This is a genomic window from Phenylobacterium sp. P4_E10 (assembly GCF_056401675.1).
Map to the genome: position 1 here is coordinate 109,307 of NZ_JBFUIW010000004.1, position 55,012 is coordinate 164,318.

Sequence of the window (55,012 nt, forward strand, 5' to 3'; positions counted from 1 at the left end):
CCGCCCAGGCGCCGGAAGGCGTATTCCTGAAATCGAGCACCCATCCGCGCGCCTATGGCAACTTCGCCCGGCTGCTCGGCAAGTACGTGCGCGAGGAGAAAACCACCAGCCTGGCCGACGCCGTACGGCGGCTGTCGGCGCTTCCGGCGCAGAACCTGGGGCTCAAGGACCGCGGCTTGCTGAAGGTCGGCTATCACGCCGATGTGGTGATCTTCGATCCGGCGACCGTCGGCGATGTCGGGACGTACGAGCGGCCCAAGCAGTTCGCCACCGGCGTCAGCGACGTGATCGTCAACGGCAAGCTGGCCCTCAAGGACGGTGAGCCGACAGGGCAGTTGTCAGGGCAGGTGGTGCGCGGGCGCGCATGGAAGGGCTGGACCGATGGCGGCTGTCGTCCGACCGCCAAGGACTGGAGTTGGGCATGGTGAGCATCGAACGCCGCAGGGCTCTGGGCGAGCGCCTGCACGCCTTCACCACAGTCTTCGATCCGCCGCTGGGAGGCGGCGTTGGACCGACCTTCGCCATCAAGGACTTGATCGACGTGGCCGGCGTGCCGACGGGCGGCGGCGGGGTAGTTCCGCTGGATCCCGCGCCGGCCCAGCACGCGCTGGTGGTTCAACGGCTGCTGGACGCCGGCTATGTGGCGGTCGGCAAGACCCATACGGTGGAACTGGCGTTTGGCGGCTGGGGCGCGAACCGGGCCGTGGGGGCGCCGTGGAATCCGTGGGACGCGAAGGTGCACCGCGCGCCGGGCGGATCGTCCAGCGGGTCGGCCGTCGCGGTGGCGACCGGGCTCTGCGACGTCGCCCTGGGCACCGACACCGGGGGATCTGTGCGGATACCGGCGGCGGCCTGCGGCGTGGTCGGCCTGAAGCCTGGGCGCGGCCTCGTCCCGACCCGAGGCGCCCACGACCTCGCCCCCAGCCTCGATACGGTGGGAACCTTGGCGCGCTCGGTCGCAGAAGCCGCACGGGCGCTCGCCGTGATTTCCGGCCCAGACGGCGGGAACGCGACGCGCACGCCGCTCGATGCGGAAGCCGCTCTGACCACGGAAGTGCGTGGCTGGAAGGTCGCTGCGCTTCCTCTATCGGCCATGCCTGATGTCGACCCGGAAGTCGCCGAGCACTACCGCGCCGCGCTGGCCAAGCTGGAGGCCCTGGGCGTCGACGTGGAGGAGGCGGTGACGCCGCGGCCGTTCGCCGACTACTTCGCCCCCAACGGATGGCTGATGGCGGCCGAGGGCTGGCGAGTGCGCGGGGCCCACGTGAGCGCCAACGGCGCGGTGATGGACCCCTGGGTGCGCAAACGGTTCGAGGCGGGCAGGGATATGACCGACGCCGAACTGGCTGCGGCGCTGGCCAAGCGCACGCAGGACCAGGCGCAGTTCCAGGCCTGGATGGCGCCCTACGCCGCAATGGTCAGCCCGACGTCACCGATCACGGCTCCGCCGCTTGAGAGCATCGACGAAACCGCCTCGCCATTCTCCGCGACCACCAGGGCAGGGAATTATCTCGACCTGCCCGCGGCGAGCGTGCCGATGGGGCTGACCCGCCCAGGTCTGCCCATTGGTTTTCAGATCATGGGCCGGATGGCGGACGAGCGCTCGGTGGTCGCGCTGGCCGCAGCCTTCGAGGCGGTGTCGGGCTGGAACGGGCGCACGCCCGACCTATCCGGGTTCGGCGGCTAGCGCGCCGCCGCGCGCTGGCGGGCGAGTTCCTGCTGGGCGATGATGGCCTCGCGGGTCTCGGTGAGCAGGCGCGCGACAATCGGGTCTGTCTGGATCGCCTTCCAGTAGGCGGCGAGCTTGGGCAGGCCCGCCAGCGGATCGGCAACCGCGAAGACCTGGGGAATCCATTCGCTGGCCAGGGCCAGCTGCGGCGCGATGGCGCCGTCCGCCTGGGTGAGTTGGTGGCCGATGGCGTAGCCGTCCGTGCCGATGAACGCCTCGAGATAGGCCAAAGCCTCGGTCAGCTTTGCGGCGGCGCTGTCGATGGTCTCGGGCTCCCAATGCCGCCGCGAACGCGCCGCCAGGTCGAAGAACGGGACCATGGCCATCACCACGTAGAAGTCGCAGATCCGCGAGAGCAGCCGCATCTGGGCGCGCTCGAACGGGTCGGCGGGGCGCAGCGAAGGCTCGGGATAGGCGTCCTCGAGGTACTCGCAGATCACCTCGGATTCGGGCAGCACGCGTCCATCGTCGAGCACCAGCGTCGGGACTCGGCCGATCGGATTGACCTTCAGGTACTCGGCCCTGGATTCGCTGGAAGCGCCAAAGCCGGGAGGCTGGATGATCTGCGCCTCGACGCCTTTGGCGTAGAGCAGCAGGCGAACCCGAGTTGGGAATGGAGAGTCGTAGGTCTGGAATAGCTTCACTGGTCCGTCCCCCGGTCGCGAATTGGTCGATGACAGCATGACGGCGGTTCGCTAATCCGCAAGGCAGGAGGCCCCTCATGAACACCGAAGACGTCCTGGAAGAATTCCGCGCCGCTGGCGCCCTGCGCGAAGGCCACTTCGTGCTGTCGAGCGGCCTGCACTCAGGGACGTTCCTCCAGAAGAACCTGGTGTTCCAGTACCCGGACCGCACCGAGCGGCTGTGCAAGGCGCTGGCGGCCAAGATCAAGGACGCCGTGGGCGAGGTGGACTACTGCATCTCCCCGGCGGTCGGCGGGATCATCCCCGGCTACGAGACTGCGCGCCACCTGGGCGTCCCGTCGATGTACGTCGAGCGCGAGGGCGGCGAGTTCAAGCTGCGCCGGGCCTTCTCGTTCCCGCAAGGCGCGCGCATCGCCATGGTCGAGGACATCGTCTCCACCGGCCTGTCATCGCGCGAGTGCGTCGATGCGATCAAGAAGGCGGGCGGCGACGTGGTGGTGGCTGCGTGCCTGGTGGACCGTTCGGGCGGCCGCGCCGATCCCGGCGCGCCGTTCCTGGCCCTGGCGCGGCTGGACGTCCCGGCCTATCCGGCTGATCAGCTGCCGCCCGAACTGGCGGCGATCCCGGTCGAGGACCCCGGCAGCCGGAGACTCAATAAGTGAGCAAGCTGCGGCTGGGCGTGAACATCGACCACGTGGCGACCATTCGGAACGCCCGTGGGAGCAGCTATCCGGACCCTGTGCGCGCGGCCGAACTGGCCATCGCCGCGGGGGCGGACGGCATCACCGCCCACCTACGGGAAGACCGTCGTCACATCTCGGACGCCGACATCGAGGCGCTGGCGGTCATCACCCGCAAGCGCGGCCGGCCGCTGAACTTCGAGATGGCGGTGACGCAGGAGATGGAGGCCATCGCCCTGGCGCATCTGCCCCACGCCGCGTGCCTGGTGCCGGAGCGGCGCGAAGAGCGCACGACCGAGGGCGGGCTGGACGTGATCGGCGGCCACAATCATATCGCCCCGGTGGTGGCCAAGCTGGTTGCGGCCGGGGTTCGGGTTTCCTGCTTCATCGACGCCGACCCCGCGCAGGCCGCCGCGGCCAAGGCGATGGGCGCCCAGGTCGTCGAGCTGCACACGGGAGCCTATTGCGACGCTGTGCGCGAGCGCACGACCGAGGCGGGCGATCTGCTGCAGGGTCTGCGCGCCACTGCCGCGGAGGCGGGACGTCTGGGCCTGGAAGTCCATGCCGGCCACGGCATCGACTACGAGACCGTCAAGCCGATCGCGGCGATCCCAGAGATCGCCGAGCTGAACATCGGCCATTTCCTGATCGGCGAGGCGATCTTCGTCGGCCTGGGCCCGGCGATTCAGCGCATGCGGGCGCTGATGGACGACGCGCGAGCTGGGAGAGCGGCGTGATCATCGGCATCGGGTCGGACCTGTCGGACATTCGCCGCGTCGCCCAGACTCTCGAGAAGTTTGGCGAGCGCTTCACCAACCGCATCTACACCGAGATCGAGCGCGCGCGTTCGGAGCGCAAGGCCGATCGCGCCGCCAGCTACGCCAAGCGGTTCGCGGCCAAGGAAGCCTGCGCCAAGGCCCTGGGCACGGGGATCCGGGCCGGCGTCTTCTGGCGCGACATGGGCGTCGTCAACATGCGCTCGGGACAGCCGACCATGGCCTTGACCGGCGGGGCGCTGAAGCGGCTAGAGGCCATGACGCCTCCTGGCCACAAGGCGGTGATCCATCTGTCGCTGACGGACGACCACCCCTATGCGCAGGCCTTTGTGATCATCGAGGCTCTGCCGGAGTAGCCGGGCGCGGCGGCTAGGCTTGCGCCAGCCGCCGTTCCAGCCTCGGCCAGAAGATATTCAGCGCCAGGCCGCTCATCACCAGGGCCGCGGCCATCAGCTTCCAGGAGGGCAGGCTCTCGCCCAGAAAGATCGCTGAGGCGCCCATGCCGAACACCGGGACCAGCATGGCCATCGGGGTGATGGTGGCGGCCGGATGGCGCGAGAGCAGCCAGCCCCAGGCGGCGTAGCCGAAGAGGGTGTTGCCCACCGACTGCCAGAGCACGGCGGCCCAGGTCGAAGCGTCGGCGGCGCGAACGCCTTCGATCATCGCGGTCGGGCCTTCGAAAATCAGCGCGAGCGCCAGCAGCGGGGGGACCGAGAACAGGCTCGCCCAGACCACATAGGCCAGCATGTTCACCTGTCCGGCCGCCCGCGAGAAGGCGTTGCCGCCGGCCCAGCTGGCCGCGGCAGCCAGGATCAGCGCCAGGCCGATCGGGGTGACCGAAGCGTCGGTGTTGTGGCCGACGATCACCAGCAGGCCGGCGGCGGCGAGCACCAGCGCGATGACCTGGAACGTGCGGATGCGCTCCTTGGCCAGCCACATGGCCAGGCCGATGGTGAAGAAGACCTGCGTCTGGACCACCAGCGACGCCAGGCCGGGCGAGATGAAGCCGTTGATGGCGATGTAGAGCAGGCCGAACTGGCCAGCTCCGATCAGGACCCCGTAGGCGGCCATGTTCCGCCAGGGCACGTCCGGCTTCTTGAGGAAGAACACCGCCGGCAGCAGCGCGAATGTGAAGCGCAGGGTGGCGAAGGTCAGCGGCGGGAGGTGATCCAGGCCGATGCGGATGACCACGAAATTGGTGCCCCACACCGCCACGACGGCGAGCGCGAGCAGCACATGGGACAGGGGCAGGCTCGAGCGATTCATGGTCGCACTAGAAGGGCAGGGCCCCTCTGGGGCAATGTAGGAAAGTTGAACTTCGGCGTTTCACAGGCCCGTTTTGTCGCAGGAGCCGCAAAGGGTGAGGAAAGCTGATGCTGGCCTGGAGTTTGCTGGCGTCGGCGTCGTGTGGCCCTATCGGGCCATGACGCAGAGATCACAGGCGGCCGGCTTGCCCGCAGCCTATGCAACGTCTAGCTAGGCGAACCGTCCGTCTTTCGGGCCAAGGATTTATGATGACCGACCGCGCAGAAACCGCCGAAAATCCGGATAAGTCCGGGGCGGTGAACGATTTCGTGGAGATCGTGAAGACGGTCGCCTACGCGCTGCTGATCGCGCTGTTCCTGCGTGTGTTGTTCTTCCAGCCGTTCACGATTCCGTCCGCGTCGATGGAGCCGACCCTGCTGGAAGGCGACTACATCATCGTTTCCAAGTACTCCTACGGCTATTCGCGCCACTCGATCCCGTTCAGCCCCCCGATCTTCAAGGGCCGCGTCATGGAGCGCGCGCCCGAGCGCGGCGACATCATCGTCTTCAAGCTGCCGCGCGATGGCCGGACCGACTACATCAAGCGCCTGATCGGCCTGCCGGGCGATCGCGTGCAGATGCGCGAGGGCCGTCTGTGGATCAACGGCAAGGAAATTCCGCGCCAGGAACTGCCGCCGGTGATGATCGATTCCGGCTACGGCTTCACCCGCAACGTCCAGCGGTTCAAGGAAACGCTCCCGAACAGCCGTTCGTTCGTCACCTATGATTTCGGCCCCGACGGCGAGGTGGACAACACTCCGACCTTCGTCGTGCCCGAGGGCCACTTCTTCTTCATGGGCGACAACCGCGACAACTCCCTGGACAGCCGAGTGCCGACCGAGATCGGCGTGGGCTTCGTCCCGGCTGAAAACCTGGTCGGCAGGGCGCAGATCATCCTGCTTTCCTGGAACCCGGGCGCCTCGCTCTTCAAGCCCTGGACCTGGGTGCTGAACGCGCGGCCCAGCCGGTTCTTCACCATCCTCCAATGAACAGGCGAGAAGCCGCGGTCGCCGAACTAGAGGGCCGCATCGGCCACGTATTCCACGACCGCGAGCTTCTGGAGCGCGCCCTGACTCACGCCAGTGTCGGCGACGGGGCTCTGAAGGTGCGCCACTACGAGCGTCTGGAGTTCCTCGGCGACCGGGTCCTCAACCTCCTCGCCGCCGAACGCCTGATGGCGCTCAACTCCGAGGCGCGGGAAGGGGAGATGAGCCGGCTGATGGCCGCGCTGGTCAACTACCATGCCTGCGCCAGGGTCGCCCGCCGAGTCGGCCTGCCCGACGCCCTGCGGATGGCGCCCAGCGCCAGCAAGATCGGCGCGCGCGACAAGGACACCGTGCTTGGCGACGCCTGCGAGGCGCTGATCGGCGCGCTCTATATCGACGAGGGGCTGGATACCGCCCGCGCGTTCTTCCTGGAGTTCTGGACCGATGAGTTCGCGCGGCTGGACGAGCCGCGCATGAAGGATCCCAAGACCCAGCTGCAGGAATGGGCCCAAGGCCGCGGCATGCCGCTGCCGCTCTATCAGGTGGTCGGCCGCGAAGGGCCGGACCACGCCCCCTCGTTCACCGTGTCGGTCACGGTGGGCGATTATGAACCCGAGCTCGCCGAAGGCCGTTCAAGACAAGAGGCCGAGAAGGCCGCGGCCACGGTGATGCTGTTGAAACGAGAAGGACCTCAATGACCACCCGCGCCGGCTTCGCCGCGATCATCGGAGCGCCCAATGCGGGCAAGTCGACCCTGACCAATCGCCTGGTCGGGGCCAAGGTCACGATCGTCACTCAGAAGGTCCAGACGACCCGTTTTCCCGTTCGCGGCGTCGCCATGGCGGGCGAGGCGCAGATCGTGCTGGTTGACACCCCGGGGATCTTCTCGCCGCGTCGCCGGCTTGATCGCGCCATGGTGCGCTCGGCCTGGGGCGGGGCCGACGATGCCGACGTCACCGTGCATCTCGTGGACGTGCAGGCCGAACTGGCGGTGAGCGAGCCCGGCGCCAAGTCGGCCGACAAGCGGGCCGTCATCGACGTGGAGACCATCGTCGAGGGCCTGAAGACCTCAGGCAAGAAGGTGATCCTGGCGCTCAACAAGATCGACGGCGTCAAGCGGGACCGGCTGCTCGCCCTGGCTCAGCGGCTGTTCGAGACCGGGGTCTACACCGAGGTCTTCATGATCTCCGCGGCCGACGGGCAGGGTGTGGACGACCTGAAGGCGCGGTTGGCCGAACTCATGCCGGAGAGCCCCTGGCTCTATCCCGAAGAACAGACGGCCGATCTGCCCGCGCGCCTCCTGGCGGCGGAGATCACACGCGAGAAACTGTTCCTGCGGGTCCATGAGGAACTGCCCTACGCCGCCGCTGTGGAAACCACCGCCTTCCAGGAGCGCAAGGACGGCTCGGTGCGGATCGAGCAGTCGATCTATGTGGAACGCGAGAGCCAGCGCCCGATCATCCTGGGCAAGAACGGCCAGACGCTGAAGTGGATCGGCCAGAAGTCCCGCGAGGAACTGACGGAACTGCTCGATCGGCCTGTTCACCTGTTCCTGCACGTGAAGGTCGACGAGCGCTGGGCCGACAAGCGCGAGTTCTATGGCGACGTGGGCCTGGATTTCGACGTCTGACGCCATAGGTTCGGGCCATGATCGACCTCGACGCCTATTTCGCCCGCATCGGCTATGACGGCCCGCGCGAGGCGAGCCTTGAGACGCTTCGCGGCCTGCACGTCCTGCACACGGCGACGATCGTGTTCGAGGACATCGACGTGCAGCTGGATCGCGGCGTCGACATCTCGCCTGAGGCTGTCGACGCCAAGCTGATCACAGCGCGGCGCGGCGGCTACTGCTATGAGCAGAACAATCTCTTCAAGCGGGTGCTGACAGCCCTGGGCTATCAGGTCGACGGGCTGCTGGGCCGGGTGCAGTGGATGCTGCCGCTGGAGCCGCCCCGCGGCCGAACCCACATGGCCCTGCGGGTGACGATCGATGGCGACCCGTGGCTGGCGGACGTCGGCTTTGGCAGCGCCCTACCAGGTCCGATCCGCTTCGACAGCGACGACGCCCAGCCGACCTCCCACGAGCACTATCGGTTGGTCTCAGTTGGCCGCGAGCGGAGGCTGGAGGCCCTGATCGGCGAGGCCTGGGAGCCCGTCTATCAGCTGTCGCCAGACGCCCAACTGGACGTCGATTATGTCCAGCCGAACTGGTTCTCCTCCACCCATCCAACCTCCAATTTCAGGCAGAACCTGATCATCGCGCGGACGACACCGGAGACCCGCTACAACCTGCTGAACAACCGCCTGACCATCCGCAGTCCGGGCGCCGAAGTGCAGAAGCGCACGCTGAACGCCGCTGAGCTGGCCGACGCCGCGGGCGACATCTTCGGACTTCCGGTGAAGCCTGACTGGGCGCCGGTGTTCGAGCGCGCGGCGGCGCGCGAGTGATGGAATTCGAAGACGACGCCTATGTCCTCTCCGCCCGGCCGCACGGAGAGACCGGGGCGATCGTCGAACTGCTGACCGCCAGCCACGGCAAATACGCTGCCCACGTCGCGGGGGGCGCGTCGCGGCGGATGAAGCCTTTCCTGCAGGCTGGAGCGCGGACCATCGTCCACTACCGCGCCAGGGTGTCCGACCAGCTTGGCGCGGCGACCCTGGAGCCGGTGGGCGAGGGGCCCTCGGCGCTGTTCGACGACCGCATGGCCCTGGCCGGGCTTTCGGCCGCCGCCGCGGTGGCGGCCGCCGCCCTTCCCGAGCGCGAGCCGCATCCTGGCGTCTTCTTCGCCTTCGAGGCTTTGACCGCGGCCCTCGCGCTGCCGGAGATCTGGCCGGCGGTGTTCGTGCGCTTCGAGGCCGGCCTGCTGCAGGACCTCGGCTTTGGCCTGGACCTGTCGAAATGCGCCGCGACCGGCTCGGTCGATGATCTGATCTATGTCAGCCCGCGCACCGGACGGGCGGTCAGCCGCGACGCCGGCGAGCCGTACAAGGACCGGCTGCTGCCCCTGCCGCCGTTCATGCTCTCGGCCCAGACCGGCCTAGGGCGGGGCGACGTGAAGGCCGGCCTCGATCTGACGGCTCATTTCTTGGAGTTGTTCGTTTTTGGTCCCCTGAACCGGCCGCTGCCGCCGGCCCGGGTGTGGCTGATCGAACGGCTGGGTGAGGCCGAGCGGCTCTGACTGGCCATGGGTCGCGGCGACTTCCGCCGCGGCGCCCGCTAGAACAGATGTGAACTGCGAGTTTGATTCGACATGACCAAGCACATCCCACCGCCCGGCGACGGTGACGGCGACCGCATCATCGACGAGCCGCTGACCGAGGCCCTGTCCCGGCGCTATCTGGCTTACGCCCTCTCGACCATCACCGGCCGGGCGCTGCCCGACGTGCGCGACGGCATGAAGCCGGTGCACCGGCGGCTGATGTACGCCATGCGCCAGCTGCGGCTGGACCCGAACACCACGGCCAAGAAGTGCGCCCGCGTGGTCGGGGACGTGATCGGTAAGTACCACCCCCACGGCGACGTCGCGGTCTATGAGGCGCTGGTCCGCCTGGCCCAGGACTTTGCCCAGCGCTACCCGCTGGTCGACGGCCAGGGGAACTTCGGGAACATCGACGGCGATAACGCCGCGGCCATGCGGTACACCGAGTGCAAGCTCACCGTGGCCGCCCAGCTGCTGCTCGACGGGATCGACGAAGACGCCGTCGACTTCCGCCCGACCTACGACGGCGAGGATGAAGAGCCGGTGGTGTTGCCGGCCGGTTTCCCGAACCTGCTGGCCAACGGCTCCAGCGGCATCGCCGTGGGCATGGCCACCTCGATCCCGCCGCACAACGCCGGCGAGCTGATCGACGCCTGCCTGGTGCTGCTGGAAGACCCGAACGCCGAGACCTCCCGGCTGATGGAGCACGTCCAGGGCCCGGACTTCCCGACCGGGGGCGTGATCGTCGAGCCGCGCGAGAGCATGCTGGAGACCTACGCCACCGGCCGCGGCGGCGTGCGGGTGCGGGCGCGCTGGGAAAAGGAAGACACCGGCCGCGGGACCTACCAGATCGTCGTCACCGAGATCCCGTATCAGGTGAAGAAGGCCGATCTGGTCGAGCAACTCGCCGACCTGATCGAGACCAAGAAGTCCCCGCTGCTCGGCGACGTCCGCGATGAAAGCGCCGAGGACGTTCGCCTGGTCCTGGAGCCGAAGAACCGCAACGTCGAGCCTGAAGTGCTGATGGAGAGCTTGTTCAAGCTCTCGGCGCTGGAGAGCCGCTTCCCGGTCAATATGAACGTGCTGGACGCGCGCGGCGCGCCGGGAGTCATGGGCCTGCGCCAGATGCTGCAGGCGTTCCTCGATCACCGCCGCGAGGTCGTCGTCCGCCGGGCGCGCTTCCGTCTCGATAAGATCGAGGCGCGGCTGCACATCTTGGACGGCTTGGTCATCGCCTTCCTGAACCTGGACGAGGTGATCCGCATCGTCCGCTACGAGGACGAGCCCAAGGCCAAGTTGATCGAGGCCTTCACCCTCACCGATATCCAGGCCGACGCCATCCTCAACACGCGCCTGCGCCAACTGGCCAAGCTCGAGGAGATGGAGCTCCGCCGCGAGCACGCCGAACTGGCTGAAGAGCGCGACGGCCTCCTGAAGATGCTGGCCTCGGACAAGGCGCAGTGGAAGCTGGTCGGCATTGGGCTGAAGGACGTTCGCGCGATCCTGGGCCCGGACACCAAGCTCGGCAAGCGCCGCTCGATCTTCGACGCCGCCCCGGTTGTCGACGCCGACGCGGCCATCGAGGCGATGATCGTCCGCGAGCCGATCACGGTCATTCTCTCCGAACGGGGTTGGATTCGCGCCGCCAAGGGCAAGGTCGAGGACCCCTCGGAGCTGAAGTTCAAGGAAGGCGACAAGCTCGCCTTCATCGTAGCGGCCGAGACGACCGACAAGCTGCTGATCTTCGCTTCGGACGGCAGGTTCTTCACCATCGGTTGCGACAAGCTGCCGGGAGCGCGCGGTCACGGCGAGCCGCTGCGGCTGATGCTCGACCTCGACGACAAGACCGACATCCTCGACATCTTCCCGCATCGCCCGGGGACCAAGCGGGTCATCGCCTCGAAGGAAGGCTACGGCTTCATCCTGCCCGAGGAGGAGGCGATCAGCTTCCGCCGTGCGGGCAAGCAGGTGCTGAACGCCGGGACCAAGGGCGCGGCCTTCGCCATGCCGATGGGCGGCGACCACCTGGGCGTCATCGGCGACAACGGCAAGATCCTGATCTTCCCGCTGTCGGAACTGCCGGAGATGCCGCGTGGCAAGGGCGTGAAGCTGCAGGCCTACCGCGAAGGCGGGCTGCGCGACGCCGTGGTGTTCAACGCTGAGGACGGCGCAAGCTGGATCGACACGGCCGGCCGCACCCGGGTCTGGGGCGAATGGCGCGAGTGGTTGGGACGTCGCTCGGCGGCCGGCAAGCTGGCGCCCAAGGGCTTCCCGACCAGCAAGCGGTTCCGACCGAAGTGATAAAAAGCAATGCGTCATGGCCGGGCCGGCCATGACGTGAGCTTGTTGCAAGCGCGCCCCCGAAAACCCCGCGCGCCTTGACTTTCCGCCCCCTACATGCGCCCTTCCGCGCCTTGAATTTCTGAGCCTTAGCGACTCCCCATGCACGCCTACCGCACTCATACCGCCGGCGCCCTGCGCGCGGCCGACACGGGCAAGACCGTCCGTCTTTCCGGCTGGATCCACCGCAAGCGAGACCATGGCGGGCTGGTCTTCATCGACCTGCGCGACCACTACGGTCTGACCCAGCTGGTGATCAGCCCGGAAACCCCGGGCTTCGACGTGATCGAGCGACTGCGCGCCGAGAGCGTGATCAAGGTTGACGGCGACGTCGTCGCCCGCTCGCCGGAAACGGTGAACGCCAACCTGCCCACCGGCGAGGTCGAGGTGCGCGTGCGCGTCATCGAGGTGCTGTCGGAAGCGGCCGAGCTGCCGCTGCCGGTCTTCGGCGAGCCGGAGTATCCGGAAGAGATCCGCCTGAAGCACCGATATCTGGACCTGCGTCGCGAGACGCTGCACCGGAACATCGTGCTGCGCTCGAAGGTCATCCACTCGATCCGCAATCGCATGATCGACCAGGGCTTCCTGGAGTACCAGACGCCGATCCTGACGGCCTCGTCTCCGGAAGGCGCGCGCGACTTCCTGGTGCCCTCGCGCCTGCACCCGACCAAGTTCTATGCGTTGCCGCAGGCCCCCCAGCAGTTCAAGCAGCTGCTGATGGTCTCGGGCTTCGACCGCTACTTCCAGATCGCGCCGTGCTTCCGCGACGAAGACCTGCGCGCCGACCGTTCGCTGGAATTCTACCAGCTCGACGTCGAGATGAGCTTCGTCACCCAGGAAGACGTGTTCGCGGCCATCGAGCCGGTGATGCATGGAGTGTTCGAGGAGTTCGGCGGCGGCAAGCGCGTCTCGCCGATCGACCAGCCGATGTCCTACGTGGACGACTTCGGCAAGGCCATCGAGCACAGGGGCTTCGAGCGCCTGACCTATGTGCAGTCGATGGCCCGCTACGGCACCGACAAGCCCGACCTGCGCAACCCGATCGTGATGCAGGACGTCTCCGAGCGCTTCCGCGGCGGCGGCTTTGGCCTGTTCGCCCGCATCCTGGAAGACGCCAAGAACGCCGTCTGGGCGATCCCGGCTCCGAAGGGCGGCAGCCGCGCCTTCTGCGACCGCATGAACAGCTGGGCGCAGGGCGAGGGTCAGCCGGGCCTGGGCTACATCTTCTGGTCCGAAGACCAAGGCGGCTGGGGCGGCCCTATCGCCAAGAACCTCGGCCCGGACGCGACCACGGCCCTGATGGGCCAGATCGGCATGGGGCAGGGCGACGCCGCCTTCTTCGTGGCCGGTGATCCGAAGGTCTTTTCGAAGTTCGCGGGTCTGGCGCGCACCAAGGTCGGCACGGACCTGAACCTGATCGATGAAGACCAGTTCCGGTTCTGCTGGATCGTCGACTTCCCGATGTTCGAGTGGAGCGAGGAGCAGCACAAGGTCGACTTCTCGCACAACCCGTTCTCGATGCCGCAGGGCGGGCTCGATGCGCTGCTGAGCCAGGATCCGCTGACGATCCGCGCCTATCAGTACGACATCGTCTGCAACGGCTATGAGCTGTGCTCGGGCGCGATCCGGAACCACCTGCCGGAAGTCATGGTCAAGGCGTTCGAGATCGCGGGCTATGGCTCCAACACGGTGGAAGAGGAGTTCGGCGGCATGCTGAACGCCTTCCGCCACGGCGCGCCGCCGCACGGCGGCCTGGCGCCCGGCATCGACCGGATCGTCATGCTGCTGGCCGGCGAGACCGCCATCCGCGAGGTCATCGCCTTCCCGCTGAACCAGCAGGGCCAGGATCTGCTGATGAACGCACCGTCAGAGGTTCAGGAAAAGCAGCTCAAGGAGCTGCACATCCGGCTGGCGCCGCCGATCAAGGTCTAAAAAAACGGGGAGCGAAGGCTCCCCGTTTTCATTTGCCGATCAATCGACCGACACTACGTAGCGCGGCCCTTGCGGCGGAGCCGGAGCCGCGGGCGGGGCCGGTGGAGCGGGCGGCATGGCCCGGGTGACGACACGCACCCGCGCCGAGCGATGGCAGGACTTGGCTACGAGGCCTGACGGAAGCCGGGTCGATCCGTCGGCGCAGGCCTCGTCGAGCTGGTCCTGGTCGAGGCCCTTGGATCGCGACAGGTCCACGCCGGAAATGTTGGTTCCCGCCAGGCTCGCTCCCCGGAAGTCGGCGCCAGCGAAGGAGCCGCCGATCAGGTTGGCGGCGTCCAACTCGGCGTCGCGGAACGAGGCGTGGTCGAATGAGCCGCCACCGAGGTTCGCGCCGCTCATGCTGGCGTCGCGGAAGTCCGCGCCGCGCGCGTTGGCTTTGGAGAAGTTGGCGGCCGGAAGCTCCGAGCCGCGCATGACCGCGTTCGAGAGATTGGCGCGCGCGAAGTTCGAGCCGGTGGCCGCAGAGTCGCGCATGTCGACGCGAACCAGGTTGGCGCCGGCGAAATTGACGCCGCGGGCCTCGACGTCGCGCATGCGGGCGTCAGCAAGGGTGGCGCTGGTGAAGTTGGCGCCGATCATCTCTGAATCCGACAGGTCGGCCCGGGAAAGGTCAGCGCCGGCGAAGTTGGCGCCGAGAAAGCGGGCGTCGCGGAGATCGGAGCCGACTAGGGACGCCTGGGCGAAGTTCGCGCCCATAAACTGCGCGCCGCTGAGCTTTCGACCGGACAACTCGCACTTGGCGCAGGCGCCCCCGAAGGAAACCAAGCGGGCCACGTCCTTGTCCCCGCTCATATTGGCGAAGGCGGCGCCCGGCGCGACCGCGACGGCGGCGACCATGAGCGCTCCCAGAAGCGGCGCGGAACGAGTCAGACGGGAAGCTCGGCGTTGTTGGCCCATGACGTGAGCTGTGCTCTCGATGCCCTGTGGACGCTACTTAATTCGCGGTAATTCTCAGCGGCTTAGCTAGCATTGAGGAATGTGTAGACTGCCCGGTAAGCGAGTGGATCCATCGCCGCAGGCCTGGTTCAGCTGGGCCTGCGACAAGCCGCGTGCGCCGTCCAATTCAGCTCCGGAAAAATTGGTCCCACGGAGCTTGGCGCCCGAAAAATTCGCCCCCGAAAGGTGGGCGCCGACGAAGCTGGCGTTGGTCATGTCGGCGCCGGCGAAGCTGCTGCTGGAGAACACCCCGCCATAGGCTTCGACGTCGCGCAGGTCGGCGCTGGCGAAGTTGACCCGGTTCATCACGGCCAGCGACAGATCGGCCTGGCGCAGGCGCGCGCCGGAGAAGTTCTGGCCGCGCATCTCCAGCCCGGTCATATCGGCTTGGAACAGGTTGCACTTGGGGCAGCTGGCCCCGCGGCGGGCGTGGGCGATCTGGCCGGCGTTCTGGGCGCTGGCGGGAACGGCCAGGAGCATGGCGGCGGCCAGCCCCATCAGCACGAACGGTTTCATCTGCACCCCTCCGACGAAGGGCTTTTCAATAGCGGCCAAGCTTTAAGGCGAGGTGACCGCCCTTCAGCCGGTCATGTCGCCGGGCGGCGAGGCGCGGGTCCCGCAGGATTCGCAGATCAGGCTGGCGCCCTTGCGCACCACGGCGAAGTCGCCGCAGGCGGCGCAGACATCGGCCTCGGCGGCCGGCGCGCGGGAATTGGCGCTGGGCAGGAACACAAGGTTGTCCGGGGCCGCGCCGCGCGCAAAGCCGCGCGAGATGAAGTGGCTGGCCGGCTGCGGCGCGTCGTCCTCGGCGAGCTTGCCGTGCCCAAGGCCGTCGGCGTTCAGCTCGTCCGGATCGGCGTTGGCCAGGTCGCTGCGGCCCAGATAGGAGACGCCCAACTCGCGGAACAGGTAGTCGAGAATCGAGGTTGCCGAGCGGACCGTGTCGTTGCCGGTCACCGGGCCGGCCGGTTCGAACCGCGTGAAGACGAAGGCGTCGACGAACTCGTCCAGCGGCACCCCGTACTGCAGGCCGATCGAGATCGCGATGGCGAAGTTGTTCATCAGCGAGCGGAAGGCGGCGCCTTCCTTGTGCATGTCGATGAAGATCTCGCCGAGCTCGCCGTCCTCGTACTCGCCGGTGTGCAGATAGACCTTGTGACCGCCGACGCTGGCCTTCTGGATGTAGCCCTTGCGGCGGTCTGGCAATTTGCGGCGGGTGCGATCGCGCTCGACGATCCGCTCGATGATCCGTTCCTGCGGGGCGCGGACTTCCGGCTCGGGATCGCGGGCGGCGCGCGGCGGCTCGGCGATCTTCGGCAGGTCGAGCACCAGGCTGGCCGGCGCGGCGGCGCGGCGCACTCGAATGGCCGGAACACCAGCCTGGGCGGCCAGGGCGATGAGGCCGCCGGCGTCGGCCGGGGTGGTGTCCCACTCCAGCTCCAGGTCGGGCATGGCGGGGACAGCCAGTGCATGGGCGATGGCCGCCAACAGGCCGAAGTAGGGCTCCGGCCCCAGGTCGTCGGCGGTCTGGAAGACGCTCTGTTGCGCGGCGGTCAGGAATTCCGCCTCGGCCAGCGCTCCAGACCCTAGGGCGTAGGCCTGGGCCTCGTCGATCTCCGCCTGCAAGAAGCCGGCGTGCTTCAGCACGTCGAAGGCCGGGTCGGCCAAGTCTGCGTCGGTGGCGCCCAGCACGTCGCACAGGAAGCCGGCGTCGATGCTGGAGAACGCTTCGGTCAGGCTCGCGGCGAAGGGCAAGGCGGCCTCGGCCTGGGCGATCTCATGCTCGGTAAAGCCGCGGGCGTTGAGCGCCGCATGGTCGATGGCCGGGGCCTCGGAGAGGTCCAGCCCGCCCAGCAGGTGCGCGCGCGCCTGGGCGAGGTCGGCCCCGACGGCGGTCAGGCCCTGCAGGGCCGCTTCGGAAACGACCCGGGTGAGCTCGCCGTCCTCGGTCTGGGCGACGGTGATCGGGCCGAGCCAAGGGGCGGCCGAGGCGACAGCGCCGCCCAGCCGTAGGGCCAACTCCGGATCGTCGAAGATCGCCAAGCCGCCGTTCAGCTGGGCGCCCGATGCGACGCAGGCCGAGGCCGCGTGGCGATAGATGTCTCGCACGGCGGTGCGGCCGGCATCGGAATCGTAGGCCAGGCCGTGAGCCACCAGCCAATCTGCGACCCCGCCCAAGCCCAGGGCGGCGGGACGTTCGCCGCTGGATGCGGCGAGCGCGGTGGAGAGCAGGGCGACCGCCGCCGCGAAGCCGGCGGAATCGAAGGCCTGGCCGGCGCCGAACGCCAGCAGGTTGACCACGCCGCGCGCGCCACCCCAGGCCTTCGCGACACCTTGAGCCGCTTCGGGATTGAAGGCCGCCGCGACCGCGCCCGTCTCCCAGGCCGCGCCGCAGAGCGCCGGATCGGGAATGCGGGCCGAAATGCAGACGACCTCCAACTCCTCGATGTCGCCGAAGTCGGGGTCAGACGCTCCCCATTCCAGCTCGCCGGCCTTGGCCAGGCTGATGGCCTCAAGGATCATTGAGTCGGTTGCACCGACGGCGCGCGCGGCCTCGGCGCTGCGGGCGAGGTTGGCGTTGGCGCGCAGGTCGGCGCAGGCGGCCGGATCGCCTTCGCATCGCAGGATCGAATCCATCACCGCCTGCAGACGCGCGCCCATCTCGCGGGCGGCGGCCTTGGCCATGGCGCGGCCGCGATGCTGGGCGCGGAGCGCCGTCAGGGCGAAGGCGGCGTCGGCCGAGTGCACGACCGGCGTGCCGGCGTCGGGCCGCGGCGCGGAGATGGCGATCTGGCCGGCCAGCATGGCCGCGCCCAGGTCTCGCCGGAACGCCCCCCTGGCCCGGGCAGTCTCGAACAGAGAGCGGCTGTCGCCGCGCTGAACCAGATCCTCGGCATAGCGGAAGATGGCGGCGGGCAGGTCCGTGGTCTCGCCCAGCCAGTCGAGCCAGGCTTCGACGCGGGCGTCGGTCCAGGAGGCGGGCGCCAAGACCTCGGCCACCATGGAGGCGCGCTCCAGCGTCCGCCGTTCGATCCTCGCCGCTTCCACGCCCATATCCGGTTCTCCCGCTGCGCGAGTCTAGCAGCGTCGTTAACGTGGGCAACAGATGTTGTGGTCGGAGGGGTGTCTATCCCCAACATATTGCGGCATTCGCGCGGCTGGACGGTGAGGGGCCGGGCGCCTATAGTCCGCCGGCTTTCCCGGCTGTACGGAACTCCCAAACGTGCTCAAAAATATCTTCACCTGGTGGAACGGCGCGACCATCGGCATCCGCAACACCGTGAGCCGCCGAGGCGTGTTCGTGGGCACTGACGAGCTGGGCAACAGCTATTACGAGGCCAAGGACGACAAGGACTCGTACGACAAGGGTCGCAAGCGCCGCTGGGTTGTCTACAACGGCTATGCCGAGGCATCGAAGGTCTCGCCCGACTGGCACGGCTGGCTGCACTACACCTTCGACGAGCCGCCGACCCGCGAGCCGCTGAAGCGCCAGGCCTGGGAAAAAGATCACGTTCCGAACCTGACCGGCACCGTGCACGCGTGGCGGCCTAAGGGCGCCATCGCCCGCGGCGGCGAGCGCGCCAAGGCGTCCGGCGACTACGAGGCCTGGCGGCCCGAGTAGCCATGTCGCGCGGCCCAGCCAACCATCAGGCCATCGCCGCGGTCATCGCGCTGAGCGCCCTGGCGGGCGCCGGCATGGTCACGGCGCAACCTGCGCCGACATCGCCAACGCCGGCCGTCCCGAACGGCCAGCCGCCCCTGATTACGCCCCCGCCGCCCAACGGCGCGCAGCCGCTTCCGCAACTGCCGACAGCGGACGAGGAAGCTCCGCCGGTGCAGGTGACGCCGCCGCCGCCCGTGGTCGCGCCGCCGATCGAGGCCGAAGAGGTGGAGGCTGCGCCGCCGCCCAAGGCGCAGGTCGCGGCCAAGCCCTCAGAGGCGGCGATCAGGCGCGCCCGCTACGACGTCGCCGTCATCCAGGCCCTGGACAAGGTCTCGGCCGAGTCGATGCGCTTCGAGGCGGCGGTCGGGAAGCCCGTCCGCTACAAGAATCTGGTCTTCACGGTGCGAGCCTGCGAGCGCTCGGCCGCGGACGAGGGGGTCGAGGATTCCATCGCCCATGTGACCGTCGAGAGCCAGCCGCGAACGGCGCCCGGCAAGCCGACGCCGCCGCCGCGTCAGGCGTTTCGCGGCTGGATGTACGCCTCGTCGCCGGGGCTCAATCCGCTCGAGCACCCGGTCTATGACGCCTGGCTGATCACCTGCAGGGCCGCCGCGCCGGCTCCCGTCGCTACGCGCTGAAACTCGGCCTTTGCGTCGAGCGCCCGGGCGAGACGGCGATGATACTCGGGGCGGGGGATTTCCACCGCGCCGAAGGTGCTGAGGTGGTCGGTGATAAACTGGGCGTCCAGCAGCCGGTAGCCGTCACTGATCAGCCGGGCGACCAGATGCACCAGAGCGACCTTCGAGGCGTCCGTGCGGCGGCTGAACATGCTCTCTCCAAAGAACGCGCCGCCGAGCGAGACGCCATAGAGGCCGCCAACTAGTTCCTCACCCAGCCAGCATTCGACGCAATGGGCGTGGCCCATGTCGAACAGCTGGGCGTAGAGGTCCTCGATGACGCTGTTGATCCAGGTCTCGGTGCGGCCGGGCTTGGGCGCGGCGCATTCCAGCACGACCTCGCGAAAGGCGGTGTCGATCCGGATCTCGAAGGGATCTGCGCGCACGGTCCGGGCCAGCCGGCGTGAGACGTGGAAGCCGTCGAGCGGGATGACGCCGCGCTTCTCCGGATCGATCAGGAAGACGCGGTCGTCCTCGCGCGCGTCCGCCATCGGGAACACGCCGCGGGCGTAGCACTCGAGAAGCTCGCGAGGGCCGAAGCGTTTCATGGAGTGAGCTTAGAAGCAGTTTCCTCCCCCACAAAGCGGGGGAGGACCTGAGACTACGCCTCTTCCTGCGCCTTCATCCACCGTTCGAGCCAATGGATGTTGTAGTCGCCGGTCAGGAAGTCGGGCTGTTGCAGCAGTTCCTGGAACAGCGGGATCGAGGTCTCGATGCCGGCGACGACCATCTCGCCCAGGCAGCGGTTCACGCGGGCGATGCACTCTTCCCGGTCGCGACCGTGCACGATGAGCTTGCCCACCAGGCTGTCGTAGTAGGGCGGGATCGAGTAGCCCGCATAGAGCGCGCTATCGAGGCGCACGCCCAGGCCGCCCGGAGCATGGAAGTCGGTGACCAGGCCAGGCGAAGGCGCGAAGGTCTTCGGATTCTCGGCGTTGATCCGGCATTCGATGGCGTGGCCCTCGAACACGACGTCCTCCTGCTTGAAGGACAGAGGCAGGCCCGCGGCGATGCGGATCTGCTCACGCACCAGGTCGATGCCGGTGATGGCTTCGGTGACCGGGTGTTCGACCTGCAGGCGGGTGTTCATCTCGATGAAGAAGAACTCGCCGTTCTCGTACAGGAACTCGATGGTGCCGACGCCGAGGTAGCCGATGGCCTTGATCGCATCGACCACGACCTTGCCGATCTTGGCGCGGCCGGCGGCGTCTATCACCGGCGAGGGGGCCTCTTCGAGCACCTTCTGGTGCCGGCGCTGCAACGAGCAGTCGCGTTCGCCCAGATGGCAGACATTGCCGAACGAGTCGGCGATGACCTGGATCTCGATGTGGCGCGGGGTCTGGAGGTAACGCTCCATGTAGACCGCGTCGTCGCCGAAGGCCGCTCTGGCCTCGGCACGGGCGGTGGAGACCGCTTCGGCCAGGTCGTCCGGGGTCTGGGCGACCTTCATGCCGCGACCGCCGCCGCCGGCCGCCGCCTTGATCAGGACCGGGAAGCCGATCTCCTTGGCCGCCGCGAAGGCCTCTTCCTCGGTCGTGACCGCTCCGTCGGAGCCGGGCACCACGGGGATGCCAGCGTCCCTCACCGCCTGCTTGGCGGTGATCTTGTCGCCCATCATCTTGATGTGCTCGGAGGTCGGGCCGATGAAGGTGAACCCGTGCGCCGCCACGATCTCGGCGAAGCGCGCGTTCTCCGACAGGAAGCCGTAGCCGGGGTGAATCGCCTGAGCGCCGGTGATCTCCGCCGCGGCGATGATCGAGGGAATGTTCAGGTAGCTTTTGGCCGCCGGGGCAGGACCAATGCAGACGCTTTCGTCGGCCAGCCGCACCCACATGGCGCCGGCGTCGGCTTCGGAATGGACCGCCACGGTGGAGATACCCATTTCCTTACAGGCCCGGTGGACCCGCAGGGCGATCTCGCCTCGGTTGGCGATGAGGATTTTGTCGAACATCGACTTACTCGATGACGATCAGCGGCTCGCCGAACTCGACCGGCTGAGCGTCCTGGACGATGATCTCGACGATCTTGCCGCCGCGCGGGGCGGGGATCGGGTTCATCGTCTTCATGGCTTCGACGATCAGCAGGGTCTGGCCCGCGGTCACGACGTCGCCGATCTTCACGAACGGCGGGGAGTCGGGCTGCGGCTGCAGGTAGACGGTGCCGACCATCGGTGAGTTGACCACGTCGCCCTTGCGCTCGGGCGCAGCGGCCGGCGCATCAGCGGCCGGGGCGCTGGCCGCCATCGGGGCGGCGAGCGGGGCAGGGGCGTACTGAATCGCCGCGGGCGCGGTCATTGTCTTGGCGACGCGAATCTTCAGACCGTCGCGCTCGACCTCGATTTCCGACAGGCCGGTCTCGGTGAGAATGTCGGCCAGTTTGCGAACCAGACGCGCGTCGATCGGGTCGGCGGGGGCCTTGGGACTGCTAGCCATATAATAATCCTTAGCTTTGGCTTTAGCGGGCCAGGCCCGCGGCGGCCTCGACGGCCAGTTCGTAGCTCGCCCCGCCGAAGCCGGAAACGACCCCGGTGGCGGCGAGGGACACATAGGTTTCGCGGCGGAACGCTTCACGCGCCGCTGGGTTGGATAGGTGACATTCAACCACAGGAATATCGAGGGTTTTGAGCGCGTCCAGCAGGGCCACGGAAGTGTGACCATAGCCCGCGGGATTGATCACCAGCGCGCAGGCCTCGGTGCGAGCCTCCTGCACCCAGTCGATCAGTTGGCCCTCGTGGTTGGATTGGCGGAAGATCACGGCATGACCAAGGGCGCCGGCCCGACGTTCGCAGCGCGCGCGAACGTCCTCCAGCGTCTCTTTTCCGTAAATCTCCGGCTCCCGGACCCCCAAGAGGTTGAGGTTGGGCCCGCTAAGCACATAGATCGGTTTCGACATTCGGCTCCGCCGTCGATTCCGCCGTCTTGTAACGGGCGGCGGCGGGGGTCACAAGCATCGCGAACCTTCAAGCTTCACGAGGGCGTCATGACGCTGACCATCAACGGCGAAGATCGCAGCTTTGGCGGGGTCTCCACCCTGGCCGCGCTGGTGGCCGAATTGGGCCTGGACGCCCGCAAGGTGGCGGTGGAGCGCAACCTGGAGATCGTACCGCGATCGGCCTATGGGGGGACTGCGCTCGCCGACGGCGACCGCATCGAGATTGTGCATTTTATCGGAGGCGGCTGACATGGACGGATCGGTCCCAGCGCAAGAAACCTGGACGGTCGCAGGCCGCACCTTCACCTCCCGCCTGATCGTGGGCACCGGAAAGTACAAGGACTACGCCCAGAACGCGGCGGCGGCCGAGGCGGCCGGGGCCGAGATCGTGACCGTCGCGCTGCGCCGCGTGAACCTCTCGGATCCCAGCCAGCCGATGCTGGTCGACTATGTGAAGCCCGACCGGTTCACGTTCCTGCCCAACACCGCCGGTTGCTACACCGGAGAGGAGGCGGTCCGCACCCTGCGCCTGGCGCGCGAGGCTGGCGGCTGGGACCTGGTGAAGCTGGAGGTGCTGTCCAACACCAAGCACCTCCTGCCGGACATGGAAGAGACGCTGCGGGCGCTGAAGCTGCTGGTGTCCGAGGGCTTCCAGGTGATGGTCTACTGTACGGACGATCCGGTTTACGCCAAGAAGCTGGAGGAGGCTGGCGCTGCTGCGATCATGCCCGCCGCGGCGCCGATCGGGTCTGGGCGCGGCATCCAGAACTTCCTCAATCTGGGCCTGATCATCGAGCAGTCGCAGGTGCCCGTGCTGGTCGACGCTGGCGTGGGCACGGCCTCGGACGCCGTGCTGGCCATGGAGATCGGCTGTGATGCGGTGCTCATGAACACCGCGATCGCCGAGGCCAAGGACCCCATCCGCATGGCCGTGGCCATGAAGCACGCCGTGATCGCGGGCCGGGAGGCATTTTTGGCAGGTCGTATGCCAAAACGTATGTATGCTGACCCATCCTCACCGCTGTCCGGTCTGATCTGAATGAGCCTGAGCGTCGACGTCTTCTGGTCCTTCCGCAGTCCCTATTCCTATCTGGTGACCCCGCGCTTGCGGGAACTCTCGGAAACCTACGACGTCGACGTCCAGATGCGCCCGGTTTACCCGCTGGCGGTCCGCTCGGAGGGGTTCTTCACCAAGCAGGACCCGCTGTTCGTTCCATACCTTGTGCGCGACGCCCGGCGGCTGGGGGACTTTCTGGGCCTGCCGCTGGTCTGGCCCAAGCCCGATCCGGTGGTGATCGGCGCGAACCTCAACGGCGCGGCCGAGCAACCGCACCTGGACCTGCTGATGCCCCTGGGCGTCGTGGCGGCGCACACGCCACAGGCGCTGGCTTTCTACGACGAGGTCTCGCGCCTGATCTGGAACGGCCAGGACATGCCCTGGAACGAGGGCGACAAGCTGGCCCTAGCGATCGAGCGGGCGGGCCTCGATATGGTCACGCTTCAGTCGGAGGCGGCGGGCAAGGCCGCCGAGATCGCGGCGGAGATAGAGGCCAGCCAGCAGGCCCATCGCGCGTCCGGTCACTGGGGCGTGCCGACTATGGTGTTCGAAGGCGAGCCGTTCTTCGGCCAGGATCGCTTCGACGTCCTGGTGTGGCGTCTGAAGCAGCGGGGGCTGCAAAAGCGCTCGTAAAAATCTGCGGCGTTCCGTGGCGGAAGGCGCTCTAGGCTCACGAAAAAGCGAAAGCTTGGAGGGCTGCATGGGCAAGGCCAACGGCCGCAAGGCGATCTTCATCACCGGCGCAGCTTCGGGCATGGGGCGCGAGACCGCGAGGCTCTTCGCGGCCAAGGGCTGGTTCGTCGGCGGCTATGACGTGAATGAGCCCGGGCTCGCTCAACTCCGCCAGGATCTCGGGCCGGAGCACTGCGTCGTGCGGCGGCTGGACGTCACCGATCAGCAGGATTACCGCGCCGCCTTGCAGGAATTCGCCGAAGCGACCGAGGGCAAGCTCGACCTGCTGTTCAACAACGCCGGCATCGGCCGCGGCGGCCCCTTCGCCGACCAGCCGTTCGAGGACGTCATCGCCGTCGTGCAGGTCAACCTGATGGGCGTGTTGATCGGCATCCATGAGGCGATCGGTCTGCTCAAGGCGACGCCGGGGTCGCTGTGCTTCACCACCTCGTCGTCGTCGGCGACCTTCGGCATGGCCAACATCGCTGTCTATTCGGCGACCAAGCACGCGGTGAAGGGCCTCTCCGAAGCCCTCTCAGTCGAGTTCAAAGCCTATGGGGTTCGGGTGGCCGATGTGCTGCCGGGCGTGATCGACACGCCAATCCTGCCGCCGGGCGTAGCCGAGATGGCCCCAAAGGAGGGCATGTTCCGAGCGATACCGCCAGTCGAGATCGCCAAGGTGGTCTGGGAGGCCTACCACGCCGACACGCTGCACTGGTACGTGCCGCCCGAACTGGTGGAACTGGACAAGGCCGCGACCCTGACGCCCGAGGCGGTGCGGGATCAGATGGCCCAGGGCGGGTTGTTCAACGCGCCGACGGCGCCGTGATCAGGTCGGCGTCGGCCGAAAGGCCGAGGGCCTGGAACATCTCGCGGCGGCCCGGCCCGGGGTTCGGCGGATAGGCCTCGGCCTTCTTGTCCCGGCCGGTGAGCCAATAGCGCAGCACCTTGGCGATATTGTCAGGGCGCTTCAGCCAGGCCGATGGGTGCTCCAGCATGTGGAAGCCGCGCAGCGCCTCGCGCAGCAGATCGGGGTCGGAGCGCACGGCGATGTTCACGCCGTCCTCCAGGAAACTCCTGATCAGCTTGCTCTTCAGGCTTGGGCGATAGCCAGGGGTGAGCTGCTGGCGCGCGCGGCGGATTGAGCCGCGGTCCTGGTCGCGCATGCTCAGATAGTAGGGCTGCAGTTCCTGGTTCACGAGTTCCTGGAACTCGACCAGCCGATCGCCGGCATGGGCGGTCGACACCATGACGTCGCGCAGCAGGTAGGCGCTGACCGCGGCGAACGAGCAGCCGCGTCCATAGAGCGGGTTGGTGCGGACCAGATTGTCGCCGACCGCGAAGTAGCCGAGCACCGCGGGAGCGCCGTCCACGGCGAGGTTGCGCCAGCGGCTGTGCAGGTCGCCCATGCCGAACACCCGGCTGATTCCCTGCGACACCTGGGGGGAAATCCACGGCGCCAGGCCCGGCAGGCGCGCGCAAATCGAGTCGAACGTCGCGGGGTCGACGATCGCCTTGCGCATCTCGAGCTCGGGCTCGGGCACGCAGATGGTGATCGAGAAGCAGCCGTTGTCCGCCGGGAACAGCCCGAACTTGAGGAAGCCGAGGTCGCCGGTGGCCGAGGCCTTGCTGCGCGGCGGCTCCTCGACGCCTGGGTTCAGGCGATAGTGGCGGGTGAAGTAGAGGATGCCGGCGCTCTCGCTCTCCTCGGTGATCGTCGCGCCGGCCTCGATCAGCTGCTCGACGCCCGAGGAGGTGCGGCCGCCGGCATCGATGACCACATCGCCGATGATGTCCCGGGAGCCTTGCTCGTCGGCGACCGAGACGCCCAGCACCCGCAGTCCCTCCGGAAGTTGCTGGATGAGCAGCTTGCGAACGAAGGTCTCCGAGGCGATGCGGACGTTCGGGTGGCGCTCGACATAGCGACGGATCACCAGCTCCAAGGTCGTGCGGCGGCTGGTCAGCACCACGAAGTCGCGATCCGAGGGCTGCGGGCGATAGACCGGCTTCTGGAGGTCGGTGAGCATCCGGTCGAAGCCGAGTTCGCGGCAGCCGGCGCGCAGCAGCTCGGCGTGGAGGTCGGGATGCTCGGTCTTGATGATCGACCGCAGGCGCGCCAGGAACGCGTGGCTATGGCGCAGGTGACCGACGCCGCGGCGGTTCCATTCCTCAAAGGCATGGTCAGCGTCGCCGCGGGGCGGCGCCGGATCTCGTTCGAGAATGACGATATCGCGCCCGGTCGGCGCCAAGGCTAGCGCCGTACACAGGCCGGCGATACCAGCCCCGATTACCAGCACTCGTTCGTGCATTCCGCTCGCCGTGTTTCGGACGGACTCAAAAGCACACTAAGGCGAGGGTAACCGGGCCGGCCGGCGGCGAAAAGCCCGACTTTGAAGCTTGGCCTTTAACCCTTGTCGAGCTTCGGCGAACCGGGGGTCTTCAGCTGACCGGTCTTGGCTTCGGCGATCGCCGCACGCAGGGCGTCCATGTCGGCGCCGGGGATCAATCGATCGCCGACGACGAATGCGGGGGTGCCTTCGATGGCCAGGGCCTGGGCCAGGGCGCGGATGTCGGCGATCTGCTTCTGGATCTCGGTGCTCTCTCCCGCCTTCTTCGCTGCGACGGGATCGACGCCGACGGCGCGCAGGTGGCGATCGATCGCGGCCTCGTCGAGCGCCTTCTCAGCCATGAAGCGCTGGAACAGTTCCGGGGTCTTGGGCTTCGCCTGCGGTGACAGCGCCACCCGGGCGGCCAGCTCGCTCTCGCCCCCGAAGATCGGGAATTCCTTGAACACGAAGCGGACGTCCGGGTGCTCTTCGATCAGCTTCACCACCTCCGGCGCGCTCACCTTGCAGTAGCCGCAGCGGTAGTCGAAGAACTCGACCACGGTGATCTTGCCGTCCGGATTGGCGACGAAGTCGCGCGGGTCGCGCTCCAGCTGGTCGCGGTACTTGGCCAGCGAAGCCGTGGCGCTGGCGTGGGCGGCGGCCTGTTTGTTCTGCTGCAGCTTCACCACCGCTTCCTCGATCACCTCTGGATGCTCGAGCAGGTAGGCGCGCACCTTCTGGCCGAAGGCGTCGTCCTGCTTCTGGCAGGCGGCGAGGGGCAGGGCGAGGGCGGCGCAGGCTGCCAGGGCGGCGCGGGAGATCGTGGTCATACTAGCCAAATAGGTGAGAAGCGGGGCTTTGCGAAGGCTCTACACTTTTGAAGATAGACCCTTTTTGTCCGGTTCAGCTGAGCCACCTGAATCGGAAAGGGTCTAGCGTGAAGTGCGGCCTTTGATGGACCCTTCGGAAGCCAGGTCCTTCAGATCATCCTTGCTGGGATTGGATGTCAGCACGATGTCGGTGGCGCGGCGCCATTCCGGCGTGTCCTTGTCCAGCTTCTCGCGGGCGCGCATGGCGAACACCCGCGCTTGGGTCGCGTCGCCGACCGAGAAGAAGTACTCGCCGGTGGCCAGGCGGGCGAGACCCTCCTTGCCCTGCTTGTCGTAGGCTTGCGCCAGGATCCGCCAGGCGGGGGCGTTGTCGTGTTCCTGGGTCAGCGCCTTCTTCAGCTCGCCGACGCCTTCCTCGACCTTCTTGTCGTCGTCGAGGGCAATCAGCGTCTGGCCGAGATTGATGCGCAGCAGCGGCGCGTCGGGCTTCAGCTCCACGGACTTGCGTTGCGGCTGCTCGGCTTCCGGCGCGCGGCCGAATTCGAACAGGACCTGGCCCTTCAGCTCCCATAGGTACGGATTGTTCGGCTGCTCCGCGAGCAGCGTGTCCAGGACCTTCAGCGACTGGTCGGGCTGCTTCATCTGGTAGTAGGCGATCGCCCGCGCGTAGCGCGCCGAATAGGATGTGTCCTTCTCGCCGTACTTGGTGATGGCCACGGTCGGGTTCAGGAACCCGTCCAGCTTGGCCTTCATGATGTTGTGTTCGGCGATCGCCTCGGGGCTGTCGGGCGTGTCGTAGTGGGCGTTCTGCTCGACCCGGTGCCGCAGGCCGTCGATCCGCGAGGACGAGAGGGGATGGGAGCGGAAATAGGCGAAGCGCCGCGCTTCCTGGAAGACCTCCTGGTATCGGAAGTTGTCGAAGAAATCGACGAGGCCCTTCCCTGACAGGCCCGCGCGCTCGAGCATCGCCGCCCCGGCCTGGTCAGCGCGGCTTTCCTGTTCGCGGCTGTAGCCCATGGCGCCCAGGGTCCCGAAGTAGTTGGCGCTGCCGATCAGGCCCGCGGCCCCTTCGCCGGACCCGGCGAGCGCGGCGAGCACGCCCAGGCCCATGGTCAGCAGAAAAGGCGTCATGCCGGCGGCGGTCATCTCGCCGGAACGAGCGGCATGGCCGGCCGCCAAGTGGCCGACTTCGTGGGCGATGACGCCCTGCAGCTGGTTCGGGTTCTCGGATTCCAGGATCAGGCCGGTATAGACGCCCATCGTGCTGGGCGCGGCGAAGGCGTTCAGCTCCTTCGACCCGATCAGAAGAATGTTGATCGACTTCGCATCGACGCCGGCGGCCTTGAAGATCGGCTCGGAGTCCTTGCGCAGGATCTCCTCGATCTCAGTGTCCCGGATCAGGGCCATGCCGTCTTCCGCCCGCACGGGCGCGGCCTGGAGGGTGAGGCTGAGGGCCGTCACCGCCACAAGGGCGTATTTCGAGACGGAACGGGCAGGGGACGCCATGCCGAACAACTCCAAGCCGCCCCCGCAAAACCCCAGGATTCGAAGCCTATCGTGCTTCAGACGGACTGGAAACCGGCTCGCGCTAGGCGAACCGGTTTCCTATCAGTTCAGCCAGGTTAGCCCCGGCGCCACCAGCCCTTTTTCGGGACCGGGGGCGGCGCCACGATCTCGTTGGGATCGGGCTCGGCCGGTGCGGCGGCGGCCGCGACCGGTTCGGGGGCCGGGGCCGGCTCGGGCGCAGGTTCCGGCGCCGGCTCAGGCGAAGGTGCTGCTTCCACGACCGGTTCCGCAGCGGCTTCGGCGGCGGCCGCGGCCTTAGTCCGGCGGGCGCGCGGCTTCTTGGCCGGCGGCGCCTCGGCGACGGGCTCGGCTTCCACGACCGGCTCCGGTTGCGGTTCGACCGCCGGTTCCGGCTCGGCTTCGACGATGCTCACGACCTCGACGGTTTCCACCGCTTCAGCCGCCTCGGCCTTGCCGCGACCGCGACCGCGGCGCGAACGCCCCTTCTTCGGCTTGTCGTCGACGGCCGGCAGTTCGACCCAGACGTCCAGATCGACGTCAGGCTGATCGCTCACGCTCGGCGAAGGCGCCGCGGCTTCAGCCGCAGCGGCGACGGGCGTGCGAGCCTCGGCCGGCGTCGGAGCCGGACCGCGAGCCGCGGGGAAGTCCTCCGACGGATCATGCCAGACAAAGGGATCGTCGCCGTAGGGCACCCACGGGCGGGTCCAGGAGAACATCTCAGCCGGACGTCCATCGTCGCGCATCCGACGACCACCGCGGCGTCCACGGCGACGGCGGCGTCCGCCGTCGTCATCGTCGACCGGGCGGGGCGGGCGCTCGCCGGCTTCGCGGGGCGCCTCGGTGCGAGCTTCGGTGCGGGCCTCGGCGCGCGGTTCGCCATCGCGGCGTCCACGGCGGCGACGGCGGCGGCCGCGGCGGCTGCGATCGTCGCCTTCACCCTCTTCCTCGTGATCCTGGAAGCGATGCTCGGCTTCGTCGTCGTCGGTCGCTTCCCGATCGATGGCGTCTTCGTCTTCTTCTTCTTCTTCCTCTTCCTCCGCTTCGTCGTCGAAGGCTTCGTCGTCGAAGTCGTCGTCGGCCGGCTGATAGGCCTGGACGGGGGCGTGATGGATGAGGGCGACGTGTTCGGGCCGGGTCTCGCTGGCGGTCCGCTCGATCTCGTGATCGGCATGGGCCAGAGCGTCATCGATGGCGATGGTGATGAACAGGCCCAGGTTCTCGTGGAGGCGCGCCAGGTGATTGCGCTTCTCGTTGAGAATGTAGAGGCCGACAGCGCGCGGCACCTTAAGGGTCGCTTCGCCGCCGCCTTTCAGGGCTTCGATCTCCACGGCGCGCAGGGCCGACAGGGCGCTGGATTCCACCGAGCGCACGCGGCCGGTGCCGGCGCAATGTTCGCAGACGTGGGTGGTGCCTTCCAGCACGCCGGAACGGCGGCGCTGGCGGCTGATTTCCATCAGGCCGAAGGCGCTGATCTTGCCCATCTGGACGCGAGCGCGGTCGTCCTTCAGCGCGTCCTTCAGCTTCTTCTCGACGGCGCGGTTGTTCTTCGACTCATCCATGTCGATGAAGTCGATGACGACCAGGCCGGCCAGGTCGCGCAGCCGCAGCTGACGGGCGGCTTCTTCGGCCGCTTCCATGTTGGTCTTGAGCGCGGTCGCCTCGATGTTCCGTTCGCGCGTGGCGCGGCCGGAGTTGACGTCCACGGCCACCAGGGCTTCGGTCTGGTTGATCACCAGGTAGCCGCCCGAGCGCAGGGGCACGACCGGCGAATAGATCTGGCTGAGGTGGTCTTCGACGCGGTGCTTGACGAACAGCGGCGTCGCCTCGCGGTAGGGCTGCACCTTCTTGGCCTGCGACGGCATCAGCATGCGCATGAAGTCGCGGGCTTCCTTGAAGCCGGCTTCGCCCTCGACCCAGACCTCGTCAATGTCCTTGTCATAGAGGTCGCGGATGGTGCGCTTCACCAGGTCCTCTTCCTCGTAAATGAGGGCGGGGGCCACGGAGTGCAGGGTGGTGTCGCGGATGTTCTCCCACAGACGCAGGAGATATTCGTAGTCGCGCTTGATCTCGGCCTTGGTGCGCTTGGCGCCGGCCGTGCGGACGATCAGGCCCATGCCGTCCGGCACGTCCAGGCTCTGGACCACGCCCTTCAGGCGCTTGCGGTCGGTGGCCGCGGTGATCTTGCGGCTGATGCCGCCGCCACGGGCGGTGTTAGGCATCAGGACGCCGTAGCGCCCGGCCAGGGACAGGTAGGTGGTCAGGGCCGCGCCCTTGTTGCCACGCTCTTCCTTGACGACCTGAACCAGCATGATCTGCCGGCGGCGGATCACTTCCTGGATCTTGTAGCGACGCATCAGCCGCCGGCGGCGCCGGGCGACTTCTTCTTCCATGACGTCGTCTTCGTCGGCGTCAGCGGCGTCTTCGTCTTCATCGTCCGAGCCGCGGCTGCGGGATTCGGCGATCTCGTCCTCTTCGTCGGCCTCTTCGCGCATCAGCGCTTCGCGGTCGGCGACGGGGATCTGGTAGTAGTCGGGGTGGATTTCGTTGAAGGCCAGGAAGCCGTGGCGATTGCCGCCGTACTCGATAAAGGCAGCCTGCAGCGACGGCTCAACGCGCGTCACCTTGGCGAGATAGATATTGCCTCTGAGCTGCTTCCTGTTCTGACTTTCGAAATCGAATTCTTCAACACGGGATCCGTCGATCACCACGACACGCGTCTCTTCGGCGTGTGCGGCGTCGATCAACATCTTCTTGGACATATAAGTCTCCGAGGCGCGCCGCGAACTCGTGGTTCGGGCGCCGCCGGTCTGTCAGGAGGGCGCGCGCGCCACCGCCCATCGCCTTGTCGGAGCCGACAAGGCGGGCGGTAGGCCGAAATAGGGCTCGAGCGGCGCTGCCCATTGGTGTGTTCCCAGGCGCGCTCAACGATGAGCGCGGATCGGATGGCGCGTGGTCGCCTAGGGGGCGGAGCCGACGCAGGCTTTGGTCGCGTGAACCACGGCCTTGCGACGCAAGGTGCGCGCGGTCAGCGCGGGCGGACATTGCAACACTGGCGGCAAAAAGGAAAGCCGCACGACCGCAATGCTGGCGCGTAAGGGCAGGGTTAACCGTTTGTCCACGCCGTTGACCTCTATATGGGGTAGGACTGTACAAAAGTGTAACGGGGCTGCGCGTATGGGCGGCGTTCTCAGAATCCGCGGAAGGGTTGCGCTGGCGGTCGCCGGGGCGATGGTCTGCTGTCTGGCGATCGTGGCCGGGGCGCAAGCCGCCGGGACCAAGGCCGACGTCCTGAAGGTCCGCCTCGGCGGAGATCGCGCCGAAACCCGCATCGTCATCGATCTCGACCACTCCGCCAGCGGCAAGGTGGCGTCCGACGGTTCAGACGATCGCCGAGTGGTCATGAACCTGCCGGGCGTGTCAGTGGACAGCGAACTGCAGGGCGGGGGCTTGGGCCTCGTGAAGGCCTGGGTGGTGGACGAGACTCCCGGCGGGGCGCGACTGCGCATCGACCTGGCGGCCGACGCCGTCATCAAGCGTCGCTTCCTGCTGCCGCCGGCCGACGGCGTCGCAAATTATCGCTATGTAATCGACCTGGCCGCCAAGGGGCCGGACAGCGTCAAGGTCGTGGCCCAGCCGGGCGCGGCGCGATTCATCTCCGCGGCGGTGAAGCCGGCCAAGTCGGCGCTGCCGCTCAAGAAGGTCGTGGTCATCGACGCTGGCCACGGGGGCAAGGACCCCGGCGCCAAGGGCGCGGACGGCAGTGAGAAGGACGTCACCCTGGCCGCCGCGCGGGCCCTGAAGAGCCAGCTCGAGAAGACCGGCCGCTACAAGGTGGTGATGACCCGCGACGCCGACGTCTACGTCGATCACGCCGTGCGGGTGCAGGTCGCCCGCCGCGCCGACGCCGACCTGTTCATCTCGCTGCACGCCGACTCCGGCACCGATCCGAGCCTGCGCGGCGCCAGCGTCTACACCCTGGCCGACCGCGCCACCGGACGCTCGGCCAAGTTCGTCAGCAAGGACGATTGGTTCATGCAGGCCGGCAGCCATGGCGACCATGGGGTTTCGACCATCCTGCTGGACCTGACCCAGCGCATGACCCGCAACCGCTCGGCGACCTTCGCCGAGGTGCTGCTGAACCGGGTCAGCGACCATCAGCCGCTGCTGCGGCGGAGCCATCGCGAGGCCGGGCTGGCGGTGCTGCTGGCGCCGGACGTGCCGGCGGTGTTGCTGGAAATGGGCTTCATCACCAACACCGCCGACGAGGCCGTGCTGCGCGACCCCGGTCGCCGTACGCGGCTGATGGGTTCGGTGACCGAGGCCATCGACGACTACTTCGGACAGACCACTCAGCTCGCTTCGCGCTAAGCTGACGCAGGGCCGTTGGCGCCCGGCGCGATGCACGCTAGACCAGCCCATCGGACGGGGCTCGCCCCGCGGAGGTCGGTCAGTTTGAAGCCCCCCGAAAGATGGATTGCGGTCGCCGGGGTGACGGTGCTGAGCGCTATTGCGCTGGCCGGATTCGCCATCGCCATCTATGCCGCCTGGCTCTTCCACGACATGCCCGACGCCTCGGATCTGGCCGACTACCGGCCGCCGACGGCGACGCGCGCCTATGCGTGGGACGGGGTGCTGATCGGCGAGTTTTCGCGCGAACGCCGCATCTATGTGCCGTACGACAACATCCCGCCGCACCTGGCCCAGGCGTTCCTGGCCGCCGAGGACCGCAACTTCTTCAGCCATGGCGGCGTCGACGCCATGGGCCTGACCCGGGCGATGGCGAAGAACGTGATCAACGCGGTCAACGGTCGGCGCCTGGAAGGCGGTTCGACCATCACGCAGCAGGTGGCCAAGAACGTCCTGCTGACCAGCGACGCCACCGTGGGCCGCAAGCTCAAGGAAGCGATCCTGGCCGGGCGGCTGGAGCAGACGCTCAACAAGGAGCAGATCCTCGAGCTCTATCTGAACGAGATTTGGCTCGGCTACCGCTCCTATGGGGTCGGCGCGGCCGCCTATAACTACTTCGGCAAGTCGATCACCGACCTCACCCTGGCCGAGGCCGCCTATCTGGCGGCGCTGCCCAAGGGGCCGGACAACTATCATCCGATCCGCCGCAAGTCGCAGGCGATCGCCCGCCGAAACTGGGTGCTGGACCAGATGGCCGATCTCGGCTGGGCCGACCGCGCCGCGGTCGAGGCGGCCAAGAAAGAGGACCTGAAGGTCCAGAAGGCCCCGACCCGCGCCAAGTACCGGGACGCCGACTTCTTCGTCGAGGAAGTGCGCCAGCGGGGCCTGGCCACGCTCGGCCAGCGCCTCAACGAGGGCGGCTACTACATGCGCACGACGCTGGACCCGCAGCTGCAGACGGCCGCCCGTGTCGCACTGATGAACGGCCTGGAGCAATACGACCGCCGGCACGGCTGGCGCGGAGCCTGGGGTCATGTCGACACCGCCGAGGGCTGGGAGCAGGTCGCCAAGCAGAAGAGCCAGCCGGCCGAGCGCCGCGACTGGCGCGCCGCCCTGATCACCGACGCCTCCGGCGGCAATGTCCGGGTGCGGCTGGCGGGAGACGGGACCACTGGCTCCATCGTCGAGCAGGACGTGGCCTGGGCCAGGGCCGGCAAGGGCCTGAAGTCCGGCGACCTGATCTTCGTCGAGCCGGCGGAGGGCGGCGGCTTCCGCCTGCGCCAGGTGCCGCAGGTGAACGGCGCGCTGGTGGCCATGGAGCCCAATTCGGGCCGGGTGCTGGCCATGGTCGGCGGCTATTCGTTCTCGCTGTCGAACTTCAACCGCGCCACTCAGGCGATGCGCCAGCCGGGTTCGGCCTTCAAGCCGATCGTCTATGCGGCGGCCCTGGAGAGCGGCTACACGCCATCGAGCGTGGTCATGGACTCGGCGATCACCCTGCGCGGCGCGGCTGGCCAGGACTGGTCGCCGGAGAACTACAACAAGCGCTATTACGGCGCCCTGACCCTGCGGCGCGGGCTTGAGCTGTCACGCAACGCCATGACCGTGCGCCTGGCCCAAGGCGTCGGCATGAAGCGGATCAGCGAACTCGCCGTGAAGATGGGCGTGGTCAAGAAGATGGACAAAGTCCTGGCCATGGCGCTCGGGGCGGGGGAAACCACGCCGTTCAAGCTGACCGCGGCCTACGCGACCTTCGTCAACGGTGGCCGGCGGATCGAACCGCACCTGATCGAGCTGGTCCAGGACCGCAACGGCGAGACCATCTTCCGCGCCGACAAGCGCGACTGCCCGCGCTGCGAGGTCGGGTTCAACGGCGACGAGAGCCCGCGCGTCCCGCCCGGCGGCGAGCAGGTGATGGATCCGATCACCGCCTATCAGATCACCTCGATGCTGCAGGGCGTGGTCCAACGCGGCACGGCCGTCCAGGCTTCGTCGCTCGGCCGCCCGGTCGGCGGCAAGACCGGCACCACCAACGAGTACCGCAGCGCCTGGTTCGTCGGCTTCACGCCACAGATCGTGGCCGGGGTGTTCGTCGGCTTTGACGACAACCGCAGCCTGGGCGACGGAGAGACCGGGACCACGGCGGCGGTGCCGATCTTCGTCGAGTTCATGGCCGAGGCCACCAAGAACCTGCCGAAGGACGAGTTCAAGGCGCCCAAGAACGCCAAGTTCGCTACGGTCCGCGGCATCCGCGAGGCATTCCGCCCGGGCACGGAGCCCAAGGTGGCGATCGCGCCGGCCAGCCCGCCGATCGGCGGCCCGCAGCCCTACAGCCAGGTCTGGCCGGACGGGAAACTGACGACGCCGGCTCCGTCGTCGGCCGCACCGCCGCCGAAGAAGAAGGACGACATGTCGGGGCTCTACTAGCCGCGAGGCATTGTAATACCCCCCGGCGCGCGCTATCTGCCGCGGCCCCAGAACACTTCTGGTTCGGAGATTCCCATGAGAGCGGATGTCGAGGCCTCCAAGGCCGACATCGAGCAGTCGATCGAACTGCTCAGGAGGCGACTTTGACTGGGAACCGGCCCTAAGAAAGCTCGATGAGCTGAACGCCCGCGTCGAGGATCCCACCCTGTGGAACGACGCCACCGCCGCTCAGGCGCTTACCCGCGAACGCTCCAAGCTGGCCGCCTCGGTCGAGGCCGTCCGATCGCTTGAGCGCGACCTCGCCGACGCCGTCGGCTACGCAGAGATGGCGGACGAGGAAGGCGACGAAGCCTCGCTCGAGGAAGCCCGGGGGCAGCTCAAGGCCATCAAGGAGCGCGCCGCGCGCGCCGAACTGGAAGCGCTGCTTTCAGGTGAGGCCGACGGCAACGACGCCTTCGTGGAAATCAATTCCGGCGCCGGCGGCACCGAGTCCAACGACTGGGCCGGCATGCTGCTGCGCATGTACAGCCGTTGGGCCAACGCCCACGGCATGAGCGTCGATTTCCTCGAGGAGACGTCCGGCGAACAGGCCGGCATCAAGTCGGTCACCCTGCAGATCAAGGGCCCGAACGCCTACGGCTGGCTGAAGAGCGAGGCCGGCGTACACCGTCTGGTGCGCATCTCGCCGTACGACGCGGCGGCCAAGCGGCACACCAGCTTCGCCTCGGTCTGGGTCTATCCGGTGGTCGACGACACCATCGAGATCGACATCAATCCCTCCGACGTGCGCACCGACACTTACCGGGCCTCGGGCGCCGGCGGTCAGCACATCAACAAGACCGACTCCGCGGTCCGCCTGACGCACATTCCAACCAACGTGGTGGTGGCCTGTCAGATGGGCCGCTCGCAGCACCAGAACCGTGAAGAAGCCTGGAAGATGCTGCGCGCGCGGCTCTACGAGCTGGAGCTGCAGAAGCGCGAGGCCGAGGCTCAGGCCATGAACGACCTGAAGACCGACATCGGCTGGGGCCACCAGATCCGCTCTTATGTCCTGCAGCCGTACCAGATGGTGAAGGACCTGCGGACCAACGTCGAGACCTCCGACACCCAAGGGGTGCTGGACGGCGATCTCGACGAGTTCATGGGCGCGGCGCTGGCGCAGAGCGTCGGTTCGACCCGGGACGGGGCAGGGGCCTGACGCCAGCAGTCACGCTCTAGCGGAGCGCGACGAGCGCGGCCTTGAGTTCGCGCGCCTGGGCGGTCAGGGATTGATTGACCACCAACAGGTCGCGGAGCCGATCGACGTGGGCCGCGAACTCCGGCTTCAACCGGCCTGACGCGGGATCATAGGCGGCGCTGTGATCCGCTCCGAGGGTGAAGACCCTTTGCTCGGTGAAGTCGTTGTAGCGCAGGTAGCGTTCGCCATACGATTCCTGGCGCGTGTAGAAGAGCGACAGGCTGAAGAACAGCCTGGGCTCCAGCGCTTTGGCTGCGCCGGTGGAGACGACACCGTCCCAGGCGCGGACCGGCGGACGTTCGGAGTCTCGCTCGCGATAGACCGGAATGGGCGGCTGCTGGTGGCGCGCGATCGCGGCGTCGAAGGTGGCGAGCTTGCCTGAGACCTCGCGGCGGAACGCCTCGTTGTGGGCGACCAAGTCGTCCAAGGTTGGCGCCAGGGCGGCGATCATGCTGCGCCGATAGGTCTCCTCCTCGGACTGCCGGCGCATGGCCTCCAGCCCGAAGGCGGCCGTGACGCCGATGAAGACGATTACTGTCTCGAAGAAGATGCGTCCGATCAGGCTGTGACGCCGGCCGAGCCATTCCCGCACTGCCGCCGACCACTTCCGCATCCGCCACCCCCCGCTCTGCAAGAAGTGATAACACCGAAATGCGAAGCGGCGGCAATTCCGGGGCGCAAATGAAACGGAGCGCCAAGGCTCAGTTTGCATTTGCATGCGTATCGGCGTTCGATCTCCGCATAGGGGTCTGGAAATGCAGAAGGTCCATTGCGAGTGGGGGCTGAACGGGGTCGAGATGCTGCGTGACCGCTCTGCGGTCGTGATCATCGTCGATATCCTGTCCTTCTCCACGGCCGTGGACGTGGCCGTGCACCGCAAGGCGCGGATCCATCCCTTCGCCTACGGCGACGAGGACGCAGCCCGCGCCGAGGCCGAACGGGTCGGCGCACGGCTGGCGGCGAGCCGCAAGGCGGGCGGCCAACTCAGCCTGTCGCCGGCCAGCCTCATGAAGCTCAATCCAGGAGAGCGGCTGTTGCTGCCGTCGCCGAACGGGTCGCGGCTGTCCCTGGCCTGCGGCCGGGCGACCGTGCTGGCCGGGTGCCTGCGAAACGCCAGCGCGGTGGCGGCCAAGGCCCTGGCCCTGGCTGGGCGAGAGGACATCGCGGTGATCCCCGCCGGCGAGCGCTGGCCGGACGGCTCCCTTCGCCCGGCGATCGAGGACTGGATCGGCGCTGGCGCGGTGATCGAAGCGCTGGGCTTCGACGGCGAGACCGAGGCGGTCGTGGCGCGCGATGCGTTCCGGGCGGCACGGCCGCACCTGACGGCGACCCTGCGCACCTGCCGCTCAGGCGTGGAGCTGATCGAGCGCGAGCACGCCCTCGACGTCGATATCGCCGCAGAGCTGGACGTCAGCCATTGCGCCCCGGTGCTACGGGGCGGCGCCTACGAGGATGCGGCTTAGGCGCTCTGGGCCTCGGGCTCGGGCGCAGCGAGCGCCACTGGAGCGGGGCGCTGGAACTTCAGGCTGCGGCCCTGGAAGAACGCGCCGGTCTCCACCGACAGTTGCTCGTGGGTGATGTCGCCGTCCACATAGGCGGTGCCGAACAGGCGCACCTGCTTGGCGGTGATGGCGCCGATCACCCGACCGCGGATGTCGACGATGTCGGCGTGGACCGTGCCTTCGATGTGGCCGGTGTCGCCCAGGGTCAGGCGGCCGGCGCGGACGTCGCCGCGGATGACGCCATCGACGTGCAGGTCGCCTTCGCCAGCGATGCCGCCCTCGAAGGTGATGTCCTGGCTGATCAGTGAAGCTGGCAGCGGCGCCTTGCGGGACGGATCGCCTACTGCAGTCGAGGTGGACATATCGGAAGCCTTTTCCGGCTTAGCCGCCTTGGAGAACATAATCGCCCGCCTTCACAAAACGCGACGGGTTCTGGGCCCGACCATTGACCCAGACCTCGTAATGCAGGTGCGGTCCGGTGGACCGACCCGTGGAACCCATGCCGCCGATGCGCGTGCCGACGGCGACCCGCTGGCCCGGCCGGACCCCGATCGCCTGCAGATGGGCGTACCGGGTCTTGAAGCCGCGACCGTGGTCGATCTCGATGGTGTTGCCGTAGCCCGAGCGCACGCCGGTGAACGAGACCACGCCGGGCGCGGTGGAATAGATCGGCGTCCGCGTAGGGCCGGCGAAGTCGAGGCCCGAATGGAAGGCGGGCCTGCGGGTGAAAGGATCGAACCGCACGCCGTAGCTGCTGGTCTGCGCCGCTGCGGTCGTCGGGCGCGAGAATGGCAGCTTGGACGCCGCATCGGCCAGGGCGCCGGCTTCCGAGAGATTGGTGGCGGCGTGCTGGATGCGGCCGGCGAAGTCCTCGTCCACGTCGAGCACGGCGGCTAGGGCGCGGGGATCCTTGGCCTCGATCAGCGGCCCTCCCAGCGAGCCGGCCTTGGGCATGTAGGAGGAGGGCGTCAGGCCGGCCAGGCGGAAGGCCAGGCGGACACGGTCGGCGCGGGTCTTGGCGAAGTCGTCGGCGGCGTCGATCAGGCGTTCCTGGCCGGCGCGGACCAGTTCGATGCGGCGGAGCGGGCCGACCTCGGCCGAGGCGCTGGCAGCCTTGGCGATCGCCGGGGTGAGGGCCGCCTGCGCGCCCGGTTCGCCCTTGAATTCGGTGAGCAGCATGGCCAGCGCGGCGTGGCGACGCTCGACCATTGCGGCCATCGCGCCAATGCCGCCCTCGGCGGCCGTCAGTTGCACCATGGCGCTGTTGAGGCGGGCTTCGCGGTCGGCGACCAAGCGTTCGGACTTGGCCTGCATGCGGGCCAGTTCCTGGTCATGGCTAGAGACGGCCATAGCGTTGACCATCATCGCCGCGGTGCTGACCCCCATCCAAAGTGCGCCGGCGGCGACCCCTCCGGCGATCGCCATCTGGCGGCCGGTGGTGAGGACGAAGGAACGCATTTCACCGCCGGAGCGGATGTAGAGATGTCGCTCTGGGAACAGCTCTACAAACGATCGGCGAAGGCGCGCAAAGCGTGTCATGCTCACCGTATCGGTTACGGAAAACTCGGGAACGCCGCGATATGCGATGAGATTTGGGGAGCGTGCAAGGCCCTTCGCGCTGCAACGTGCGCGAGCCGAGCGGCGTCCAAGTCTTACTGTTCGTGGTTAACAACGCCTGAACGGCAACGCTAGCCAGCGAGGAAAAACCGCGCTGCCCCTGGAGGGATAAAGGGGCCACGCGACAATTCTACAACAGACGGCGGAGGGCGGGGTTCCGTCACGTCGCGGTGTGAACGGCCTAGCTCTGCGGCGAGGGGCCGCAGCCGCAAAGCTTAACCATTAAAGGGATTGTGCAGCTTTCAGCACCTCGGCGGCATGGCCGGGGACCCGCACCTTGCGCCAGATTCGGGCGAATTTGCCGTCCGGACCGATCAGGAATGTCGAGCGGTCGACGCCCATGTACTTGCGGCCATAGAGGGTCTTTTCGCCCCAGGATCCGTAGGCTTCGATCATCGCGGCCTCGGGGTCCGAGGCCAGCGGCACCGCCAGATCATACTTGGCTGTAAATTTCGCGTGACTGGCCAAGCTATCCTTCGAAACGCCAAGCAGGGCGACCCCCGCCTTGGCGAAGTCCGCGGCCAGGGCGGTGAACTCCTGGGCTTCCTTGGTGCAGCCGGCGGTGTCGTCCTTCGGATAGAAATAGACCACCAGCGGCTTGCCCGCGAAGTCGGACAGCTTCACCGGCCCGGCGGCGCCCTGCAGTTCGAAAGCCGGTGCGGCGGCGCCCTCGGTCACGGTGGTCATGGATATCGTCCTGGCTGGCTCGGTAGGGCACATTTGCCCGCGGCCGGGTTTCGTCAAGGGGGACGGCGACTACTGGTAGAGGCGGTCTCAGCGCATGCGAAGAGAGGCCAGGATGACGAAGGTGGCGGGGCGCGCGGTCCCCGCCCGATGGTCGATGCTCCTCGTCACCCGGCCCCCCGGCGGTTGGCTAGATCGGCTTTACGAGCACGATCTTCTTCTTGCCGGCGGCGAGCTTCACGACCCCGTCGACTAGGTCGGCGGACGTGATCATGCGGCCAGCGTCAGACTCGGCCTTGTCATTGACCCGCAGGCCGCCGCCCTGGGCAAGGCGGCGAGCCTCGCCGCGGGAACCGGCCAGTCCGGCGTCAGCCGCCAGGGCGGCCAGCATGACGCCGGCCTCCAGGTCGGCCGACGGGACCTCGTGGGTTGGCATGTCGCCGGACACCGAACCGACCTCGAAGGCCACGCGCGCGGCCTCGGAGGCGGCGTTTGCGGCCTCCTCGCCGTGCAGCATCCGGGTGGCCTCGTTGGCCAGCACCTTCTTGGCCTCGTTGATGTCGGCGCCTTGCATGGCCTCGTAGCGGGCGACCTCGTCCAAGGGCAGGTCGGTGAACAGGCGCATGAAGCGGCCGACGTCGGCGTCCTCGGTGTTGCGCCAGAACTGCCAGTAGTCGTACGGGCTGCGCATGTCGGCGTTGAGCCACACGGCGCCGCCCACCGTCTTGCCCATCTTCACGCCCGAGGCGGTGGAGAGCAGGGGCGTGGTCAGGCCGAATGACGCCTTCTGGTCGACGCGGCGGATCAGCTCCACCCCGTTGACGATGTTGCCCCACTGGTCGGAGCCGCCCATCTGCAGCAGGCAGCCGTGCTTACGCGCCAGCTCCAGGAAGTCGACCGACTGCATGAGCATGTAGTTGAATTCGAGGAAGGTCATCGGCTGCTCGCGCTCGAGCCGCGCCTTGACGCTCTCGAAGGCCAGCATGCGGTTGACCGTGAAATGAAGGCCGTAGTTCCGCAGGAACTCGACGTAGCCGAACTTCGACAGCCACTCGTCGTTGTCGACCATGATCGCGTCGGTCGGACCGTCGCCGAAGGTCAGGAACTTCGCAAATACCGTCTTGATCGAGGCGATGTTCGTTTGGATTTGCTCGTCGGTGAGCAGTGGGCGCGACTGGTCCTTGTCGGTGGGGTCGCCGACCTTGGTGGTGCCGCCGCCCATCAGCACGATGGGCTTGTGCCCCGCCTGCTGCAGACGGCGCAGCATCATGATCTGGATCAGGCTGCCCACGTGCAGGCTGGCCGCGGTGGCGTCGAACCCGATGTAGCCGGTGACCACCTTGCTGGCGGCGGCCTCGTCCAGTTCCACCGGATGGGTGATCTGATGGATGTAGCCGCGCTCCTGCATGACGCGCAGCAGGCTGGACTTGAACGGTTGATCGGACATGGGCTTTGACTCAGAAGTTTGAGGTGGGCGCTCTAGCACTTCGGGCGGCATCTGACAGGCTCCTATTCGGCGGCAGGCCGGAGACCGTCTCGTCTTGGGGGATGCGGCGCCGACCTTTCAGGGGTGGCGCAAGAGGATATCCGCGCCTGCTCTAGGGCAGGCGGTAATAGCGACCGGCGATGGTGGCGCGGATGATCATGCCTCTAGCTACGGCTCGCGCGGCATGGCAGTCAAGCTCGCATGCGAGTTCTGGGGTTCATGACCGGCACCTCCCTGGACGCCTGCGACATGGCGATCCTGGAGACCGACGGCGAAACGATTTCCGCTTTCGGACCGGCCGGCGAGCGCAAATTGAGCGAGGAGACGCGGGCCATCGTCCTGGAGGCGACCCAGGCCGCGTTCGGTTGGGCGCGCGAGGCGCCGGAGCCGGATGTGTTCAAGGCCGCCGCCGCTGTGGTGGCGCGCGAGCACTTCGAGGCGGCTCAGGAGTTCCTGGCCGCCCAGGGGCTTTCCTTTCCCGACATCGACCTGATGGGCATGCACGGCCAGACCGTGCTGCACGAGCGCCCGCAGGATGGTCGCGTCGGCCGTACGGTGCAGCTCGGCGACGCCCAATGGCTGGCGGACGCGACCGACGTGCCCGTCGCCTACGACTTCCGCACCGCCGACGTGGCGGCCGGCGGGGAAGGCGCGCCGCTGGCCCCGATCTATCATCTGGCGCGGGCCCAGGCTTCGGGCATGTCGGCGCCGCTGGCGGTGCTGAACGTCGGCGGCGTGGCCAATGTGACCTTCTGGTCCGGCGGCGAAGAGATCGCGGCCTTCGACACTGGCCCTGGCAACGGCATGATCGACCTGCTGATGCAGACGCGCGGGGCCGGCCGCTATGACCCTGACGGCAAGTACGCCAGCGTCGGCCAGGTGGACGAGGGCGTGCTCAACGGCCTGCTCGCCCATCCCTATTTCCAGGCTCCGCCGCCGAAGTCGCTGGACCGCTACGACTTCCCGATGGAGCCGCTGGAGGCGTTGCGGCTCGAGGATGCGGCCGCGACCTTGGTGGCCTTCACGGCTGAGGCGCTGAAGCTCGGCTTCGAGCTTATGGGCGGCGCGCCCACTGAACTGATCGTCTGCGGCGGCGGGCGTCACAACCCGGTGCTGATGAAGGCCTTCGCCGAGCGGCTGACGGTTCCGGTGACGCGGGCCGAGGATCATGGCTGGCGCGGGGATTCGATCGAGGCCGAGGCCTTCGCCTATCTGGCGGCCCGCACGGCGCGGGGTCTGCCGATTTCATTTCCAAAGACCACGGGCGTCGCTGCGCCCATGACCGGCGGGCGCATCGCCCGACCAACGGCCTAAAACAGGAGCATTCATGTCGAAGAGGGTTTGGCTGGCGGGCGTCGCCGCAGCTGTGGCGATGTCGGGGACCGCGTTTGGCCAGGAGGCGCCGCCTGCGCCCAAGCCCTATGACGCCGCGGTGTTCGCCAAGGCGGCGGCCCTGCAGCCGAAGGTGATCGCCTGGCGCCGCGATTTCCATGAGCATCCCGAGCTCTCCAACAACGAAGTGCGGACTGCCAAGATCGTCGCCGATCACCTGCACAAGCTGGGCTTCGAGGTGCGCACCGGCGTCGGCAAGACCGGCGTGGTCGGCGTCCTGAAGGGTGCCAAGCCCGGCAAGGTCGTCGCCCTGCGAGCCGACATGGACGCCCTGCCGGTGGCCGAGCAGACCGGCCTGCCGTTCGCCTCCAAGGTCACCTCCCAGTACATGGGCCAGACCGTGCCGGTGATGCATGCCTGCGGCCATGACAGCCACGTCGCGATCCTGATGGGCACGGCCGAGATCCTGGCCGGCATGAAGGACCAGATCGAAGGCACGGTGGTCTTCATCTTCCAGCCGGCTGAAGAAGGCGCGCCCCCGGGTGAAGAAGGCGGCGCGTCGCTGATGATCAAGGAAGGCGTGCTGAAGACGCCCAAGGTCGACGCAATCTTCGGCCTGCACGCCTTCCCGGGCCCGGTCGGCGCGCTGGTCTGGCGTCCTGGCCCCATGATGGCCGCCTCCGACCGCTTCGACATCCAGCTGAAGGGCAAGCAGGCCCACGGCTCGATGCCCTGGCAGGGGATCGACATGTCGTCGCTGACCGCCGACATCGTGACCGCCTTCAACCAGATCACCTCGCGGCAGATCAATGTCTCCAAGACCCCGACGGTCCTGACCGTGGCCACGCTGCACGGCGGGCTGCGCTACAACATCATCCCGGAAGACATGACCATGACCGGGACCCTGCGGACCTTCGACCCGGGTATGCGCACCGACGTGATGGGCCGGGCCGAAAAGGCGGTGACCTCGATCTCCGAGCGCTACGGCGCCACCGGCAAGCTCAACTGGGGCCAACCCAACCCGGTCACCGACAACAACCGCGACCTGAGCGCGCAGATGCGCCCGACCTTGGCCCGCGCCGCGCAAGGCCAGTTCCAGGACGACATCGACTACATCATGGGCGCTGAGGACTTCTCGTACTTCCAGAAGGAAGTCCCGGGCTTCTTCTACCACCTGGGCGTCGGCAACCCGAAGGGCGGCAACCACTCGCCGTTCTTCGACGTCGACGAGAAGGCCATGGAAGTGGGCGTGCGCGCCCAGGCGCTGATGGCGCTGGACTATCTGAAGGGCAGCTAGGCGAAAGAATAAGGCCGAGGCGTTCGCCTCGGCCTTTTGTCTTAGATCGGATCGGCTTCGATCCGTTTGTCGAGATAGGCGCCGACGCGCTTTTCGACGTCGGGCAGGTTCTCGGCCCAGAAGTGGGTGGCGCCGTCGACGACCTCGTGGTCGATGACGATGCCCTTCTGGGTGCGCAGCTTGGAGACCACGCGCTCGACCTCCACCGGCGGCACGACGGTGTCGGCGCTGCCGTGCAGGATCAGGCCCGAGGCTGGGCAGGGCGCCAGGAAGCTGAAGTCGTACATGTTGGTCGGCGGCGAGACGCTGATGAAGCCGTCCGTCTCCGGGCGGCGCATCAAGAGCTGCATGCCGATCCAGGCGCCGAACGAGTAGCCGGCGACCCAGCACTGCGAAGCGGCCGGATTGGTCGACTGCAGCCAATCGAGCGCCGTGGCCGCGTCGGCCAGCTCGCCGATGCCCGAGTCGAACTCGCCCTGGCTGCGGCCGACGCCGCGGAAATTGAAGCGCAGGGTCGAGAAGCCCCGCTTCATGAACAGATGGAAGAGCTGCACCGCCACAGGGTGATTCATCTGCCCGCCGGCCTTGGGATGCGGGTGCAGGATCAGCGCGATAGGCGCCGTCGGGCTCTTGCCCTGGGTGTATCGGCCCTCGATCCGCCCGGCCGCGCCGGTCAGAACCACTTCTGGCATGCCATTCCTCTCGTCAGGCGCGGCGTCCGAATACTTGACTAACGCGCTCGGTCTTCCTAAGTCGCGACCGTCGGCCGGTTCCGGCGACAAGCCCCGTGCAAGCCGGGGCCTGTAACATACGGGCCGTGGCAAATGCTCGAAAAAAAGCATTCGGGCAGCTTAAGCTTGTAGGAGCAACATGCGTCTTTCGACTAAGGGACGATATGCGGTGATGGCCATGGCCGACCTCGCGCGCCGGCAGGCCGCGTTGGCGGAAGGCGATCGCGCGGTCACCTTGGCTGAAATCGCCACGCGCCAGCAGATCTCGCTCTCCTATCTGGAACAGCTTTTCGCCCGCTTACGGCGCCGTGGCCTGGTCAAGAGCCTGCGCGGACCGGGGGGCGGCTATCGGCTCGCCAAGAGCGCCGAACAGACCAACATCGCCGACATTGTCCTGGCCGTGGACGAACCGCTGCGCGCGACGCGCTGCGGGACCCAGGGCAAGGGCTGCATGCTCAAGGGCGAGCGGTGCATGACCCACGATCTCTGGGAAGAGATGGGCAGGCACCTGGAAAGCTATCTTGCCTCCGTCTCCCTGGCCGACCTGGTCAGCGGCCGTCTTGCGCCCCACGAGGAGGCGGCATGAGCGGCGTGTACCTGGATTACAACGCCAGCGCGTCGATCCGCCCCGAGGCGGTCGAGGCGATGAACCGCGCCCTTGCGGCCGGCGGCAACCCCTCGTCCGTGCACGCCAGCGGCCGCGCCGCGCGCGCCCTGGTCGAGGACGCTCGGAACGCCGTGGCGGCCCTGATCGGCGGCCCGGCCTCTACCGTGGTGTTCACCTCGGGCGGCACGGAAGCCAATGCGCTGGCCATCGACAGCGCCGTGGCCACCGGTTCAAAGCGTCTGATCGTCAGCGCCATCGAGCACGACAGCGTGCTGGAGAGCGCCAAGGCCAGCGGCGCGCAGGTGGAAGTGCTGCCGGTGGCGGCGGATGGAACAGCTGACCTCGCCTGGCTCGCCGAGCGGCTAGGCCGCTGGGAGGTAGCCGATGGCCGCCCGTTCGTGGCGCTGATGCACGCCAACAACGAGACCGGCGTCATCCAGCCGGTTCGCGAGGCCTCCGAGATCGTCCGCGCCGCCGAGGGTTGGCTGCACGTCGACGCCATCCAGAGCGCCGGCAAGATCATGACCGACAGCCGAGCCCTGGGCGCCGACACCCTGGTGGTCTCGGCGCACAAGCTCGGTGGTCCGCAGGGCGTGGGCGCCCTGACATTCGGCCCGCGCGCCACACTGGTGCGCCGCCAGCACGGTGGCGGGCAGGAACGCGGCCGTCGGGCCGGCACCGAGAATGTCGCGGGGATCGTCGGCTTCGGCGCGGCGGCCTTGGCCGCCTTGCGGGATCGCCAGATCGAGGCCGGCTGGCGCGACGGGGCGGCGGCGCGGCTGAAGGCCGCAGGCGCCATAGTAATGGGCGAGGCCTCGCCACGCCTGGGCAATACGCTCTGCGTCGCGACCCCCGGCTGGGGTTCGGAACTGCAGGTCATGGCCCTGGATCTGGCCGGGATCATGGTCAGCGCCGGCTCCGCCTGCTCGTCGGGCAAGGTGAAGGCCAGCCATGTGCTGAGCGCCATGGGGCAGGGCGACCTTGCCGCAAGCGCGATCCGGGTGTCGGGCGGCTGGGCCACCACCGAAGAAGACTGGGCGGCGTTCGCGCGCGCCTGGGAACAAGTTCATTCCCGTCACGCCGCGCGTCAACGCGCGCCGGCGGCGTGAGGAGGTAAGAGTAATGGCCGCCGTCAAACAAACCGTCGAACACGTCGAGAGCCTCGAGAAGTACAAGCACGGCTTCGTCACGCAGATCGACCAGGAGTTCGCGCCCAAGGGGCTATCGGAGGACATCGTCCGCTTCATCTCGGCCAAGAAGGAAGAGCCGGAATGGATGCTGGCCTGGCGACTGGACGCCTATGAGCGCTGGCTGGCCATGGATGAGCCCAATTGGGCCAAGGTCCACTTCCCGCGCATCGACTACCAGGACTCCTATTATTACGCCGCGCCCAAGGGCAAGGACGGCCCCAAGAGCCTGGACGAGGTCGACCCCGACATCCTGGCCACCTACGCCAAGCTGGGCATCCCGCTGCGCGAACAGGAAGTGCTGGCCGGCGTGCAGGGCGCGCCGCGCTACGCCGTCGACGCCGTGTTCGACAGCGTCTCGGTGGTGACCACCTTCAAGAAGGAGCTGGCTGAGGCCGGGGTGATCTTCTGCTCGATGAGCGAGGCAATCCGCGAGCATCCCGAGCTGGTGCAGAAGTACCTGAGCTCGGTGGTGCCGGTTTCGGACAACTACTACGCCTGCCTGAACGCGGCGGTCTTCTCCGACGGCAGCTTCGTCTATGTGCCGCCGGGCGTGCGCTGCCCAATGGAGCTGTCGACCTATTTCCGCATCAATGCGGAGAATTCGGGCCAGTTCGAGCGCACCCTGATCATCGCCGACAAGGGCGCCTACGTGTCCTATCTCGAGGGCTGCACCGCCCCGATGCGCGACGAGAACCAGCTGCACGCCGCGGTGGTCGAGCTGGTCGTCCTGGACGACGCCGAGATCAAGTACTCCACGGTGCAGAACTGGTACCCGGGCGATCCGGAGACCGGGAAGGGCGGGATCTACAACTTCGTCACCAAGCGCGCCGACTGCCGCGGCGATCGCTCGAAGGTGTCGTGGACTCAGGTAGAGACCGGCTCGGCGATCACCTGGAAATACCCATCCTGCATCCTGCGCGGCAACGAGAGCGTCGGCGAGTTCTATTCGATCGCCATCACCAACGGGCGACAGCAGGCCGACACCGGCACCAAGATGATCCACCTGGGCGCCAACACCCGCTCGCGGATCATCTCCAAGGGCATCAGCGCCGGGAAGTCGTCGAACACCTATCGCGGCCTGGTCTCAGCTCACCCCAAGGCCAAGGGCGCGCGCAACTTCACCCAGTGCGACAGCCTGTTGATCGGCAAGAGCTGCGCGGCCCACACCGTGCCCTATGTCGAGGCGCGCAACGGCCAGTGCGTGTTCGAGCACGAAGCGACCACCACCAAGCTCTCCGAAGACCAGCTGTTCTACGCCATGCAGCGCGGCCTCAGCCAAGAGGAGGCGGTGCAGCTGCTCGTCAACGGCTTCGTCAAGGATGTACTGCAGGAGCTGCCCATGGAATTCGCCGTGGAAGCCCAGAAGCTCGTCGCCATCTCCCTCGAAGGGTCCGTCGGATGACCTTCACAAAATCAGAGACCCTCTCAATGTCCCTCCGTCGCGCCTTCGAATCCGAGCACGCCCGCCGCGATGCGGTCCGCCACGCCCGTGAAGAGGCCGAACGCAGGCAACAGGAAGAGGATCTCGCCCGCGCCGAGCAGCTCTACAACGTGCTGGCCGGGGACGAGGGCTTCCTGAAGGAAAAGGGCCTGGCGCTCAGCCTGCGGCGCTACACCGTCGCGCTGAACCACGACGACTTCCTGATCGACGCCTATTTCGAAGCTGGCACGGCCAATGTCCGGGCCGCAGACAAGCGCACGGCGACGACCGCCACCGCCGCTCCGCGCAAGCAGCAGACCGTGAGTTCGGTCGATGAAGCCCTTCAAGTGATGGCCGAATACCTGGCCGACGAGACCAACTGATGCTTTCGATTTCCAACCTGCGCGCCGAAGTCGACGGCAAAGAGATCCTCAAGGGTCTGTCGCTGGACGTCCCGGCCGGCGAGGTCCACGCGATCATGGGTCCGAACGGGGCGGGCAAGTCGACCCTGTCCTACGTGCTGACCGGCCGCGAGGGCTATGAGGTCACCGGGGGGACCGCGAATCTGGACGGCGAGGACCTGTTGGCCCTCGAACCGGCCGAGCGCGCTGCCAAGGGCGTGTTCCTGTCGTTCCAGTATCCGCTGGAAATCCCTGGCGTTCCGGCCCTGACCTTCATCCGCACCGCGATGAACGCCCAGCGCAAGGCGCGCGGCGAGCCGGAAGTCACCGCGCCTGAATTCCTGAAGCTTGCCAGGGCCACCGCGGCCTCGCTGAAGATCGACTTCGAGATGCTCAAGCGGGCGCTCAATGTCGGCTTCTCCGGCGGCGAGAAGAAGCGAATGGAAATTTTTCAAATGGCGATGCTTTCGCCTCGCCTGCTGATCCTCGACGAGACCGATTCCGGGCTCGATATCGACGCGCTGAAGATCGTCTCCGAGGGCGTCAACGCCATGCGCGCGCCCGACCGCGCGATGCTGGTGATCACCCATTATCAGCGGCTGCTCGACTACATCAAACCCGACCGCGTGCACGTGCTCTCGGCGGGTCGGATCGTCGCCTCCGGCGGGCCGGAGCTGGCCCTCGAACTGGAACGCGAAGGCTACGACAAGTACGCGAGGGCCGCGTGAGCGTAGCTTCGGCCATCACCTCTGGCGACGCCGGCCTGCTGCCCAGCAGGCGTGACGAGGACTGGCGCTGGACCGACCTGCGCGGCCTGATCCGCCAGATCCCCGCCGCCTCGGGCGAAGGCAAGGCCTGGGCCTGGGAAAGCCCGCTGGCCGACGAGGTCGACATGGTCGTCGGTGTCGTCAACGGCCGCGGCCCCACCGATCTCGACGTCGAGGCGGGCCAGGAGCGGTTCGTCGCCTGGCGCTTCCTGTCGGCGCCGGAGGCCGGCGCGCACAACGCCGAGCTCTGGGTGACGGTGGGCGAGAACGCCAAACTGACCCTGGTCGAGAGCTATGAAGGCAAGGCCGCCGGCTACCTGGCCAACACCATGGTCAACATCCGCCTGGCTAAGGGCGCGCGCGTCGAGCGCGTGGTGTTCGCCGACGACCACGCCGAGGGCGTATCCGTGGTCGATGCGACCGTGGAGCTGGGCCCGCAGGCCTCCTTCGCCCAGACCACCCTGACCCATGGCGCGCGTCGTCAGCGGATCGAGACGCGGGTCAACCATCCGGGCGCGCACGCTTCGGTGCGGCTGGACGGAGCCTATCTGCTGGAAGGCCAACACAACGCCGACCTGACCACCGTGGTCGAGCACCAGGGCGTCGACGGGACCACCACTCAGCTGACCAAGGGCGTCGTGCGCGATCAGTCGCGGGGCGTGTTCCAGGGCCGCATCGTCGTCGCCGAGGGCGCCGACCAGACCGATGCGCGGATGGGCCACCACGCCCTGATCCTGTCGGACAAGGCTGAGGTCGACGCCAAGCCTGAGCTGCTGATCTTCGCCGACGACGTGCAATGCGCCCACGGCAACACCATCGGCGCGCTCGACGAGGATGCGCTGTTCTACGCCGAGCAGCGCGGCATGCCCGAAGACGTGGCGCGGGCGCTGCTGACCCAGGCCTTCATTGGCGAGGTGATCGACCGGATCGAGCACGACACTGTGCGCGAAGCGGCCCAGGTCTGGGCCGGCCAACGGTTGGAGCTTTAGGGCATGGCCTTCGACGTAGAAGCCGTTCGCGCCCAGTTCCCGATCCTGAAGCGCCAGGTCAACGGCAAGCCGTTGGTCTATCTGGACAGCGCCGCCTCGGCCCAGAAGCCGCGGGCGGTGATTGACGCCATGGTGGCGGTGATGGAGGGCTCCTACGCCAACGTCCACCGCGGCCTGCACACCTTGGCCAACGAGACCACCGACGCCTATGAGGCGGCGCGCAAGTCGATCGCCGCCTTCATCAACGCCGGCGAGCACGAGATTGTCTTCACCAAGGGCGGGACCGAGGCGGTCAACCTGGTCGCCGCCGGGATCGGCGCCTCTCTCGTCGAGGGCGACGAGATCTTGCTGACGGTGATGGAGCATCACGCCAACATCGTCCCCTGGCACTTCCTGCGCGAGCGCAAGGGCGTGGTGCTGAAGTTCATCCCGGTGCTCGACGACGGCCAGCTCGACATGGCGGCTTTGCCCGACCTGCTGACCGAGCGCACCAAGGTCGTCGCCCTGACCCACATGTCCAACGTGCTGGGCACCATCAACCCGGTCGCCGATATCGTGCGGATGGCGCACGAGGCCGGCGCGCAGGTGCTGATCGACGGCTGCCAGGGCGTGGTCCACCAGGCGGTGGACGTGAAAGCGCTGGACGCCGATTTCTATGTCTTCTCCGGCCACAAGCTCTACGGGCCCACCGGCATCGGCGTGCTCTATGGCAAGGCCGAGGCCCTGGCCAAGCTGCCGCCGTATCAGGGCGGCGGGGAGATGATCGGCGAGGTGCGCCTGGAATCGATCACCTACGCCGATCCGCCCCATCGCTTCGAAGCCGGTACGCCGCCGATCATCGAGGCCATTGGCCTGGGCGCGGCGGTGGAGTGGCTGAACGGCCTCGACCGCAAGGCAGCCGCCGAGCACGAGTCCCGCCTCTATGCGCGGGTCCGCGAGGGCCTGAAGGGCTCCAACTGGCTGCGGGTGTTGGGCGAAGCGCCCGGCAAGGGGGCGATCATGGCCTTCACCGTCGACGGCGCCCACGCCCACGACGTGGCCCAAATCCTGGATCGCTACGGGGTGGCAGTGCGCGCCGGAACCCACTGCGCCGAGCCGCTCATGCGGCGTTTCGGCCTTACCGCAAGCGCTCGCGCATCCTTCGCCCTATATAATACGGAAGGGGAGGCCGACGCATTCGTCGACGCGCTGACCCGCACCCAGGCCTTTTTCGCTTGAGTATGATCATGGACGACGCCGCCTCCATCGAGCCGACCACCACGACGCCGCTGTCGCAAGCTGAGCTCGATGCGCTGACCGACCAGCTCATCGAGAAGCTGAAGACGGTGTTCGACCCCGAAATCCCGGTCGATATCTACGAGCTTGGGCTGATCTACAAGGTCGACGTGTCCGACGATAAGGACGTGGCGATCGACATGACCCTGACCGCGCCGGGATGCCCGGTGGCCGGTGAAATGCCCGGCTGGGTGCAGGACGCGGTTCGTGAGATCCCCGGCATTCGCAACGTCACGGTCGAGCTGGTGTTCGATCCGCCATGGGACTCTTCGCGGATGTCGGACGAGGCGAAACTTCAACTCAACATGTTCTGACCCCATATAGGAACGAGCATGAGCGATCTGTCCCTCACCCCTGCGCCCCGTGCGCGCCGCCCGCGGCCCAAGGTCGTGACCCTGTCGGACACGGCGGCCGAGCGCGTGCGCGAGATCATGGATCGGGCCGAGAAGCCCTATGCCGGCCTGCGCGTCGGGGTGAAGAACGGCGGCTGCGCCGGCCAGGAGTACGTCCTCGAATACGCCGAAGAGGCCGGGCCGCTGGACGAGGTGGTCGAGGACAAGGGCGTCACCATCCTGGTCGAACCCAAGGCGGTGCTGTTCCTGATCGGCACCGAGATCGACTACGTGACCACCAAGCTCTCGGCCAAGTTCGTGTTCCGCAACCCGAACGAGACCGACGCCTGCGGCTGCGGCGAGAGCGTCACCATCGAGCCGGCCAAGGCGCACGACGCCTAGTCCGCGTAGGCGTACGGCCCGCCGCGTTCCAGGGCCCTGCGATAGGCGGGGCGGGCGTGGATCTCGTCCAGGAACGCCTTGAGCCGGGGACGGCCCTGCAGCGCACCGGCGCGATCGGCGGCCGCCTCCACCGGAAAGCTCATCATCACGTCGGCGGCGCTGAACTGGTCGCCCGCGAACCATTCGGCCTTTCCGAGCTCCGCCTCCCAGTAGTCGAAATGGGCCTTCAGATTGGGGTCGATGAAGCTCGACTGCGCGCGCCCGGCGATGGCGTTGACGATCGGGCGCAGCAGGGCAGGGGCGCTGGCCGGCAGGCGGCCGAACACCAGCTTCAGCAACAGCGGCGGCATGGCCGAGCCTTCCGCGTAGTGCAGCCAATAGGTCCAGCGCAGCTTCTCCGCCGTGCCCGTCGGCGGAACCAGGCGTCCCTGGCCGTAGCGATCGAGGATCCATTCGACGATGGCCCCGGTCTCGGCGACGGTGAGGTCACCCTCAGTCACCACCGGCGACTTGCCAAGCGGATGCACCGCGCGCAGCACCAGCGGGGCCAGCATGGTCGTCGGATCGCGCTGATAGGGTTTGATCTCATAGGGCAGTTCCAACTCCTCCAGCAGCCAGAGCACGCGCTGCGAGCGGGAGTTGTTGAGATGGTGAACGGTGAGCATCCGGAAGCCCCCAGGGAAAGGCAGTGAAATTTACATCGTAAGGGATTGGGTGCAAGGCCTTGGCGAGGCGCCGACTCTGCGGCCTAGTCTGCGACGGGAATCGGAGGCTCTTCATGATCGGCGCGCGCACGGATCTGCAGCGGACCCGCCAGGGCCACGAGCGCGTCACCTATGTCGAACTGTTCTTCGACCTAGTGTTCGTCTTCGCGATCACCCAGCTCTCGCACAACCTGCTCAAGCACCTGACGCCGATGGGCGCGGTCGAGACCGGGCTGCTGTTCCTGGCCGTATGGTTGGTCTGGACCTACACCTGCTGGCTCACCAACTGGATCGATCCGGAAAAGCGGGCGGTTCGGTTCATGCTGCTGGTGCTGATGCTCGCCGGCCTGGTGATGTCGACCTCGCTGCCGGACGCCTTCGGCGCAAAAGGGCTGCTCTTCGCGGGCGCGGTGGTGACCATGCAGGTCGGGCGCTCGCTGTTCATGCTCTGGGCGTTGCGCCCGTACAACCCGCGCAACTACCGCAACTATCAGCGCATCACCGCCTGGTTGATCCTGTCGGCGGTGTTCTGGATCGGCGGCGGCCTGGCCGACGAAGGCGCTCGCTTCATCTGGTGGTCGGTGGCGGTGGCGCTCGAGGCGGCGTCGCCGTCCTGGGGATTCTGGACGCCCGGCCTGGGCGGTTCGCCCACAACCGACTGGGACGTCGAGGGCGCGCACATGGCGGAGCGCTACGCCTTGTTCGTGATCATCGCCCTGGGCGAGTCGATCCTGGTGACCGGCGCGACCTTCGCCCAATTGCCGATGATTCCGGGTGTCCTGATAGCTTTCGGAGCGGCCTTCATGGCCAGCGTGGCCATGTGGTGGATCTATTTCGACGCCGGCGCCGAGCGCGCCAGCCGGCTGATCGCAGACTCGGCGGACCCGGGCCGCCTGGCCCGGCTAGCCTACACCTACATGCACGTGCCGATCGTCGCTGGCATTGTAGTCAGCGCCGTCGGCGACGAGCTGGCCCTGGCCCATCCCGACGGCCACATGGAGCTGAAGACAGCCGCGGTGCTGCTAGCCGGGCCGGGTCTCTACCTGCTGGGCGACCTGCTGTTCCGACGGACCACTGACAACGGAACGCCGCGCTCGCACCTGGCGGGTCTGTTGGCGCTTGCCATCCTTGCGCCGGTGGCAACGAGGCTGACGCCGGCCATGCTGAGCCTGGCCGCCTCGCTGGTGATGGTCGCGGTCGCCACTGCGGAATCGCTGTGGCGGCGGCGCGAACGCCGCCGCGCCGCTAGCGTCCCTTGAACGCGGCTGGACGCTTCTGCAGGAAGGCCAGGATGCCTTCGCGGCTGTCCTCGGAGCGACCGGCGCTCTTCTGGGCGACGCGTTCGGCGTGGAGCTGGTTGGACCACTCTTCGTCCAGGCTCTCCCAGATCAGCTTGCGGATCGCGCCCAGGGCCTTGGGGCCGGTCGATAGGGCCTTGGCCAGTTCCATGGCGGTCGGCAGCAGTTGGTCGTCGGGGACGCAGCGATTGACCAGGCCCCATTCGAGTGCGGTCTTGGCCGGAACCTTGTCGCCGAGCAGGGCCATCTCCATGGCTCGCGCCTTGCCGATCAGCCGCGGCAGCAGATAGGTCGAGCCGCCGTCCGGCACCAACCCGATGCGGCGGAAGGCCTGGAGGAAGTAGGCGCTCTCTCCCGCCACGATGATGTCGCCCATTAGGGCCAGCGAGCAGCCGACCCCGGCGGCGACTCCGTTGACGGCGGTGACGACCGGGACCGGGAAGTCACGCAGCGAGCTCATGAAGGGGTTGTAGACGCTCTCCAGAGCCGCGCCGGCGTCGGGGCCTTCAGGATCGGGATTGGCGGGGGCGTCGCCGCGGCCCGACAGGTTGGCGCCGGAGCAGAAACCGCGGCCTTCGCCGGTCAGAACCACGCAGCGCACCGAGGGGTCAGCCTTCATCGCATCGAAGGCCTG

General features: G+C 67.6%; 55 protein-coding genes (2 of these 55 cut by a window edge). 34 read left to right on the forward strand and 21 right to left on the reverse strand.

Going from position 1 to position 55,012, the window contains the following annotated elements:
* Together AC1DQJ_RS06215 and AC1DQJ_RS06220 are read left to right on the forward strand one after the other, a co-directional pair.
* Positions 1 to 428: the 3' end of an N-acyl-D-amino-acid deacylase family protein gene (locus AC1DQJ_RS06215; RefSeq protein ID WP_477601330.1), read on the forward strand. It extends 1,309 nt beyond the left edge of the window; only the last 428 of its 1,737 coding nucleotides appear in the window; its start codon lies off the left edge, out of view; the stop codon is at positions 426 to 428.
* Positions 422 to 1,687, forward strand: a complete 1,266-nt coding sequence (locus AC1DQJ_RS06220; protein WP_477601332.1) for an amidase — start codon at positions 422 to 424, stop codon at positions 1,685 to 1,687. Before AC1DQJ_RS06215 ends, AC1DQJ_RS06220 begins: the two co-directional genes overlap by 7 nt.
* Here AC1DQJ_RS06220 and AC1DQJ_RS06225 read toward each other — a convergent pair.
* A complete protein-coding gene (locus tag AC1DQJ_RS06225) occupies positions 1,684 to 2,373 on the reverse strand; it encodes a glutathione S-transferase family protein (RefSeq protein ID WP_477601334.1) in 690 nt (229 codons plus the stop codon). The two genes, AC1DQJ_RS06220 and AC1DQJ_RS06225, sit on opposite strands and share 4 nt — an antisense overlap.
* Before the next feature lie 77 nt (positions 2,374 to 2,450).
* On the opposite strand from AC1DQJ_RS06225, the gene pyrE reads away from it, so the two are divergent.
* Genes pyrE through acpS form a run of 3 tightly spaced genes read left to right on the forward strand, consistent with a single transcriptional unit; the run spans position 2,451 to position 4,185 of the window.
* Positions 2,451 to 3,035: an orotate phosphoribosyltransferase gene (gene pyrE / locus AC1DQJ_RS06230; protein ID WP_477601336.1), complete on the forward strand. Its 585-nt coding sequence runs from the start codon at positions 2,451 to 2,453 to the stop codon at positions 3,033 to 3,035.
* Positions 3,032 to 3,790 (forward strand): pyridoxine 5'-phosphate synthase, encoded by a 759-nt coding sequence (locus AC1DQJ_RS06235; RefSeq protein ID WP_477601338.1) that lies wholly within the window; start codon positions 3,032 to 3,034, stop codon positions 3,788 to 3,790. The genes pyrE and AC1DQJ_RS06235 overlap by 4 nt, the downstream gene beginning before the upstream one ends.
* The gene (gene acpS, locus AC1DQJ_RS06240; RefSeq protein WP_477601340.1) at positions 3,787 to 4,185 is read left to right on the forward strand and encodes a holo-ACP synthase; all 399 of its coding nucleotides are present in this window, start codon (positions 3,787 to 3,789) and stop codon (positions 4,183 to 4,185) included. Before AC1DQJ_RS06235 ends, acpS begins: the two co-directional genes overlap by 4 nt.
* Positions 4,186 to 4,198: 13 nt before the next feature.
* Here the strand turns inward: acpS and AC1DQJ_RS06245 are convergent, their stop codons facing one another.
* Positions 4,199 to 5,095: an EamA family transporter gene (locus AC1DQJ_RS06245; RefSeq protein ID WP_477601342.1), complete on the reverse strand. Its 897-nt coding sequence runs from the start codon at positions 5,093 to 5,095 to the stop codon at positions 4,199 to 4,201.
* Positions 5,096 to 5,343: 248 nt separating this feature from the next.
* Here AC1DQJ_RS06245 and lepB point away from each other — a divergent pair, with 248 nt between their 5' ends.
* The 7 genes from lepB (at position 5,344) to aspS (ending at position 13,592) form a co-directional block, all read left to right on the forward strand.
* Positions 5,344 to 6,123 carry a signal peptidase I gene (gene lepB, locus AC1DQJ_RS06250; RefSeq protein ID WP_477601344.1) on the forward strand — a complete coding sequence of 260 codons (780 nt, stop codon included), beginning with the start codon at positions 5,344 to 5,346 and terminating at the stop codon, positions 6,121 to 6,123.
* The gene (rnc, locus tag AC1DQJ_RS06255) at positions 6,120 to 6,818 is read left to right on the forward strand and encodes a ribonuclease III (RefSeq protein WP_477601346.1); all 699 of its coding nucleotides are present in this window, start codon (positions 6,120 to 6,122) and stop codon (positions 6,816 to 6,818) included. Before lepB ends, rnc begins: the two co-directional genes overlap by 4 nt.
* Complete coding sequence (gene era, locus AC1DQJ_RS06260; RefSeq protein WP_477601348.1) at positions 6,815 to 7,750, forward strand: GTPase Era; 936 nt, start codon at positions 6,815 to 6,817, stop codon at positions 7,748 to 7,750. The genes rnc and era overlap by 4 nt, the downstream gene beginning before the upstream one ends.
* Positions 7,751 to 7,767: 17 nt before the next feature.
* Positions 7,768 to 8,568, forward strand: a complete 801-nt coding sequence (locus AC1DQJ_RS06265) for an arylamine N-acetyltransferase family protein (RefSeq protein WP_477601350.1) — start codon at positions 7,768 to 7,770, stop codon at positions 8,566 to 8,568.
* Complete coding sequence (gene recO / locus AC1DQJ_RS06270; protein WP_477601352.1) at positions 8,568 to 9,299, forward strand: DNA repair protein RecO; 732 nt, start codon at positions 8,568 to 8,570, stop codon at positions 9,297 to 9,299. The genes AC1DQJ_RS06265 and recO overlap by 1 nt, the downstream gene beginning before the upstream one ends.
* 72 nt (positions 9,300 to 9,371) lie before the next feature.
* Positions 9,372 to 11,621: a DNA topoisomerase IV subunit A gene (gene parC, locus AC1DQJ_RS06275; protein WP_477601354.1), complete on the forward strand. Its 2,250-nt coding sequence runs from the start codon at positions 9,372 to 9,374 to the stop codon at positions 11,619 to 11,621.
* 141 nt (positions 11,622 to 11,762) lie between these two features.
* Positions 11,763 to 13,592, forward strand: coding sequence for an aspartate--tRNA ligase (gene aspS, locus AC1DQJ_RS06280; protein WP_477601356.1), 1,830 nt, complete (start codon positions 11,763 to 11,765; stop codon positions 13,590 to 13,592).
* A 39-nt stretch (positions 13,593 to 13,631) separates the two neighbouring features.
* Here aspS and AC1DQJ_RS06285 read toward each other — a convergent pair whose 3' ends face one another.
* The 3 genes from AC1DQJ_RS06285 to AC1DQJ_RS06295 form a co-directional block, all read right to left on the reverse strand.
* A complete protein-coding gene (locus tag AC1DQJ_RS06285; RefSeq protein ID WP_477601358.1) occupies positions 13,632 to 14,489 on the reverse strand; it encodes a pentapeptide repeat-containing protein in 858 nt (285 codons plus the stop codon).
* Between the two features lie 126 nt (positions 14,490 to 14,615).
* Positions 14,616 to 15,104, reverse strand: coding sequence for a pentapeptide repeat-containing protein (locus AC1DQJ_RS06290; protein ID WP_477601360.1), 489 nt, complete (start codon positions 15,102 to 15,104; stop codon positions 14,616 to 14,618).
* Positions 15,105 to 15,167: 63 nt separating this feature from the next.
* On the reverse strand, positions 15,168 to 17,642 hold the full coding sequence (locus tag AC1DQJ_RS06295) for a TSCPD domain-containing protein (protein WP_477601362.1): 2,475 nt from the start codon (positions 17,640 to 17,642) through the stop codon (positions 15,168 to 15,170).
* 169 nt (positions 17,643 to 17,811) lie between these two features.
* Between AC1DQJ_RS06295 and AC1DQJ_RS06300 the strand changes: the two genes are divergently transcribed.
* A complete protein-coding gene (locus tag AC1DQJ_RS06300; protein ID WP_477601364.1) occupies positions 17,812 to 18,210 on the forward strand; it encodes an NADH:ubiquinone oxidoreductase subunit NDUFA12 in 399 nt (132 codons plus the stop codon).
* Between the two features lie 2 nt (positions 18,211 to 18,212).
* Positions 18,213 to 18,890, forward strand: coding sequence for a DUF2155 domain-containing protein (locus AC1DQJ_RS06305; protein ID WP_477601366.1), 678 nt, complete (start codon positions 18,213 to 18,215; stop codon positions 18,888 to 18,890).
* Here the strand turns inward: AC1DQJ_RS06305 and aat are convergent.
* The 4 genes from aat to AC1DQJ_RS06325 are packed head-to-tail and all read right to left on the reverse strand — an operon-like array spanning position 18,830 to position 21,821.
* Positions 18,830 to 19,477: a leucyl/phenylalanyl-tRNA--protein transferase gene (aat, locus tag AC1DQJ_RS06310; RefSeq protein WP_477601368.1), complete on the reverse strand. Its 648-nt coding sequence runs from the start codon at positions 19,475 to 19,477 to the stop codon at positions 18,830 to 18,832. The genes AC1DQJ_RS06305 and aat overlap by 61 nt on opposite strands.
* 53 nt (positions 19,478 to 19,530) lie before the next feature.
* Positions 19,531 to 20,880: an acetyl-CoA carboxylase biotin carboxylase subunit gene (gene accC, locus AC1DQJ_RS06315; RefSeq protein WP_477601370.1), complete on the reverse strand. Its 1,350-nt coding sequence runs from the start codon at positions 20,878 to 20,880 to the stop codon at positions 19,531 to 19,533.
* 4 nt (positions 20,881 to 20,884) lie between these two features.
* Positions 20,885 to 21,361, reverse strand: a complete 477-nt coding sequence (gene accB / locus AC1DQJ_RS06320) for an acetyl-CoA carboxylase biotin carboxyl carrier protein (protein ID WP_477601372.1) — start codon at positions 21,359 to 21,361, stop codon at positions 20,885 to 20,887.
* Positions 21,362 to 21,383: 22 nt separating this feature from the next.
* A complete protein-coding gene (locus AC1DQJ_RS06325; RefSeq protein WP_477601374.1) occupies positions 21,384 to 21,821 on the reverse strand; it encodes a type II 3-dehydroquinate dehydratase in 438 nt (145 codons plus the stop codon).
* A gap of 87 nt (positions 21,822 to 21,908) precedes the next feature.
* Here AC1DQJ_RS06325 and thiS point away from each other — a divergent pair, with 87 nt between their 5' ends.
* The 4 genes from thiS (at position 21,909) to AC1DQJ_RS06345 (ending at position 24,418) form a co-directional block, all read left to right on the forward strand.
* Positions 21,909 to 22,109, forward strand: a complete 201-nt coding sequence (gene thiS / locus AC1DQJ_RS06330) for a sulfur carrier protein ThiS (protein ID WP_477601376.1) — start codon at positions 21,909 to 21,911, stop codon at positions 22,107 to 22,109.
* A gap of 1 nt (position 22,110) precedes the next feature.
* Entirely contained in the window at positions 22,111 to 22,899 is a 789-nt protein-coding gene (locus AC1DQJ_RS06335; RefSeq protein ID WP_477601378.1) for a thiazole synthase, read from the forward strand.
* A complete protein-coding gene (locus AC1DQJ_RS06340) occupies positions 22,900 to 23,550 on the forward strand; it encodes a DsbA family protein (protein WP_477601380.1) in 651 nt (216 codons plus the stop codon). It abuts the gene before it with no gap.
* Positions 23,551 to 23,617: 67 nt separating this feature from the next.
* Complete coding sequence (locus tag AC1DQJ_RS06345; RefSeq protein WP_477601382.1) at positions 23,618 to 24,418, forward strand: SDR family oxidoreductase; 801 nt, start codon at positions 23,618 to 23,620, stop codon at positions 24,416 to 24,418.
* On the opposite strand, the gene AC1DQJ_RS06350 is transcribed toward AC1DQJ_RS06345, so the two are convergent.
* The 4 genes from AC1DQJ_RS06350 to AC1DQJ_RS06365 form a co-directional block, all read right to left on the reverse strand.
* Positions 24,396 to 25,898, reverse strand: coding sequence for an FAD-dependent oxidoreductase (locus AC1DQJ_RS06350; RefSeq protein WP_477601384.1), 1,503 nt, complete (start codon positions 25,896 to 25,898; stop codon positions 24,396 to 24,398). The genes AC1DQJ_RS06345 and AC1DQJ_RS06350 overlap by 23 nt on opposite strands.
* 95 nt (positions 25,899 to 25,993) lie before the next feature.
* Positions 25,994 to 26,746: a DsbA family protein gene (locus AC1DQJ_RS06355; protein ID WP_477601386.1), complete on the reverse strand. Its 753-nt coding sequence runs from the start codon at positions 26,744 to 26,746 to the stop codon at positions 25,994 to 25,996.
* Between the two features lie 102 nt (positions 26,747 to 26,848).
* Complete coding sequence (locus AC1DQJ_RS06360; protein ID WP_477601388.1) at positions 26,849 to 28,252, reverse strand: M48 family metalloprotease; 1,404 nt, start codon at positions 28,250 to 28,252, stop codon at positions 26,849 to 26,851.
* Between the two features lie 116 nt (positions 28,253 to 28,368).
* Positions 28,369 to 31,032, reverse strand: a complete 2,664-nt coding sequence (locus AC1DQJ_RS06365; protein WP_477601390.1) for an Rne/Rng family ribonuclease — start codon at positions 31,030 to 31,032, stop codon at positions 28,369 to 28,371.
* Positions 31,033 to 31,447: 415 nt separating this feature from the next.
* Between AC1DQJ_RS06365 and AC1DQJ_RS06370 the strand changes: the two genes are divergently transcribed.
* The 3 genes from AC1DQJ_RS06370 to prfB all read left to right on the forward strand — a co-directional run bounded on the left by AC1DQJ_RS06370 (position 31,448) and on the right by prfB (position 36,305).
* Positions 31,448 to 32,641, forward strand: a complete 1,194-nt coding sequence (locus tag AC1DQJ_RS06370; protein WP_477601392.1) for an N-acetylmuramoyl-L-alanine amidase family protein — start codon at positions 31,448 to 31,450, stop codon at positions 32,639 to 32,641.
* 30 nt (positions 32,642 to 32,671) lie between these two features.
* Positions 32,672 to 35,107: a penicillin-binding protein 1A gene (locus AC1DQJ_RS06375; RefSeq protein WP_477601394.1), complete on the forward strand. Its 2,436-nt coding sequence runs from the start codon at positions 32,672 to 32,674 to the stop codon at positions 35,105 to 35,107.
* 75 nt (positions 35,108 to 35,182) lie between these two features.
* A protein-coding gene (gene prfB / locus AC1DQJ_RS06380) for a peptide chain release factor 2 (RefSeq protein WP_477601396.1) occupies positions 35,183 to 36,305 on the forward strand; the annotation gives its coding sequence in 2 pieces (ribosomal slippage) (positions 35,183 to 35,251 and positions 35,253 to 36,305; 1,122 coding nt in all).
* 16 nt (positions 36,306 to 36,321) lie between these two features.
* On the opposite strand, the gene AC1DQJ_RS06385 is transcribed toward prfB, so the two are convergent.
* Positions 36,322 to 36,957: a hypothetical protein gene (locus AC1DQJ_RS06385; RefSeq protein ID WP_477601397.1), complete on the reverse strand. Its 636-nt coding sequence runs from the start codon at positions 36,955 to 36,957 to the stop codon at positions 36,322 to 36,324.
* A 142-nt stretch (positions 36,958 to 37,099) separates the two neighbouring features.
* On the opposite strand from AC1DQJ_RS06385, the gene AC1DQJ_RS06390 reads away from it, so the two are divergent.
* The gene (locus AC1DQJ_RS06390) at positions 37,100 to 37,807 is read left to right on the forward strand and encodes a 2-phosphosulfolactate phosphatase (RefSeq protein ID WP_477601399.1); all 708 of its coding nucleotides are present in this window, start codon (positions 37,100 to 37,102) and stop codon (positions 37,805 to 37,807) included.
* Here the strand turns inward: AC1DQJ_RS06390 and AC1DQJ_RS06395 are convergent.
* The 4 genes from AC1DQJ_RS06395 to tyrS all read right to left on the reverse strand — a co-directional run bounded on the left by AC1DQJ_RS06395 (position 37,804) and on the right by tyrS (position 41,645).
* A complete protein-coding gene (locus tag AC1DQJ_RS06395; protein ID WP_477601401.1) occupies positions 37,804 to 38,247 on the reverse strand; it encodes a bactofilin family protein in 444 nt (147 codons plus the stop codon). The two genes, AC1DQJ_RS06390 and AC1DQJ_RS06395, sit on opposite strands and share 4 nt — an antisense overlap.
* Positions 38,228 to 39,391 carry a M23 family metallopeptidase gene (locus tag AC1DQJ_RS06400; protein WP_477601403.1) on the reverse strand — a complete coding sequence of 388 codons (1,164 nt, stop codon included), beginning with the start codon at positions 39,389 to 39,391 and terminating at the stop codon, positions 38,228 to 38,230. The genes AC1DQJ_RS06395 and AC1DQJ_RS06400 overlap by 20 nt, the downstream gene beginning before the upstream one ends.
* 294 nt (positions 39,392 to 39,685) lie before the next feature.
* Positions 39,686 to 40,150 (reverse strand): peroxiredoxin, encoded by a 465-nt coding sequence (locus AC1DQJ_RS06405; protein WP_477601405.1) that lies wholly within the window; start codon positions 40,148 to 40,150, stop codon positions 39,686 to 39,688.
* A gap of 187 nt (positions 40,151 to 40,337) precedes the next feature.
* Positions 40,338 to 41,645 (reverse strand): tyrosine--tRNA ligase, encoded by a 1,308-nt coding sequence (gene tyrS / locus AC1DQJ_RS06410; RefSeq protein ID WP_477601407.1) that lies wholly within the window; start codon positions 41,643 to 41,645, stop codon positions 40,338 to 40,340.
* A 189-nt stretch (positions 41,646 to 41,834) separates the two neighbouring features.
* Here tyrS and AC1DQJ_RS06415 point away from each other — a divergent pair, with 189 nt between their 5' ends.
* Together AC1DQJ_RS06415 and AC1DQJ_RS06420 are read left to right on the forward strand one after the other, a co-directional pair.
* Entirely contained in the window at positions 41,835 to 42,947 is a 1,113-nt protein-coding gene (locus AC1DQJ_RS06415; RefSeq protein ID WP_477601409.1) for an anhydro-N-acetylmuramic acid kinase, read from the forward strand.
* 13 nt (positions 42,948 to 42,960) lie between these two features.
* Positions 42,961 to 44,262, forward strand: coding sequence for an amidohydrolase (locus AC1DQJ_RS06420; protein ID WP_477601410.1), 1,302 nt, complete (start codon positions 42,961 to 42,963; stop codon positions 44,260 to 44,262).
* Between the two features lie 41 nt (positions 44,263 to 44,303).
* Here AC1DQJ_RS06420 and AC1DQJ_RS06425 read toward each other — a convergent pair whose 3' ends face one another.
* Entirely contained in the window at positions 44,304 to 44,954 is a 651-nt protein-coding gene (locus AC1DQJ_RS06425) for an alpha/beta hydrolase (RefSeq protein ID WP_477601412.1), read from the reverse strand.
* 178 nt (positions 44,955 to 45,132) lie between these two features.
* On the opposite strand from AC1DQJ_RS06425, the gene AC1DQJ_RS06430 reads away from it, so the two are divergent.
* The 9 genes from AC1DQJ_RS06430 to AC1DQJ_RS06470 are packed head-to-tail and all read left to right on the forward strand — an operon-like array spanning position 45,133 to position 52,376.
* On the forward strand, positions 45,133 to 45,579 hold the full coding sequence (locus tag AC1DQJ_RS06430) for an Rrf2 family transcriptional regulator (RefSeq protein ID WP_477601414.1): 447 nt from the start codon (positions 45,133 to 45,135) through the stop codon (positions 45,577 to 45,579).
* Complete coding sequence (locus AC1DQJ_RS06435) at positions 45,576 to 46,709, forward strand: cysteine desulfurase family protein (protein ID WP_477601416.1); 1,134 nt, start codon at positions 45,576 to 45,578, stop codon at positions 46,707 to 46,709. Before AC1DQJ_RS06430 ends, AC1DQJ_RS06435 begins: the two co-directional genes overlap by 4 nt.
* Before the next feature lie 13 nt (positions 46,710 to 46,722).
* Positions 46,723 to 48,192: a Fe-S cluster assembly protein SufB gene (gene sufB / locus AC1DQJ_RS06440; protein ID WP_477601418.1), complete on the forward strand. Its 1,470-nt coding sequence runs from the start codon at positions 46,723 to 46,725 to the stop codon at positions 48,190 to 48,192.
* A 26-nt stretch (positions 48,193 to 48,218) separates the two neighbouring features.
* On the forward strand, positions 48,219 to 48,593 hold the full coding sequence (locus tag AC1DQJ_RS06445; protein ID WP_477601420.1) for a hypothetical protein: 375 nt from the start codon (positions 48,219 to 48,221) through the stop codon (positions 48,591 to 48,593).
* A complete protein-coding gene (sufC, locus tag AC1DQJ_RS06450; protein WP_477601422.1) occupies positions 48,593 to 49,339 on the forward strand; it encodes a Fe-S cluster assembly ATPase SufC in 747 nt (248 codons plus the stop codon). The genes AC1DQJ_RS06445 and sufC overlap by 1 nt, the downstream gene beginning before the upstream one ends.
* Positions 49,336 to 50,367, forward strand: a complete 1,032-nt coding sequence (gene sufD / locus AC1DQJ_RS06455) for a Fe-S cluster assembly protein SufD (RefSeq protein WP_477601424.1) — start codon at positions 49,336 to 49,338, stop codon at positions 50,365 to 50,367. Before sufC ends, sufD begins: the two co-directional genes overlap by 4 nt.
* 3 nt (positions 50,368 to 50,370) lie before the next feature.
* Positions 50,371 to 51,585 (forward strand): aminotransferase class V-fold PLP-dependent enzyme, encoded by a 1,215-nt coding sequence (locus AC1DQJ_RS06460; protein WP_477601426.1) that lies wholly within the window; start codon positions 50,371 to 50,373, stop codon positions 51,583 to 51,585.
* Positions 51,586 to 51,593: 8 nt separating this feature from the next.
* A complete protein-coding gene (locus tag AC1DQJ_RS06465; RefSeq protein WP_477601428.1) occupies positions 51,594 to 51,956 on the forward strand; it encodes an SUF system Fe-S cluster assembly protein in 363 nt (120 codons plus the stop codon).
* Positions 51,957 to 51,974: 18 nt separating this feature from the next.
* Positions 51,975 to 52,376, forward strand: coding sequence for a HesB/IscA family protein (locus AC1DQJ_RS06470; protein WP_477601430.1), 402 nt, complete (start codon positions 51,975 to 51,977; stop codon positions 52,374 to 52,376).
* On the opposite strand, the gene AC1DQJ_RS06475 is transcribed toward AC1DQJ_RS06470, so the two are convergent.
* Positions 52,373 to 53,041 (reverse strand): glutathione S-transferase, encoded by a 669-nt coding sequence (locus tag AC1DQJ_RS06475; protein WP_477601432.1) that lies wholly within the window; start codon positions 53,039 to 53,041, stop codon positions 52,373 to 52,375. The two genes, AC1DQJ_RS06470 and AC1DQJ_RS06475, sit on opposite strands and share 4 nt — an antisense overlap.
* Before the next feature lie 113 nt (positions 53,042 to 53,154).
* Between AC1DQJ_RS06475 and AC1DQJ_RS06480 the strand changes: the two genes are divergently transcribed.
* Positions 53,155 to 54,339: a low temperature requirement protein A gene (locus AC1DQJ_RS06480; RefSeq protein ID WP_477601434.1), complete on the forward strand. Its 1,185-nt coding sequence runs from the start codon at positions 53,155 to 53,157 to the stop codon at positions 54,337 to 54,339.
* Here the strand turns inward: AC1DQJ_RS06480 and AC1DQJ_RS06485 are convergent.
* Positions 54,326 to 55,012, reverse strand: the 3' portion of a protein-coding gene (locus AC1DQJ_RS06485) for an enoyl-CoA hydratase/isomerase (RefSeq protein ID WP_477601436.1). 111 nt of this gene lie beyond the right edge of the window; only the last 687 of its 798 coding nucleotides appear in the window; the start codon falls outside the window, past its right edge; it ends in the stop codon at positions 54,326 to 54,328. The two genes, AC1DQJ_RS06480 and AC1DQJ_RS06485, sit on opposite strands and share 14 nt — an antisense overlap.

Coding starts and splice junctions, on each gene's coding strand:
- AC1DQJ_RS06220 (WP_477601332.1), top strand. CDS start 422: ATGGTGAGCATCGAACGCCGCAGGGCTCTGGGCGAGCGCCTGCACGCC.
- pyrE (WP_477601336.1), top strand. CDS start 2,451: ATGAACACCGAAGACGTCCTGGAAGAATTCCGCGCCGCTGGCGCCCTG.
- AC1DQJ_RS06245 (WP_477601342.1), bottom strand. CDS start 5,095: ATGAATCGCTCGAGCCTGCCCCTGTCCCATGTGCTGCTCGCGCTCGCC.
- lepB (WP_477601344.1), top strand. CDS start 5,344: ATGACCGACCGCGCAGAAACCGCCGAAAATCCGGATAAGTCCGGGGCG.
- rnc (WP_477601346.1), top strand. CDS start 6,120: ATGAACAGGCGAGAAGCCGCGGTCGCCGAACTAGAGGGCCGCATCGGC.
- era (WP_477601348.1), top strand. CDS start 6,815: ATGACCACCCGCGCCGGCTTCGCCGCGATCATCGGAGCGCCCAATGCG.
- AC1DQJ_RS06265 (WP_477601350.1), top strand. CDS start 7,768: ATGATCGACCTCGACGCCTATTTCGCCCGCATCGGCTATGACGGCCCG.
- recO (WP_477601352.1), top strand. CDS start 8,568: ATGGAATTCGAAGACGACGCCTATGTCCTCTCCGCCCGGCCGCACGGA.
- parC (WP_477601354.1), top strand. CDS start 9,372: ATGACCAAGCACATCCCACCGCCCGGCGACGGTGACGGCGACCGCATC.
- aspS (WP_477601356.1), top strand. CDS start 11,763: ATGCACGCCTACCGCACTCATACCGCCGGCGCCCTGCGCGCGGCCGAC.
- AC1DQJ_RS06285 (WP_477601358.1), bottom strand. CDS start 14,489: ATGGTCGCCGCCGTCGCGGTCGCGCCGGGCGCCGCCTTCGCCAATATG.
- AC1DQJ_RS06290 (WP_477601360.1), bottom strand. CDS start 15,104: ATGAAACCGTTCGTGCTGATGGGGCTGGCCGCCGCCATGCTCCTGGCC.
- AC1DQJ_RS06295 (WP_477601362.1), bottom strand. CDS start 17,642: ATGGGCGTGGAAGCGGCGAGGATCGAACGGCGGACGCTGGAGCGCGCC.
- AC1DQJ_RS06305 (WP_477601366.1), top strand. CDS start 18,213: ATGTCGCGCGGCCCAGCCAACCATCAGGCCATCGCCGCGGTCATCGCG.
- aat (WP_477601368.1), bottom strand. CDS start 19,477: ATGAAACGCTTCGGCCCTCGCGAGCTTCTCGAGTGCTACGCCCGCGGC.
- accC (WP_477601370.1), bottom strand. CDS start 20,880: ATGTTCGACAAAATCCTCATCGCCAACCGAGGCGAGATCGCCCTGCGG.
- accB (WP_477601372.1), bottom strand. CDS start 21,361: ATGGCTAGCAGTCCCAAGGCCCCCGCCGACCCGATCGACGCGCGTCTG.
- AC1DQJ_RS06325 (WP_477601374.1), bottom strand. CDS start 21,821: ATGTCGAAACCGATCTATGTGCTTAGCGGGCCCAACCTCAACCTCTTG.
- thiS (WP_477601376.1), top strand. CDS start 21,909: ATGACGCTGACCATCAACGGCGAAGATCGCAGCTTTGGCGGGGTCTCC.
- AC1DQJ_RS06335 (WP_477601378.1), top strand. CDS start 22,111: ATGGACGGATCGGTCCCAGCGCAAGAAACCTGGACGGTCGCAGGCCGC.
- AC1DQJ_RS06340 (WP_477601380.1), top strand. CDS start 22,900: ATGAGCCTGAGCGTCGACGTCTTCTGGTCCTTCCGCAGTCCCTATTCC.
- AC1DQJ_RS06345 (WP_477601382.1), top strand. CDS start 23,618: ATGGGCAAGGCCAACGGCCGCAAGGCGATCTTCATCACCGGCGCAGCT.
- AC1DQJ_RS06350 (WP_477601384.1), bottom strand. CDS start 25,898: ATGCACGAACGAGTGCTGGTAATCGGGGCTGGTATCGCCGGCCTGTGT.
- AC1DQJ_RS06355 (WP_477601386.1), bottom strand. CDS start 26,746: ATGACCACGATCTCCCGCGCCGCCCTGGCAGCCTGCGCCGCCCTCGCC.
- AC1DQJ_RS06360 (WP_477601388.1), bottom strand. CDS start 28,252: ATGGCGTCCCCTGCCCGTTCCGTCTCGAAATACGCCCTTGTGGCGGTG.
- AC1DQJ_RS06365 (WP_477601390.1), bottom strand. CDS start 31,032: ATGTCCAAGAAGATGTTGATCGACGCCGCACACGCCGAAGAGACGCGT.
- AC1DQJ_RS06370 (WP_477601392.1), top strand. CDS start 31,448: ATGGGCGGCGTTCTCAGAATCCGCGGAAGGGTTGCGCTGGCGGTCGCC.
- AC1DQJ_RS06375 (WP_477601394.1), top strand. CDS start 32,672: ATGCACGCTAGACCAGCCCATCGGACGGGGCTCGCCCCGCGGAGGTCG.
- AC1DQJ_RS06385 (WP_477601397.1), bottom strand. CDS start 36,957: ATGCGGAAGTGGTCGGCGGCAGTGCGGGAATGGCTCGGCCGGCGTCAC.
- AC1DQJ_RS06390 (WP_477601399.1), top strand. CDS start 37,100: ATGCAGAAGGTCCATTGCGAGTGGGGGCTGAACGGGGTCGAGATGCTG.
- AC1DQJ_RS06395 (WP_477601401.1), bottom strand. CDS start 38,247: ATGTTCTCCAAGGCGGCTAAGCCGGAAAAGGCTTCCGATATGTCCACC.
- AC1DQJ_RS06405 (WP_477601405.1), bottom strand. CDS start 40,150: ATGACCACCGTGACCGAGGGCGCCGCCGCACCGGCTTTCGAACTGCAG.
- tyrS (WP_477601407.1), bottom strand. CDS start 41,645: ATGCCGCCCGAAGTGCTAGAGCGCCCACCTCAAACTTCTGAGTCAAAG.
- AC1DQJ_RS06415 (WP_477601409.1), top strand. CDS start 41,835: ATGCGAGTTCTGGGGTTCATGACCGGCACCTCCCTGGACGCCTGCGAC.
- AC1DQJ_RS06420 (WP_477601410.1), top strand. CDS start 42,961: ATGTCGAAGAGGGTTTGGCTGGCGGGCGTCGCCGCAGCTGTGGCGATG.
- AC1DQJ_RS06425 (WP_477601412.1), bottom strand. CDS start 44,954: ATGCCAGAAGTGGTTCTGACCGGCGCGGCCGGGCGGATCGAGGGCCGA.
- AC1DQJ_RS06430 (WP_477601414.1), top strand. CDS start 45,133: ATGCGTCTTTCGACTAAGGGACGATATGCGGTGATGGCCATGGCCGAC.
- AC1DQJ_RS06435 (WP_477601416.1), top strand. CDS start 45,576: ATGAGCGGCGTGTACCTGGATTACAACGCCAGCGCGTCGATCCGCCCC.
- sufB (WP_477601418.1), top strand. CDS start 46,723: ATGGCCGCCGTCAAACAAACCGTCGAACACGTCGAGAGCCTCGAGAAG.
- AC1DQJ_RS06445 (WP_477601420.1), top strand. CDS start 48,219: ATGTCCCTCCGTCGCGCCTTCGAATCCGAGCACGCCCGCCGCGATGCG.
- sufC (WP_477601422.1), top strand. CDS start 48,593: ATGCTTTCGATTTCCAACCTGCGCGCCGAAGTCGACGGCAAAGAGATC.
- AC1DQJ_RS06460 (WP_477601426.1), top strand. CDS start 50,371: ATGGCCTTCGACGTAGAAGCCGTTCGCGCCCAGTTCCCGATCCTGAAG.
- AC1DQJ_RS06465 (WP_477601428.1), top strand. CDS start 51,594: ATGGACGACGCCGCCTCCATCGAGCCGACCACCACGACGCCGCTGTCG.
- AC1DQJ_RS06470 (WP_477601430.1), top strand. CDS start 51,975: ATGAGCGATCTGTCCCTCACCCCTGCGCCCCGTGCGCGCCGCCCGCGG.
- AC1DQJ_RS06475 (WP_477601432.1), bottom strand. CDS start 53,041: ATGCTCACCGTTCACCATCTCAACAACTCCCGCTCGCAGCGCGTGCTC.
- AC1DQJ_RS06480 (WP_477601434.1), top strand. CDS start 53,155: ATGATCGGCGCGCGCACGGATCTGCAGCGGACCCGCCAGGGCCACGAG.